55 protein-coding genes and 4 pseudogenes (1 of these 59 running past the window's edge) are annotated in these 57,671 nt (G+C 37.9%); 34 read left to right on the top strand and 25 right to left on the bottom strand.

Annotated features, from left to right (window positions below; translation table 11 throughout):
* Nucleotides 1–915, bottom strand: the 5' portion of a protein-coding gene (locus tag C4E06_RS23355) for a HAMP domain-containing sensor histidine kinase (RefSeq protein WP_107670766.1). The gene continues 180 nt to the left of window position 1, outside the view; only the first 915 of its 1,095 coding nucleotides appear in the window; the start codon lies at nt 913–915; the stop codon falls past the left edge of the window.
* A 20-nt stretch (nt 916–935) separates the two neighbouring features.
* Nucleotides 936–1,586, bottom strand: coding sequence for a potassium channel family protein (locus C4E06_RS23350; RefSeq protein WP_107670765.1), 651 nt, complete (start codon nt 1,584–1,586; stop codon nt 936–938).
* A gap of 190 nt (nt 1,587–1,776) precedes the next feature.
* Between C4E06_RS23350 and C4E06_RS23345 the strand changes: the two genes are divergently transcribed.
* Together C4E06_RS23345 and C4E06_RS23340 are read left to right on the top strand one after the other, a co-directional pair.
* Complete coding sequence (locus tag C4E06_RS23345) at nt 1,777–5,091, top strand: efflux RND transporter permease subunit (RefSeq protein ID WP_107670764.1); 3,315 nt, start codon at nt 1,777–1,779, stop codon at nt 5,089–5,091.
* A 203-nt stretch (nt 5,092–5,294) separates the two neighbouring features.
* On the top strand, nt 5,295–5,516 hold the full coding sequence (locus C4E06_RS23340) for a hypothetical protein (protein ID WP_107670763.1): 222 nt from the start codon (nt 5,295–5,297) through the stop codon (nt 5,514–5,516).
* Between the two features lie 44 nt (nt 5,517–5,560).
* Here C4E06_RS23340 and C4E06_RS23335 read toward each other — a convergent pair whose 3' ends face one another.
* Together C4E06_RS23335 and C4E06_RS23330 are read right to left on the bottom strand one after the other, a co-directional pair.
* Nucleotides 5,561–6,427, bottom strand: coding sequence for a fructosamine kinase family protein (locus C4E06_RS23335; RefSeq protein WP_107670762.1), 867 nt, complete (start codon nt 6,425–6,427; stop codon nt 5,561–5,563).
* Nucleotides 6,428–6,473: 46 nt separating this feature from the next.
* Complete coding sequence (locus tag C4E06_RS23330; RefSeq protein ID WP_107670761.1) at nt 6,474–7,763, bottom strand: pitrilysin family protein; 1,290 nt, start codon at nt 7,761–7,763, stop codon at nt 6,474–6,476.
* 182 nt (nt 7,764–7,945) lie between these two features.
* On the opposite strand from C4E06_RS23330, the gene rbfA reads away from it, so the two are divergent.
* The 8 genes from rbfA to murB all read left to right on the top strand — a co-directional run bounded on the left by rbfA (nt 7,946) and on the right by murB (nt 15,469).
* Nucleotides 7,946–8,338, top strand: coding sequence for a 30S ribosome-binding factor RbfA (gene rbfA, locus C4E06_RS23325; RefSeq protein ID WP_107670760.1), 393 nt, complete (start codon nt 7,946–7,948; stop codon nt 8,336–8,338).
* Nucleotides 8,339–8,352: 14 nt separating this feature from the next.
* On the top strand, nt 8,353–9,972 hold the full coding sequence (locus C4E06_RS23320) for a glycoside hydrolase family 3 N-terminal domain-containing protein (protein ID WP_107670759.1): 1,620 nt from the start codon (nt 8,353–8,355) through the stop codon (nt 9,970–9,972).
* A 302-nt stretch (nt 9,973–10,274) separates the two neighbouring features.
* Nucleotides 10,275–10,628, top strand: a complete 354-nt coding sequence (locus C4E06_RS28415) for a hypothetical protein (protein WP_198648981.1) — start codon at nt 10,275–10,277, stop codon at nt 10,626–10,628.
* On the top strand, nt 10,625–11,050 hold the full coding sequence (locus C4E06_RS28410) for a L,D-transpeptidase (protein WP_198648980.1): 426 nt from the start codon (nt 10,625–10,627) through the stop codon (nt 11,048–11,050). Before C4E06_RS28415 ends, C4E06_RS28410 begins: the two co-directional genes overlap by 4 nt.
* 56 nt (nt 11,051–11,106) lie before the next feature.
* Complete coding sequence (locus C4E06_RS23310; RefSeq protein ID WP_107670758.1) at nt 11,107–11,439, top strand: SH3 domain-containing protein; 333 nt, start codon at nt 11,107–11,109, stop codon at nt 11,437–11,439.
* Nucleotides 11,440–11,700: 261 nt separating this feature from the next.
* Entirely contained in the window at nt 11,701–12,534 is an 834-nt protein-coding gene (locus tag C4E06_RS23305) for a DUF2267 domain-containing protein (RefSeq protein ID WP_107670757.1), read from the top strand.
* Between the two features lie 309 nt (nt 12,535–12,843).
* Entirely contained in the window at nt 12,844–14,343 is a 1,500-nt protein-coding gene (murC, locus tag C4E06_RS23300; protein ID WP_107670756.1) for a UDP-N-acetylmuramate--L-alanine ligase, read from the top strand.
* A 196-nt stretch (nt 14,344–14,539) separates the two neighbouring features.
* Nucleotides 14,540–15,469, top strand: a complete 930-nt coding sequence (gene murB, locus C4E06_RS23295) for a UDP-N-acetylmuramate dehydrogenase (RefSeq protein WP_107670755.1) — start codon at nt 14,540–14,542, stop codon at nt 15,467–15,469.
* Nucleotides 15,470–15,559: 90 nt separating this feature from the next.
* On the opposite strand, the gene C4E06_RS23290 is transcribed toward murB, so the two are convergent.
* A complete protein-coding gene (locus C4E06_RS23290; protein WP_107670754.1) occupies nt 15,560–15,979 on the bottom strand; it encodes a DUF2996 domain-containing protein in 420 nt (139 codons plus the stop codon).
* A 347-nt stretch (nt 15,980–16,326) separates the two neighbouring features.
* Complete coding sequence (gene serS, locus C4E06_RS23285) at nt 16,327–17,610, bottom strand: serine--tRNA ligase (protein ID WP_107670753.1); 1,284 nt, start codon at nt 17,608–17,610, stop codon at nt 16,327–16,329.
* A gap of 137 nt (nt 17,611–17,747) precedes the next feature.
* Here serS and C4E06_RS29050 point away from each other — a divergent pair.
* Nucleotides 17,748–17,879 (top strand): annotated as a pseudogene (locus C4E06_RS29050) (lipoyl synthase); the annotation flags it as partial.
* Between the two features lie 3 nt (nt 17,880–17,882).
* Here C4E06_RS29050 and C4E06_RS23275 read toward each other — a convergent pair.
* The 10 genes from C4E06_RS23275 to C4E06_RS23230 all read right to left on the bottom strand — a co-directional run bounded on the left by C4E06_RS23275 (nt 17,883) and on the right by C4E06_RS23230 (nt 29,000).
* Nucleotides 17,883–19,022, bottom strand: coding sequence for a hypothetical protein (locus tag C4E06_RS23275; RefSeq protein WP_198648979.1), 1,140 nt, complete (start codon nt 19,020–19,022; stop codon nt 17,883–17,885).
* Nucleotides 19,023–19,647: 625 nt separating this feature from the next.
* Nucleotides 19,648–20,079, bottom strand: a complete 432-nt coding sequence (locus C4E06_RS23270) for a ubiquinol-cytochrome c reductase iron-sulfur subunit (RefSeq protein WP_107670751.1) — start codon at nt 20,077–20,079, stop codon at nt 19,648–19,650.
* 81 nt (nt 20,080–20,160) lie between these two features.
* Nucleotides 20,161–20,886 (bottom strand): rubrerythrin family protein, encoded by a 726-nt coding sequence (locus tag C4E06_RS23265; protein WP_107670750.1) that lies wholly within the window; start codon nt 20,884–20,886, stop codon nt 20,161–20,163.
* A 63-nt stretch (nt 20,887–20,949) separates the two neighbouring features.
* Nucleotides 20,950–21,231, bottom strand: a complete 282-nt coding sequence (locus C4E06_RS23260; protein ID WP_107670749.1) for a peptidase — start codon at nt 21,229–21,231, stop codon at nt 20,950–20,952.
* Between the two features lie 125 nt (nt 21,232–21,356).
* Complete coding sequence (locus tag C4E06_RS23255) at nt 21,357–22,709, bottom strand: cell wall metabolism sensor histidine kinase WalK (protein ID WP_157951218.1); 1,353 nt, start codon at nt 22,707–22,709, stop codon at nt 21,357–21,359.
* Nucleotides 22,678–23,355 (bottom strand): response regulator transcription factor, encoded by a 678-nt coding sequence (locus tag C4E06_RS23250; RefSeq protein WP_107670783.1) that lies wholly within the window; start codon nt 23,353–23,355, stop codon nt 22,678–22,680. Before C4E06_RS23250 ends, C4E06_RS23255 begins: the two co-directional genes overlap by 32 nt.
* A gap of 867 nt (nt 23,356–24,222) precedes the next feature.
* Complete coding sequence (gene glmS / locus C4E06_RS23245; RefSeq protein WP_107670748.1) at nt 24,223–26,109, bottom strand: glutamine--fructose-6-phosphate transaminase (isomerizing); 1,887 nt, start codon at nt 26,107–26,109, stop codon at nt 24,223–24,225.
* Nucleotides 26,110–26,788: 679 nt separating this feature from the next.
* Nucleotides 26,789–27,085, bottom strand: coding sequence for a hypothetical protein (locus C4E06_RS23240; RefSeq protein ID WP_107670747.1), 297 nt, complete (start codon nt 27,083–27,085; stop codon nt 26,789–26,791).
* A gap of 9 nt (nt 27,086–27,094) precedes the next feature.
* Nucleotides 27,095–27,838, bottom strand: coding sequence for an alpha/beta fold hydrolase (locus C4E06_RS23235; RefSeq protein ID WP_107670746.1), 744 nt, complete (start codon nt 27,836–27,838; stop codon nt 27,095–27,097).
* 130 nt (nt 27,839–27,968) lie between these two features.
* A complete protein-coding gene (locus tag C4E06_RS23230) occupies nt 27,969–29,000 on the bottom strand; it encodes a chlorophyll a/b binding light-harvesting protein (protein WP_107670782.1) in 1,032 nt (343 codons plus the stop codon).
* 343 nt (nt 29,001–29,343) lie between these two features.
* Between C4E06_RS23230 and C4E06_RS23225 the strand changes: the two genes are divergently transcribed.
* Nucleotides 29,344–29,916: a Uma2 family endonuclease gene (locus C4E06_RS23225; protein WP_107670745.1), complete on the top strand. Its 573-nt coding sequence runs from the start codon at nt 29,344–29,346 to the stop codon at nt 29,914–29,916.
* 74 nt (nt 29,917–29,990) lie between these two features.
* Here the strand turns inward: C4E06_RS23225 and C4E06_RS23220 are convergent, their stop codons facing one another.
* Nucleotides 29,991–31,631, bottom strand: coding sequence for an N-acetylmuramoyl-L-alanine amidase (locus tag C4E06_RS23220; protein ID WP_107670744.1), 1,641 nt, complete (start codon nt 31,629–31,631; stop codon nt 29,991–29,993).
* Between the two features lie 270 nt (nt 31,632–31,901).
* Here C4E06_RS23220 and aroA point away from each other — a divergent pair.
* The 13 genes and pseudogenes from aroA (at nt 31,902) to C4E06_RS23155 (ending at nt 45,549) form a co-directional block, all read left to right on the top strand.
* Nucleotides 31,902–33,252: pseudogene (gene aroA / locus C4E06_RS23215) on the top strand (3-phosphoshikimate 1-carboxyvinyltransferase).
* A gap of 83 nt (nt 33,253–33,335) precedes the next feature.
* Complete coding sequence (locus C4E06_RS23210) at nt 33,336–34,598, top strand: tetratricopeptide repeat protein (protein WP_107670743.1); 1,263 nt, start codon at nt 33,336–33,338, stop codon at nt 34,596–34,598.
* A gap of 121 nt (nt 34,599–34,719) precedes the next feature.
* Nucleotides 34,720–35,760, top strand: coding sequence for a tetratricopeptide repeat protein (locus tag C4E06_RS23205; RefSeq protein ID WP_157951216.1), 1,041 nt, complete (start codon nt 34,720–34,722; stop codon nt 35,758–35,760).
* Nucleotides 35,761–36,190: 430 nt separating this feature from the next.
* Nucleotides 36,191–36,298: pseudogene (locus tag C4E06_RS23200) on the top strand (UPF0175 family protein); the annotation flags it as partial.
* A 19-nt stretch (nt 36,299–36,317) separates the two neighbouring features.
* Nucleotides 36,318–36,527, top strand: a complete 210-nt coding sequence (locus C4E06_RS23195) for a type II toxin-antitoxin system HicA family toxin (RefSeq protein WP_107670741.1) — start codon at nt 36,318–36,320, stop codon at nt 36,525–36,527.
* A 5-nt stretch (nt 36,528–36,532) separates the two neighbouring features.
* Nucleotides 36,533–36,757: a type II toxin-antitoxin system HicB family antitoxin gene (locus C4E06_RS23190; RefSeq protein ID WP_107670740.1), complete on the top strand. Its 225-nt coding sequence runs from the start codon at nt 36,533–36,535 to the stop codon at nt 36,755–36,757.
* Between the two features lie 29 nt (nt 36,758–36,786).
* Nucleotides 36,787–37,017, top strand: coding sequence for a hypothetical protein (locus tag C4E06_RS23185; protein ID WP_107670739.1), 231 nt, complete (start codon nt 36,787–36,789; stop codon nt 37,015–37,017).
* 35 nt (nt 37,018–37,052) lie between these two features.
* Complete coding sequence (locus tag C4E06_RS23180; protein WP_107670738.1) at nt 37,053–37,304, top strand: UPF0175 family protein; 252 nt, start codon at nt 37,053–37,055, stop codon at nt 37,302–37,304.
* A gap of 87 nt (nt 37,305–37,391) precedes the next feature.
* On the top strand, nt 37,392–37,607 hold the full coding sequence (locus tag C4E06_RS23175) for a hypothetical protein (RefSeq protein ID WP_198648978.1): 216 nt from the start codon (nt 37,392–37,394) through the stop codon (nt 37,605–37,607).
* A complete protein-coding gene (locus tag C4E06_RS23170) occupies nt 37,591–37,848 on the top strand; it encodes a type II toxin-antitoxin system RelE/ParE family toxin (protein WP_107670736.1) in 258 nt (85 codons plus the stop codon). The genes C4E06_RS23175 and C4E06_RS23170 overlap by 17 nt, the downstream gene beginning before the upstream one ends.
* Nucleotides 37,849–38,045: 197 nt before the next feature.
* Nucleotides 38,046–39,308, top strand: coding sequence for a tetratricopeptide repeat protein (locus C4E06_RS23165; RefSeq protein ID WP_107670735.1), 1,263 nt, complete (start codon nt 38,046–38,048; stop codon nt 39,306–39,308).
* A gap of 5 nt (nt 39,309–39,313) precedes the next feature.
* Complete coding sequence (locus C4E06_RS23160) at nt 39,314–40,954, top strand: CHAT domain-containing protein (protein WP_107670734.1); 1,641 nt, start codon at nt 39,314–39,316, stop codon at nt 40,952–40,954.
* A gap of 41 nt (nt 40,955–40,995) precedes the next feature.
* Entirely contained in the window at nt 40,996–45,549 is a 4,554-nt protein-coding gene (locus C4E06_RS23155) for a tetratricopeptide repeat protein (RefSeq protein WP_107670733.1), read from the top strand.
* Between the two features lie 43 nt (nt 45,550–45,592).
* On the opposite strand, the gene C4E06_RS23150 is transcribed toward C4E06_RS23155, so the two are convergent.
* The 3 genes from C4E06_RS23150 to C4E06_RS28405 are packed head-to-tail and all read right to left on the bottom strand — an operon-like array spanning nt 45,593 to nt 47,185.
* Nucleotides 45,593–46,351 carry an SDR family oxidoreductase gene (locus tag C4E06_RS23150; RefSeq protein WP_107670732.1) on the bottom strand — a complete coding sequence of 253 codons (759 nt, stop codon included), beginning with the start codon at nt 46,349–46,351 and terminating at the stop codon, nt 45,593–45,595.
* 44 nt (nt 46,352–46,395) lie between these two features.
* Nucleotides 46,396–46,944 (bottom strand): hypothetical protein, encoded by a 549-nt coding sequence (locus tag C4E06_RS23145; RefSeq protein WP_107670731.1) that lies wholly within the window; start codon nt 46,942–46,944, stop codon nt 46,396–46,398.
* Nucleotides 46,945–46,978: 34 nt separating this feature from the next.
* Nucleotides 46,979–47,185, bottom strand: a complete 207-nt coding sequence (locus C4E06_RS28405) for a hypothetical protein (protein ID WP_107670780.1) — start codon at nt 47,183–47,185, stop codon at nt 46,979–46,981.
* Between the two features lie 127 nt (nt 47,186–47,312).
* Between C4E06_RS28405 and C4E06_RS23135 the strand changes: the two genes are divergently transcribed.
* Both C4E06_RS23135 and C4E06_RS23130 read left to right on the top strand, forming a co-directional pair.
* On the top strand, nt 47,313–48,059 hold the full coding sequence (locus C4E06_RS23135) for a TspO/MBR family protein (RefSeq protein ID WP_107670730.1): 747 nt from the start codon (nt 47,313–47,315) through the stop codon (nt 48,057–48,059).
* Between the two features lie 42 nt (nt 48,060–48,101).
* The gene (locus C4E06_RS23130; protein ID WP_107670729.1) at nt 48,102–48,761 is read left to right on the top strand and encodes a DUF6629 family protein; all 660 of its coding nucleotides are present in this window, start codon (nt 48,102–48,104) and stop codon (nt 48,759–48,761) included.
* 33 nt (nt 48,762–48,794) lie between these two features.
* Here C4E06_RS23130 and C4E06_RS23125 read toward each other — a convergent pair whose 3' ends face one another.
* Complete coding sequence (locus C4E06_RS23125) at nt 48,795–49,550, bottom strand: dienelactone hydrolase family protein (RefSeq protein ID WP_107670728.1); 756 nt, start codon at nt 49,548–49,550, stop codon at nt 48,795–48,797.
* A 396-nt stretch (nt 49,551–49,946) separates the two neighbouring features.
* Between C4E06_RS23125 and C4E06_RS23120 the strand changes: the two genes are divergently transcribed.
* The 3 genes and pseudogenes from C4E06_RS23120 to C4E06_RS29045 all read left to right on the top strand — a co-directional run bounded on the left by C4E06_RS23120 (nt 49,947) and on the right by C4E06_RS29045 (nt 52,765).
* A complete protein-coding gene (locus C4E06_RS23120) occupies nt 49,947–51,581 on the top strand; it encodes an alpha-keto acid decarboxylase family protein (RefSeq protein WP_107670727.1) in 1,635 nt (544 codons plus the stop codon).
* A gap of 121 nt (nt 51,582–51,702) precedes the next feature.
* Nucleotides 51,703–52,419, top strand: coding sequence for an LOG family protein (locus C4E06_RS23115; protein ID WP_107670726.1), 717 nt, complete (start codon nt 51,703–51,705; stop codon nt 52,417–52,419).
* Nucleotides 52,416–52,765 (top strand): annotated as a pseudogene (locus tag C4E06_RS29045) (hypothetical protein). The gene C4E06_RS23115 and the pseudogene C4E06_RS29045 overlap by 4 nt, the downstream one beginning before the upstream one ends.
* A gap of 5 nt (nt 52,766–52,770) precedes the next feature.
* Here C4E06_RS29045 and C4E06_RS23105 read toward each other — a convergent pair.
* Nucleotides 52,771–53,124: a hypothetical protein gene (locus C4E06_RS23105; RefSeq protein WP_107670725.1), complete on the bottom strand. Its 354-nt coding sequence runs from the start codon at nt 53,122–53,124 to the stop codon at nt 52,771–52,773.
* Nucleotides 53,125–53,278: 154 nt separating this feature from the next.
* Here C4E06_RS23105 and C4E06_RS29340 point away from each other — a divergent pair, with 154 nt between their 5' ends.
* Nucleotides 53,279–53,413 (top strand): hypothetical protein, encoded by a 135-nt coding sequence (locus C4E06_RS29340; RefSeq protein ID WP_255412190.1) that lies wholly within the window; start codon nt 53,279–53,281, stop codon nt 53,411–53,413.
* A gap of 258 nt (nt 53,414–53,671) precedes the next feature.
* Here the strand turns inward: C4E06_RS29340 and mdh are convergent, their stop codons facing one another.
* From mdh to C4E06_RS23080, 3 genes are all read right to left on the bottom strand, one after another.
* Nucleotides 53,672–54,646: a malate dehydrogenase gene (gene mdh, locus C4E06_RS23090; RefSeq protein ID WP_107670724.1), complete on the bottom strand. Its 975-nt coding sequence runs from the start codon at nt 54,644–54,646 to the stop codon at nt 53,672–53,674.
* A gap of 15 nt (nt 54,647–54,661) precedes the next feature.
* Nucleotides 54,662–54,877 (bottom strand): NAD(P)H-quinone oxidoreductase subunit O, encoded by a 216-nt coding sequence (locus tag C4E06_RS23085; protein ID WP_107670723.1) that lies wholly within the window; start codon nt 54,875–54,877, stop codon nt 54,662–54,664.
* 69 nt (nt 54,878–54,946) lie between these two features.
* The gene (locus C4E06_RS23080) at nt 54,947–56,344 is read right to left on the bottom strand and encodes a DICT sensory domain-containing protein (RefSeq protein ID WP_107670722.1); all 1,398 of its coding nucleotides are present in this window, start codon (nt 56,342–56,344) and stop codon (nt 54,947–54,949) included.
* 185 nt (nt 56,345–56,529) lie between these two features.
* Here C4E06_RS23080 and C4E06_RS29335 point away from each other — a divergent pair, with 185 nt between their 5' ends.
* Genes C4E06_RS29335 through C4E06_RS28390 form a run of 3 tightly spaced genes read left to right on the top strand, consistent with a single transcriptional unit; the run spans nt 56,530 to nt 57,644 of the window.
* On the top strand, nt 56,530–57,003 hold the full coding sequence (locus C4E06_RS29335; RefSeq protein WP_198648976.1) for a DUF4131 domain-containing protein: 474 nt from the start codon (nt 56,530–56,532) through the stop codon (nt 57,001–57,003).
* Nucleotides 57,004–57,025: 22 nt separating this feature from the next.
* Nucleotides 57,026–57,310, top strand: coding sequence for a DUF4131 domain-containing protein (locus tag C4E06_RS29330; protein WP_198648975.1), 285 nt, complete (start codon nt 57,026–57,028; stop codon nt 57,308–57,310).
* Nucleotides 57,273–57,644: a ComEC/Rec2 family competence protein gene (locus C4E06_RS28390; RefSeq protein ID WP_198648974.1), complete on the top strand. Its 372-nt coding sequence runs from the start codon at nt 57,273–57,275 to the stop codon at nt 57,642–57,644. Before C4E06_RS29330 ends, C4E06_RS28390 begins: the two co-directional genes overlap by 38 nt.
* The last annotated feature ends 27 nt before the right edge of the window (nt 57,645–57,671 follow it).

Genomic DNA, 57,671 nt, shown 5'->3' with positions numbered 1-57,671 from the left:
ATCTTCGGGTTTAATGCCGATTCCTGTGTCAATAATTTCGATCCAAACTTGTTTTTTTGTTGACCAAGCTTTAATAGTAATGGTTCCTGTTTCTGTATAACGAATAGCATTACCTATTAAATTAACTAATATTTGTTCCGTGCGATCGCTATCCGCTAAAACCGGGGGTAGTTCTTGAGGACAATCTAATTCAATTATTGGCCCATCATCCATAATTTGATCGCTAAATTTTTCGACTAAAGATGTTAACAAATGAATAATTTTGATAGGATGTAAAGTAATAGAAAGATAACCCGCTTCTGCTTTAGAAAGTTCTTGCATATCATGAATTAATCTTTCTAATCTTCTGGTTTCTTTAACTAAGTTTAAATAGAGATCAGGATTTCCTTCAATAGACCCATTGGCTAATTCTTCTAAATAACCCCTCATAACCGTTAAAGGAGTCCTCAATTCATGGGTCATATCACTAATTAATTCTCGTCTTCTTTTTTCCACTCCTTCTAAACTATTCGCCATCATATTAAAACTATTTCCTAATTGATCCCATTCGGGAATATCAGTTTCTGGCATTCTTTCTTCTAAATGACCTTGGGCTAATTTTTGGGTAATTTCTTTCATTTGATTAAGGGGTTTCATGGTACGACGGGAGACCACATAACTCACCCCTCCAGCCGCACTAACCCCGAAAATAACCGACCAAAATGCACTATTATTCCAGGCGGTTTCAAAGCCTTTTACTAAATAAGTTCTCGCTGAACGAACGGTAAAAAATCCTTGTTTTTCTAACTTTTCTAACCGAAGAACAAACATTCTAGGAGAAGAGAATTTAGCGATACAAATAAAACTTCCTAATCCCACAAACATAACTAATAAATGGGATAAAAATAAACGAGTTCCTAAACTTAATTTAGACATTTTTTTATTGACTAGATAATTTATTCATCAGTATAAAGACTAACTAATTTAGCAATAACAACAGCCGGATAAATTTGTCCCACTAAAGCTTCCCCATTACTTAAAGTCATGGCAAAGGCATTATTAGGGGTAATATCCCCATAACCTAAGGTTGTTAAGGTAGTAAAACTAAAATAAAATAGAGAAGATGTATCTAAACTTTCTGGTATAGAAAAAGCATTCGGATCAAAAAAAACAGTAATTTGATAGAAGAAAAACCATAAAAGACCTAAAAGTAAATATAAACAAATCCCCCCTCTAATTACCTGTTTATTAACCTTCGGTTCTTGAGAAATTCTAAAACCAATAGCGATAATAAACATGATCATAAAAATGCCATAGCAAAAGTAAGAAACTAAAGCACTGATTTCAGTGAAACGAATGGATTTCAAAACAATAACATCAGCAATAAAGCCCAAAGCCGCAAAAACCCGTAAGCAAAAAAGAATGTTTTTCGGTAAATTAAAGGTATTTAATCCCAAGAGTAAAGTCAGTAAAAAGAAACAACTAACTAAAAAATTAATGTAACTATTAAAAGCCGCAAAAGGAGCTAAAATAAACAGTAAAATAAGGTTAATAAAAAGTTTGTTGTATCCAGTGGCTGAAGAATAAAATTTCCAGGTAGATTTCATGATTATATTGAGCTAAATATCAACCATGATAAAACAAAAATAAAACTCAACAAAGAAGATAAACAAATCTCAATGAAACAAATTATGTAATTTGCTTATCAATAAGCAATATCTTTGTTAGACTGATCGGGATTACATCTCAAATCATAACAAATTTCCTTATCTCCCCATCCTTAACTAATCCAGGATCATGTTACTGTCCTTATCCAATGCCTTTATTAAAAGACCGGTATTAAGTACGGTCTGTACTATCGTTATTATCCTTCTGGGGACTATTTCTATGGCGGTGTTGCCCTTAGATAAGTTACCTGAAATTGCACCGAAAAAAGTGGCGGTAACAGCTAACTATATCGGGGCCGATGCTAAAACCACAGAAGACAACGTAACTACCGTATTAGAAAGAGAAATTAACGGAACCGAACAAGTACGCTGGATTGACTCCTTTACCGATAATACGGGAAATGTCTCCATTAACGTCACCTTTCCCACGGAAATGGACCGTAACACCGCCCAGGTATTAGTTCAAAACCGAGTCTCTCAAGCTCAATCTACCTTACCCTCAGTAGTTAACCAAGCAGGGGTGAGAACCAACACCCAATCCCCCAGTTTAACCCTAGTGTATGGGTTTTATGCTGAAAACGGGCCTGATGGTCAACCCCTCTATGATAAAACCTTTATCTATAACTATGTGGATCGCTACATTTCCAATGAGATGAAAGGGTTGCCAGGGGTGGGATCAGTGGGTTTATTTGGAGGGGCAAACTATGCCATGAGAATCTGGCTTGATCCCGATAAATTAGCTGCCAGGGGACTCACGGCCCTAGATGTGGTAGGGGTGATCAATGAACAGAATTTTGACGTAGGGGTGGGTAGAATTGGACAACAACCCGCTCCACCAGACCAACAGTTTGAACTCCCCCTACGGATACAAGGACGATTTCAAACCGTGGCCCAAGCAGAGGATCTGGTTGTCAAAGTGGGGAACGATGGTACTTTAATCCGCATTGGAGATGTGGGTTACGCAGAATTAGGGATGGAAAACTATGACACCGTAGTGAACGTTGATGGCTTCACAGGGGTAGCATTTTTAATTTATCAGTTACCCGGCAGTAACGCCCTAGAAACCGCCGACGCAGCTAAAGCGAAAATGGCAGAATTAGAGCCAAATTTTCCCCCTGGCCTGAAAGTGGTCATCGGGTTAGATAATACCCTATTTGTTAATGCCTCTCTCAACGATTTAAGCATCACCCTACTCCAAGCGATCGCCTTAGTGGTATTAGTGATCTTTGTCTTTCTCCAAGACTGGCGTACCACTATTATTCCGGGTATTGCTATCCCTGTAGCCTTGGTGGGGGCGATGATCGGTTTAAATGCCTTTGGTTTTACCCTTAACCAGTTAAGTCTGTTTGCTTGTGTATTAGCCACCGGGTTAGTCGTCGATGATGGGATCGTTATTGTAGAGGCGGTTTCGAGTAAATTAGCCCAAGGAATGCGGCCCACTCAAGCAGCCATGGATGCTATGGACGAACTATTTGGGGCCACGATTTCCACTTCTGTGGTATTAATGGCCGTATTTATCCCCGTTTGTTTCTTCCCAGGGACCACCGGCATCGTTTATCGACAGTTTGCCTTAACGATCATCTTTGCGGTTTTATTTTCCACCTTCAACGCCTTAACCTTCTCCCCTACCATGTCGGCCATTTTACTGGGGCCACCGGAAGAAAAACACGGACCCCTAGCCCTCTTGTTTCGCTGGTTTAACCAAGGGTTTGAGATGATTCGGCAAGCCTATCAAGGTTTTATTACCTTCCTCACCCACATTAGAGTTGTCATTATGGCTTTATTTATTGCCGGGTTAGTGGCCACTGGTTGGATCTATACCACCATGCCCTCCGGCTTTATTCCCGCCGAAGATCAAGGCTACTTCTTTGCTTTAGTGGACGCACCACCGGGAGTATCTCTCAATTATACCCAGGCCATCGATCGCCAAGTCACTGACATTATTCAAAATATGGAGAATGCGGAGCAAACCCTAGACCATGTGATTAATTTAACAGGATTTTCCTTTGAAGGGAGAAACGCCAATAAGTCTCTGACCTTTATTAAATTAAGGCCTTGGGAAGAACGGCCTGGCCCGAAAAAATCAGCCTTTGGTATCATTCAAACTCTCAATCGACAGTTTGCTCAAAACATAACTGGGGCCAGAGTGTTTGCCAGCAATGCCCCTCCTGTGGACGGTTTAAGTAACTTTGATGGGTCAGAAATCTTTATTCAAGACCGTCAGTTAAAGGGAATGGATGCGTTAATTGATAATGTGCAACGGGTGATGACGGCCGCTAACCAACGGCCAGAAATTGGGCAAACCTTTACCACGTTTACCTTTAATAGTCCCTTGATGAGTTTATCCATTGACAGAGAAAAGGCCAAAGCGCAAAACGTTGATATTGATAGTATTTTAAGAACGTTACAAACTTATATTGGCTCTAATTTTGTCAATCAATTCGTTTTTGAAGGTCGTCTCTATCGGGTTTATGCCCAAGCAACGGCACAAGATCGCTCTAACCCCCAAGATATCGGTCGTTTATATGTGCGATCGCGAGAAGGGGCGATGGTTCAACTGAGTAACTTAGTCAGTACCGAAACTACCACTTATCCTCCCATTCTCACCCGTTACAAAACCTTTCCGGCCATTAAACTCATTGCTTCTCCGGCCCAGGGTTATAGTTCCGGTCAGGTGATTAAAGCCATGGAACAAGTGGCCCAGGAGACGCTGCAGCCTGGGTTTGGCTATTCTTGGACCAATACGGCGGCGGAGGAACAAAGTTCGGCCGGGGCTGCCCCCATTGTCTTTGGGTTAGCCTTTGTCATGGTATTCCTGGTGTTAGCCGCCCAATACGAAAGCTATATTGACCCTACCATCATCCTCTTGACGGTTCCGTTGGCTATTTTAGGGGCGCTGGGGATGATTTGGTTACGAGTTACCTTTGTACAAACTGCACCGTTTAACCCGGGTAATGGCATCTGGCCAGTGTTAAATAATAATATGTATGCTCAGGTCGCGTTAGTCATGTTAATTGGGTTAGCTGCTAAAAATGCGATTCTTATTGTAGAATTTGCTAACCAGTCCCGTGATCTTGGCATGAGTATTACTCAAGCGGCCATTAGTGCATCGGAACAACGGTTACGACCTATTTTAATGACGGCCGTGTCTTCCTTGGTGGGGTTTGCTCCTTTGTTAGCTGCTTCGAGTGTGGGGGCGGTGAGTCGTTGGTCTTTAGGGACGGCTATTTTTGGCGGTTTGGCCTTGGCGACGGTGTTAAGTTTGGTGTTGGTTCCTATCCTCTATATTGTCATCAAAAACTTTGAAAAATATGTTCTCGGTGGGGATGACGGCAACCCTCCTGGGAATGGAGGAAATGATCACGGAAACGGCAATCAACCTTCTCCTACAGCACCCGAAGAGGAAAAAACCCCAGTCTATCGTATTTCTCCTCAAAACGAATAATGAACGTAGGGTGGGTTAGACGGCTATCATTTAGATTGCCAAAAGAATATAATAATCCGTCGTAACCCACCATCTTAGTTAAAACAAGGAGTAATTAAAATGTTTAAAAATTGGACATTTAACGATTGGATGAATCACATTCTTTTTGTGGGGACAGTTATTTTATTAATCATTTCGTTTACTTAACTAGGAAGATAACCATTATGAACATTAGAAAAGTTATTTTTGCTGGTATTATAACCGCTTTAATTGGTGCTATGTTCGGCTTAGCTGTCACCACCATATCAGGGCGAGAAGAACGTAAAAAAATTCTCCTTTTCGGGGGGGCAGCCGTTGGCTTTGCGATAGGGGCCTTTCAAGAATCGATACAACAACAAAAGAAACTCAGAGATGAAGAGTACGGTGATGTTGATTCTTGGAAATGATCCCGAAAAATAGGGATTGATAAAAGGAGTTAAAAAGGATAATCTCAACTTTTTAAGACTTCTTGAATCATATAATTAGCCTGAGAACCATAACCCCCCCCAAATAAATTATAATGATTTAAAATATGATAAAGGTTATACAACGTTTTGCGTTTTTTATACCCTTCATCTAACGGAAATACTTCATTATATCCTCGATAAAAAGCAGCCGGAAACCCCCCAAATAGTTCCGTCATGGCGATATCAACCTCGCGATCGCCGTAATAAGTGGCAGGATCTAATATAACCGGTTCTCCTGCTTCTGTCACTGCTGCATTTCCTGACCATAAATCACCGTGAACTAAAGAAGGTTGAGGAGCAATAGTTGATAAAATATCCCTTACTTTTTCGACAATTTGACTATAATTACCAAAATTTCCTCCCTTTCTTGATGCCAATTTTAATTGAAATCCAATGCGATGATTGGCAAAAAAATCAGACCATTTTTCTGTCCAATTATTAACTTGTGGGGTTGAACCAATGGTATTATTTTGACTCCAGCCAAATCTAGTTTCTCCTTGATATTGGTGCATTTTAGCTAAATTTCTTCCCATTGCTTCCCAAGAAGCATTAGAGGATCTTCCGAATTCTAACCATTCTAAGACAATATAACTTGAACGTTCGGTCATGCCCCAGCAAATGGGTTTAGGCACTCGAATAGTTTGGGTTTTTGTCATTTCTTTGAGTCCCAATGCTTCGGCCGTAAACATTTCTACTTGAGACGCATGGTTAATTTTGACGAAGTATTTAATATCTTCTCCAATCAAACAATAACCTTGATTAATACAGCCTCCACTCACTGATTTTTGACTTTCAATTGTAAAAGATTTCCCTGTTGTTTGACTAATATGTTCAGCAATTTGTGTCCACATTATTTTTACCCTTAATTATCAATAAATTTTTTGGCAATAATGCCTTTTAATTTTTTACCACTGTTACCCCATACGCCTTTAGATTAAGATATTTTTGGGCTGCTTTTTGAATATCATCTAAGGTTAAAGATTGAATAATCTGGGCATAGGATAAAGCCGGGTTTAAATCGTGCATTTGAGAATAATAATACCCATAAAGATTTGTGCGATCGCTGGGTCGTTCATTACTGAAAATAAAACGATTAATTGCTTGTCTTTTAATGCGATTTAACTCTTCTTCTTTGATAGAATTGTGTTGAATTTCCTGTAAATGTTGAATAATTATTTTTTCAACCTCTATCATCTTATCCGTTGACAATTTAGCTGCAATATAAAACATTCCTTGAACTTTTTGAGTCATATTACTTACACTAATTTGAGATACTAACCCTTTATCTTCTCGCAAATCTTGAAATAAGCGAGAGGTTTTACCTTTCCCTAAAATAGAGGCTAAAACATCTAACGCATAAGTCTCATTCAACTCCAGAAAACCCGGTACTTTCCACATCATAATTAACCGCCCTTGCTGCAGTTTATCATCTTCATATTCTTGGCGTACAATAGTTTGAAAAGGTAACTCAGGTGCATCAGGAAACTTTAAAGACTTAAAACTATCAGAAACAGTCTGCTTAGTATAATAAGTCTGCTCAAAACTATCAGCAACAATATCAACTAATTCCTCAACAGGAAGATTTCCCACCGCGACGGCTGTGACTGATGTGGGATGATAACAACTACCATGAAACTCACGCATTTGTTGAGAGGTTAACCCTTCAATGACTGAGGCCGGACCTAAGACGGGACGACGATAAGGTAAATGTTCAAAACAAGTCTCCATTGCTCGATAAAAGGTGCGACGGTTAGGATTATCATGGGAGCGTCTGATTTCTTCTAAAACCACTAATCTTTCTCGTTCAAATGCTTCATTTTCAATCATTGGATTGAAGACCACATCTAACTGTAATGGCACTAACTCCGCAAAATCTGAAGGCGCACTGGTAATATAAAAATGAGTGTATTCTTGGGATGTGGCCGCATTGGTCACCGCACCTCTTTGTTCAATGCGTTGCTCAAACTCGCCACTTTTCAACTGAGGTGTGCCTTTAAAAACCATATGTTCAAGAAAATGAGCCATTCCGTTGATCTCATTTGATTCCAAGGCCGACCCCACCCTAAGCCATACATTAAGGTTAACTGCTTCGACAGGCATTTGCTCAGCAATAATGGTTAACCCATTGTCCAGGTTAACGATAGTGGGTGTATGGGTAGCTGATGAGTCAAGGACGGAACAGGGCATAAAATCCTCTTGCTTAAGTCTGCTTATTCTATCTTAATTGTATGGCAAGCCATCACTGGTTAAAAACCAGGAAAAAGGAAGTTTTCGATGGCCTGAAATAACTTCGGTTGCTATACTATATTAGCAATAGGGTGAATTTAGCCCTATTTCTTGCCCACATTAGTTAAAGAAAGGGGGCGAACATGGCTAATAGTCGTCGAGTTTCTCGCGTTTCCTCGTTAATTAAACGAGAAGTTTCTCAAATGCTTTTATTTGATATAAAAGATGACCGTGTCGGTGCCGGAATGGTGAGTGTTACCGATGTAGACCTCTCTGGAGACCTACAACACGCTAAAATTTTTGTTAGCATCTACGGCACAGAAGAAGCTAAACTCGAAACCATGCAGGGGTTAAAATCATCGGAAGGATATGTCAGAAAAGAGTTAGCACAACGTATCCGTTTAAGACGCGCCCCAGAAGTTAGATTTTTTGAGGATCATGGTATCGAAAGAGGGGATAAAATGCTACATCTTCTCAATCAAATTAGAGAAACTATCCCCCCAGAAGATGAGTCTTATAATGCAGAAGATGAATAAAATTATGAATCTCTGTGACTAATTTATTACCCCATTGGACTCAATTTACCTTAAAAGAAAAGATCGGACAAATGCTCGTGGTTCGTGCTTCTGGTTATTTGTTTGATCACCAAATTCGTTACCCCGTCTGGGAAGCTTCTAACCCTCAATTATCCCATTGGTTAGAAACTTTGAATCTAGGTGGGGTCATTTTATTGGGGGGAAGTGCAGCAGAATTATTATTAAGAACCCAACAGTTACAAAAATGTTCAAAAATCCCTTTATTCATTGCAGCCGATATAGAAGAAGGGGTGGGACAACGGTTTAGTGGGGCGACTTGGTTTCCTCCTCCGATGGCCTTAGGTGAAATCGCTAAATATGATTTACCATTAGCCAGAAAATATGCTGAGAAAATGGGAGAAGTGACTGCAAAAGAAGCGTTAGCTATGGGTATTAATTGGATATTAAGCCCTATTGTTGATGTTAATAATAACCCTGATAATCCTGTTATTAATATTCGCTCTTTTGGGGATAATGTTAATGTCGTCAGTGAGTTAGCAAAAGCTTTTATTAAAGGGGCAAAAAATTATCCTGCATTAACCACAGCCAAACATTTTCCCGGTCATGGAGATACTATTAGTGATTCTCATTTAGATTTACCAGTAATTAATCATAATAATGAAAGATTAGAACAATTAGAATTAGTGCCATTTCAAGCAGCAATTGACGCAAATGTTGATACTGTCATGACTGCACATTTATTGATTAATGCTTGGGATAAAGATAATCCTGCTACTCTATCTAAGACTATTTTAACAAATAAATTAAGACAAAAATTAGGGTTTAATGGTTTAATTGTTACCGATGCTTTAATTATGGGAGGTGTGGCAAACTATGCCAACTCTGATGAAATTGCCGTCAAAGCAGTAGAAGCAGGGGCCGATATTTTATTGATGCCAGATGATCCAGAAATCGCTATTAATGCTATTTATAAAGCTGTAGAAACAGGAAGATTAACCACTGAAAGAATAGACCAATCCCTTCAAAGAATTTGGCAAGCAAAACAAAAACTATTTAATCATCAAAACTATAATTTATCCATTTATCAATTATCTAAAACAACAGATAGAGAAACAGTCAAAAATATTATTAAAAATTCCCTTAAATCTAGCAAAAACTTACCCTTAAAAGTTAAAATAGAAACCTCGAAACGAAATTTAATTGTAGTAGATGATATTTTAAATGCTGATTTTTTAGACCGACAAATGCCAGCCTTTACCATTCCTAATTTATTGGGTTATCAATTGCAATTAGTTGATCAAAATACCCTTGGCAATGTCTTAGAAGATGACCAAGAAACCTTATTACAAATCTTCCTAAGAGGTAATCCTTTTCGGGGTAGTGCAGGATTAAATGAAACCTCTAAAAATTATTACCATAAATTGTTTAAAAAGTCAACCATAAAAGGCTTAATTATTTATGGAAGTCCTTATATTTTGGATTGGTTTATAACGGAAATGAGTTTAAACATACCTTGGGTCTTTTCCTATGGACAAATGGCAGAAAGTCAAGGAATCGCCTGTCAAAAATTGTTTAATTTATCCGCAGCACAATTAAGGGAAATGTCTCGTAATTTAGGAGATGTGTTTATTTAATTACGGTTAATTACGAAAAAATAAAGAAAATCGAAAGAAGTAACAAAATTCCTAAAAATCCGTATATTTTGGTTAAAATAGAGATATTGAATATGACGGTATAATACCAAATTTGGTCAAAATATGCCTCGAATCTCACAAATATTAAAACAGTAAGAACGACCAGAGGCGTGGGGAAAAACAGTACAAAGCGGTAAAGCGGTTGTAAAAATCCGATTTGGTATCAGTGACTGTGAACCTCTTAATTAACGGTTGATATTTAATAAACCGCTATTTTCTTAACTCTAAAGGAAACAATATTGATGAAAATTAAACTCACTTTAGCCCTATTAAGTTGTCTGGTTATGTTTGCCTATGTTTCTCATGGGAAACAAAAACAAGGTCAACCCATCGAAGCTGCAGAACTTGACAACATGGTTCTAAGCCAACAAAATTCTTTTTCCCAGGAACCATCAAGAGAGTTACCCCCTACCGTTAACGCCCCAGATAGTTTACAACCCCCTGCACCTTTCCATTCTTCCCCTTATCCCACTCCACAACAAACCTATTCTCAAACGAAACCAACCTGGGAAAGAGAACCCTATATGCAACCCCCCAGAATAGTGCTTATTCTACCCCGGATAAGCAGACTCGGATGTCTCAGGGGAACTATATGACCTTAACCCCTACCCAGACTAAAAACGCCCTGGGAAACCCTATTTATGAACTGAGACTCTATGCTAATGGCCAATTAATGGCCACGTATCAAACCGTCACAGGAAGAGCCGACAGTCAAAACAGAAATCGCCACCAATCTGGAACAGAAGCACCCTTACCGGATGGCCAATATCAAGTGGCCAGTGCTGAGGTGGCAGGAACTCATCCGGAAGTTGGGGGGAGATTTCTCCCCATTGAACCCCTCTTTCCCACCCAAAGGTATGCCCTGGGAATTCATTATGACCCCTCTTACCAAAAAAATAACGGGGAAGACGGAACGGAAGGATGTATCGCCCTAACCAATAAACCTGACCTTGACCAAGTATTACAGTATGTTTACACCTATCAACCGCAATACTTAGAAGTCAAGTTACAAGGTTAACTCTTACTCTATTTATTTTATGTACTAACACTCACACACAAAATGAGGTGATAATCATGTTAAAAACCTTCATGACTGGCCTGCTTCTCGTCGGTGCCACTGCTTTACCCATGAATGCTCAACAAGGGCCTGGCTGTAATTCCTATGATAATTGTCCACGGGGAGGACAAGGCTACTATGCACGGATTTGCACCAATAGTCGAAGTGGTCGTCTTAATGTCAGAACCGGCCCTGGAACTAACTACCGTAGCTTAACCCAGGTTCCCAATGGAACCACTGTGCCTGTTTTTGACAGAGCCAGTGGTCAAGATGGTCAAACTTACACATGGCAACGTATTGATTATAACGGTGTACAAGGGTGGGTTCGTTCTGACTATATTTGCGATTAGTTCAAGGCAAAAGGCACTCATGCAACAGGCAAGAGTCTTTTTGTTGGGTACAACTGCTTTAAAAAGAGTTGGCCGTTGATAGCTTCATCGGCCACTTTATTGACTGTGTACATAGTTGTGATAACTGTTCACTGTTTACTGTCAAATATCTAACCAACGATAGATGAATAATTTCTAACTAATGATGGATGAAGACTTTGTTAACTTTTGTTAACGTAGAAATGAGATATATAAATTCTAAAGAACTCAAAGGAGTTATTAATGCCTATTAAAATAAGAGAAGATGTTGCTTATATTTTGTTAAACAAAATTAATCAAGCCAATCAACAAGGAAGCGAAAGGGTAGATTTTAACAAGACAGACTTTACAGGAAGAAACTTAACCGTTTCTGACTTCCTAGGACAATTAGATTATTTTAACCAGAAAGGTTACATTGACGCAGAATTTACAGGGAATGCTTACGCAAAACAAGAAGATGTTCCCTCATTAGTTGAAGCAGAGGACAAGGGTGTTGATTTTCGTATTGCTAATACATTAGGCGCACCTGATGGTCCTTTACCCCATTTAATCCGCTTTAAAAAGGCTTCTTTAACCGAAAAAGGTCATAAAGCCCTGCAACGGTTACAAGAAAACTATCCTCAAGCCTTAGAAAAAGGGCCTAAAGTTCCTATCGCAACCAAAGACTTACCCTTTCTTGAGAAAGTGCAACTCAAAGCCGAACTCCCTGACATTTTCGATGCAAGAGATTTAACCATTATTGTGTATCGAACCTTACGAGATTTGATGACCACAGAATCATCCGAGAAAGTTAAATCAGAATTCAAAGAAGATAATAAAGAAGAACTTCATGAACTCTGGAAAGATAATAATCCTTTGGTGTCTTGGTTAAGTAAGATTCGTCCTCCCCTTAAGTTTGATGGTCAAACCTTCTTAAGACGTATTGAACAAGAGGGGGGTGTACCCCGTGGAACTGACGGTGTCAAAGTCATTAAAGCGGTTTTCTCTGCCACCAAAGAAGAGTTATCCGACGGGATGAAACAAGAAATCGAAGCAGTCTTACCTGATAATATTAAAAATATTTGGCAAGCTGCTTAATAGTTGGCACAAACATAGGATGTTTGAGGCTCTTTCCCTTTCTAAACGGGAGAGCCTCAATTATTTTCATACTTTCGATAGTGTTTTGATAATTGGGTGTGTACTAAGATAAATTATGAGCTATTGATAAGATTAGATACTCTGGTTAGGGAACTCTTTATAATAAAGTGGGTTCAGAGTAACTTGAAGTGGTACAGACTGAACAAATGAGTCTCCATGACCAACGAGTCAGTTTTTGATATCATAACCCGTACAATCATAATTTCTTGATTTAACCTTATTGTTGTGTGGCGTGTGTGAGGAGAGGTAATGGTGAAAACCGTAGATTTTAGTGGACGGCCCTTTCATTTTATTGGCATTGGCGGCATTGGAATGTCTGCCTTAGCTTACGTATTAGCAAAACGGCAACTCCCCGTATCGGGGTCTGATTTGCGCTCAACCCATATTACTGAGCGATTACAAGGGGTGGGAGCGCATATTTTTAGCCGTCAAGAAGCAACCAATTTAGACTTATTTAGTTCTGGTCAAAAACGAGTGTTAGAAACGGTATCGGTGGCAGTGAATGGGAGTCAGCCATCGAACCCCAATCATAATGGTAAAAGTTTATCTGACCCCAATGGCTTATTGCTTCACGAAACCTTACCTCAAGTCATCTGTTCTACCGCCATCGCCCATAGTAACTCCGAATATGCGGCCGCTAAAGAAAAAGGATGTCCGATTTTTCATCGTTCCGATGTCTTAGCTGCCTTAATTCGGGACTATCAAAGTATTGCCGTCGCTGGAACCCACGGGAAAACCACCACCAGTAGTTTAATTGGCTATATGCTCCTTAAAGCTAACCTCGATCCCACTATCATTGTGGGGGGAGAAGTGGATGCTTGGGAAGGAAATGCCCGCATTGGAGCTACAGGGGGTTATCTCGTCGCAGAAGCAGACGAGTCCGATGGCTCTCTCACAAAACATTATCCTAACATTGGTATCGTTACCAATATTGAACTCGATCACCCTGACCATTATCAAACCCTTGATGATGTGGTCAAAACCTTTCAAATTTTTGAAACCCAGTGTGATATCTTAATCGGGTGCTTAGACTGTGAAACAGTGGCCAATCGGTTAACTCCGACGATTACCTATAGTTTAGACCCCAGTAAAGGGGCAGATTACACCGTCAAAAATGTTACTAGCAACCCCGAAGGAACCTGTGCTGAGGTTTGGGAAAGAGGAAGCTATTTAGGACAAATCCGCCTCACCATCCCAGGCTGCCATAATGTGAGTAATGCCTTAGGGGCGATCGCCGTGGGACGAAAACTAGGGTTAGACTTTGCTGTCATTGCCGATGCCCTTTTCACCTTCACAGGAGCAAAACGACGGTTTGAACACCGTGGCCATTGTAACGGTATTACCTTTATTGATGATTATGCCCATCATCCCAGTGAAATTGAAGCCACCCTATCGGCGGCTCGCTCTAAAGTCGATGGTCAACAGATTTCCCGTGTTGTGGCTATTTTTCAACCCCACCGCTACAGTCGAACCGTCACCTTTTTAAAGGAATTTGCTACTTGTTTTAAGGATGCAGACTTAGTGATGTTGACTGACATCTACAGTGCCGGAGAAGTTAATCTGCACAATATCAGTGGCCAAGATTTAGCCGAAGCCGTCAAAAATAACCATTCTCAGGTCATTTACGAACCTTCTTTGAACCGTTTACCTCAAGTGATCTCTGATGGATTGCACCCCGGCGATTTAGTGCTGTTTTTGGGGGCAGGCAATCTCAATCAAATTATTCCTCAAGTGATTGCTCAATATTAGACCTGCTTAATTTAGTCAACTGTTAAACAGGAAAAATGGCAGAAGCAATTGACTTAAGACCTGATGAATAATCACTGTCAACAGTATCATAATTGACAAAATCCTTAGTTATCCTGAATTTTTGACAAAGTTTAGGAACAATTGATTTAACCTATAGTCGTCTTTCTCGGATTACCCTCATTGAATACAAATAGCCATGACCACCGCTTTTTACCCTTCCTCTAAACCCATCGAACTATCGGGAACCACCGCCAAAATTTATCCTAACGTTTCCCTTGCCTCCCATACCTCCTATCGAGTGGGGGGACAAGCGCGATGGTATGCTGCCCCTCGTAACTGGGATGAGTTACAAGGAATCTTTGAATGGTTTCAAAAACAAGATATTCCTTTGATGTTGTTAGGGGCCGGCTCGAATCTGTTAATTAGCGATCGCGGGATTGACGGGTTAGTTCTCAGTACCCGTTATCTCCGTCATCGTCAGTTTGATGAACAAAGCGGGCGCATTACTGTAGCAGCAGGACAACCCATTGTCAGTGTGGCCTGGCAAGCTGCCAAACGGGGTTGGCGTGGCTTAGAATGGGCGGTGGGTATTCCTGGAACCGTTGGCGGGGCAGTGGTGATGAATGCCGGCGCCCATAATCAATGTGCGGCTGAGTGTTTAGTTAGTGCTGTGGTGGTGTCTCCAGAGGGTAAGGTAGAAATATTAACACCAGAAGACTTAAACTACAGCTATCGCACCTCCGCTTTACAGGGGGGACAACGGTTAGTCATAGAGGCAACGTTTCAACTACAACCTGGATTTAGCCGTGAAGTGGTTACCGCTACCACACAAGAGAATCTTTGGAAGCGTAAAAGCTCTCAACCTTATGATAAACCCAGTTGTGGGAGTGTATTCCGTAACCCTAGCCCTTATGCTGCTGGTTGGTTAATCGAACAGTTAGGGTTAAAAGGCTATCGCGTGGGAGATGCGGAGGTATCCCACCGTCATGCTAATTTCATCTTAAATTGCGGTCAGGCTAAAGCACAAGATATTTTTCGACTCATTCATCATGTTCAAGAAAAAGTCCAGGCTCATTGGTCTTTACTGCTCGAACCCGAAGTTAAAATCTTAGGGGAGTTTTCTTAATTGGTTGTTGCACCACTGGGACACTGGAGGAGTGGGAGATTCGGAAAAACAATTGATTTATTTCTCCTCGTCACCCTTCTACTCCGTCACTTAGTTTCGGGTCAACCATTTTTGCCCATTCAGGCGTTGTAGCGTATATAGCACCATCAAATCTAAGCTAATCTTACGTTCATCAATCATAAAAGATTCAATGGTACTTGGAGGCTTACCATTAACCCCATAGGAAAAAGCTTTTTGACCTTTGATATCTTCTTCGAGAAAATAGAGTTTAAACTGGCGTTTTCCTTGCTGCCAAGTCCCTATTACCTGCCAACAGGGTTGCTCAGAAGTCGCTCCAGAGATAGAAATATCCGCTTTAGTAAAGGATAATTCAATATCGTCGAGTCCTTGTTTGATGAGACTTTCTTTGAGCGTCGGGGTAAAATGCTCCTCCATAAATTCGGTGAAGGGTTTATCTTCAATAGCGGGGGGCTTTTCTTTTTTTGCCTTGGGTTTTGTCTCTTCTGCCATAATTGTACCTTAATGATGCGATCGCATTTCACAACACAATTTTACTATCTTCACCATAACCCTTTCTCCCTTATTTTCCCACTCAAAAATTCCTTAAAGTCACAAATAAACACTACCCCCCTGCCCCTTACCCCCCTGCCCCTTACCCCCCCTGCCCCCCTTATAAAGGGGGGTGTGGGGGGTGTGGGGGGTGTGGGGGGTGTGGGGGGTGTGGGGGATGGAAGGAGAGGTGCAAGATATGAGTAAAAGCCGAATTTGGGAATATTTAGGGTGGGTTAGGAAAGAGGTTGACTCCTTGATTCTAATTAATAGAAACACTCTCTAACCCACCGGATAAGTTATAAAAGTTATAAAGTTTCTCGTTTTAAATAAGGTTGCAAAACATCAGGAATTTTTATCGTTCCGTCTGCTTGTTGATAGTTCTCTAAAATAGCAGCCATTGTTCTACCGATGGCTAACCCGGAACCATTCAAAGTATGCACATATTGAGTGCCTTTTTTACCCTTTTCTTTAAAGCGAATATTCGCCCGTCTTGCTTGAAAATCCCAACAATTAGAACAACTAGAAATCTCTCGATAACTGTTAGAAGAAGGCAACCAAACCTCTAAATCATAACATTTTACTGCCCCAAACCCTAAGTCTCCTGTACATAATTCTAAGACTCGGTAAGGCAATTTTAAAGCCTGTAAAATAGCTTCTGCATCCTTGACTAATTGTTGATGGGCTACTTCTGAAGTTTCAGGATGAACTAACTTAACTAATTCTACTTTATTAAATTGATGCAGTCGAATCAGTCCCCTGGTATCCTTGCCATAACTGCCAGCTTCTCGCCGAAAACAAGGAGTAAATGCACAATGTTTAATGGGTAAGGTTTCTGCTTCTAAAATTTCACCACTGTATAAATTGGTAACCGGAACTTCTGCCGTGGGAGCTAACCATAAATCGTCTTCAGGAACCTTAAAACTTTCCTCAGCAAATTTTGGTAATTGTCCCGTTCCTTGCAAGGCACTACTATTAATTAAGACGGGGGGCATCACTTCTAAATACCCGGCTGCAATTTGTTGATCTAACATAAAATTAATCAACGCTCTTTCTAAGGCGGCACCGGCTCCCACTAAAGCAATGAAGCGACTTTGAGCAATTTTTACGGCTCTTTCTACTTCTAAAATTCCTAATCTTTCGGCAATTTCCCAATGGGGTAATACTTCAATTTTGGGTAAAAATTCAGCCCCCCATTTCCGAATTTCTACATTTTCTGTTTCATCTTTTCCTAGAGGAGTAGACTCACTGGGAAGGTTCGGTAATTGTAATAATAAGGCTTCGATTTCGGCTTTTAATTGTTTTTCTTGGGGTTCAAGTTCACTGAGTTTCGTTTTAACCTTATTTCCTTCTTCTTTTAAGGCTTTAATTTCCTCTCCTTTGGGATCAACTCCGCTTTTAATTTTTTGTCCAATTAACTTACCAATTTCATTACTTCGAGCCTGTAATTCAGTGCGAACCGATTCTAATTCCCTAGTGGTGCGATCGCGTTCTAAAATAGGCGTCAAATCATATTCATCTGAAGCACTCCGACGGTTTAGTAATGCTTGTATGGTGTCTGGATTTTCTCGGATCTGTTTAAGGTCTAGCACGGACAATATTACCCTGTTCTATAGATTCCCTTTGTTAGAATAGCTGATTATGTCTGCATTAACCTACAATCGAGTGCTAGGATTTTAAATATTGTTTAAGAGCTTCTTGAACTAAGTAATCAAGATTGATGGGTTGAACTATTCCCACAAAATCAGGAATAATGTTAGGTCACGGGGAAACAGAAACAGAAATTATAATCACTTTAAAGGATTTTAAACGGGTGCAATGCGATCGCCTGACGTTAGGGCAGTCTATGGGTCTTTCTTTAGCTCTAATTAACATTGTCAACCGTTGCTAGGACGACATTATCTTGAAGGTCAAAAGCTGAAGATCCTTTATCCCGTGATCCTAATTCAAATAGATAAATCACTTGATTATCAGCAATGTTAATTTTTCCATCCTTAATATACTCTTGTAAAAAGAATTCAATGGTATTTTGATTAGCAAAAGGAGTAACATCAGGAACCGGATCTCCATTAACCAAAACTTCAAGTTGTGGACTATTGGGATTAGCACTAGAAGCACTTAGATCGTGTCCACTACAAGTTGAGCCATCCCCTGCAATGGATTCTACATCAAAAGTCGTTCCTGCTGGTTGATTGGGTAAGGTTAAAGAAGAATTCGTATCCCAGGTGTGTTGAGTTTCATCAATGTAAAGATTGGTTTCCACAGGAATATCTACCCCTCCAGCACCACAAGTAATTTCACCCCCCAACACTTCAAACTTGATGTTAGCCGGTTTTTCAAGAATTAATTTTTTATCTATAACAGTAAAGGAAGACTCATCTTCCGTAAAACCTTGAGTAATTCTACTTCTAGCAAAGGCTGTTATCTTAACTTCATAATTAATCGCTTCGTGCCAAGTGGGATTATCGACGGTAGTTGCTAAATTAAAGCTGACCAGTTTTTCTTGGGAATCAACACAAGCATTAAACCCTTTTGTCCCATCAGCATGACTAGCTTGCCAATCGGGAGGGCAATTGGAGGTAATGGGTTCGTCATCGACGCTATCAATTAAAACATTAGACTCCCAAGTATCAGGTTGACTGATGTCGTCTTCGTTATATTGCCCTTCTATATTCAAAGGAGGGCCCCACCGCTCAATCACATTCGGCCCTTGCCAAATATCCCCCTCTTCCACTGGTCTGATATAGTAAATTATGCGTTGAGGTACATCAGGAACTTGAAAAACGATAATAGGTTTGGCGCCTGCTGGAAGGGTAAAATCAGGAGCCTCAGCTAAGGATGCAACCGCATCAGACTCGATTTTTCTGGCTAATCTGATTTCATCTGAGAGAAATTCTAAAGCTCGATTGGAATTATATTGAATCGTTTCTTTGGCTGATGCTTTTTGATCCGTTGCCATGATGTGTACTAATCCCCATCCTGCGACGCTAACCACTAAAGACATTAAAGCACTTCCTAATAAGAGTTCTAGCAAACTCAAGCCAGTATTAGAGTGATTTCTTTTTATAAGAGGTAAAAATCCAGTGAACTTCATGATGCTAATCACCACAATTATGTGTGTATAATCATTTACAACTAATAAAATAACATCAATTTTTTTATTTGCAAATATTGACAAATTTTATATTTAAGGTAAGCAACTTTTAAGGCTTTTTGTAAATCACTTAATTAACGTACAGATATTTACTTAAATATTACAAAATAAAGAGAATACTCAAATATTTTAAGAGTATTTTTTGGGTTGAAATTTATTAGTGTACTTTTAAAAAAATAAAAGATTATGTATTTCTACTGAGATAACTTAGATTAACAAACCAACTCAGTTCAGCATCAATACTGAAAAAAATTGAGACCATTAACTAGAGCTAATTAATTAATTCTCCCAAAGATATCGTTGAGCAATTTTATCCGATTTTTCAGTTAATCGGGTTTTTATCTTGTCTCACAATAGAGGAAAACCCATCAAAAAGTATTTTAATCGGGTATAGTCGATAAAATTAATTGACAAGGAAGGGTGGAAGTCGAGTTGTAGAGGGTGTCGACCTCCGGTTTATATGATAAATAATCTCTTAACTAATTTTGACTAAAATTGCGTCTCCTTCTGATTTGGCCTCATAACTAGCTAATGGTTCGGTTGCTGGACCTTCTATAACTTTACCATCACTACTAAATTGAGAGTCATGACAAGGACAAATAAACACTTGTTTCTCTGATTCCCAAGTTACTGTACAACCAGCATGAGTACAAGTAGGATTAACAGCAATCAGTTGATTATTATCAGTGGGATTAGGAATTATCAGAGCTTTTTGCTGACTATTTCCTAAATTTTCTCGAAGAATTTGTTGATTTTTCCCTAATTCTGTCAAGGTACCCACTTCTTGAAACCCATCCGAACGAACAGCATTACTAACGGGTTGTGAAGCTTTTGGGGTACAAGCAGAAATAATCAAAGGGGTGGCAGTTCCTACCCCAACCAAAGTTATAAATTCACGGCGTTTCATAGGCTGTTAATCATTAATTTACTGAATTGAACCCGAAAAATTTAGGGAGTGTCATTAGTGTATGGCCACTCCCAGAAACCACTAATTAATCTCAATATAGGATTCTCCAGTCTCTACAGGGGGACAGTTAGTCATAGCAGTTTTATCCATTGCCGTTTCTCCAGAGACTTTACATACATAAAAAGGATGGGTTTTGTCGCGCCAAGATTCAAGATTCTGATTAGCTTCGTTATAGAGTTGGGCGTGTTGAGTTTCTGCGGCTAAAGCATAATCAAATGTTTGAACGGCTGCTTGATTACCTTCTGTTTCAGCTTGTTTAATAAATTTGGGGTACATAGTATCCCGTTCATAGGATTCCCCTTTGATAGCGGCACTAAGATTACCCCCTAGAGATTTTTCTAAATTATCGGCTGTGGATTTAACTTCAGGGTTGGTGATATTATTTTTAGGGACTGCACCCATAGCTTCAATCACTTTTGCATGATTGTCTCGATGAATTTCTTCAGCTTTGGCCGCAGCACGGAACAGAGTCCCCACTTGTTTATAACCTTCTTCGTCAGCTTTTTTAGCAAATGCAACATACATGACATGGGCGTTAGATTCTCCATTATAAGCTTTTTGAAGATTTTCTAAGGTAGGGGAGTTGGTTTGAGTTGAAACTTGTGTTTGGGAGGTTGAAGGTTCCACTTGTGCTTCTGGTGTTTTAGGGGAAGTACAACCCACAAGGGATAATGTTGCTAAAATGCTTAGGACTGAAAAGGTTGTGGTTTTTTGAAGAGGTGAGGAAAGATTGAAAGAACGGAACATCTTAGTATTCTCCTGGATAGGATCAAAAAGGGGCAAAAAATAATGAATAAGAAATAGGATCGTCTACTTAGCTTTGCGAGAAGAGAGTGGTTTTCTAAATAAACTGGTCATACTCAAACCGGTGATTAATAAACCAATCAGTCCTAACCCATTTAAGACTGGGTAAATAGTCTCTAAGTGCAGAATCTTCATGGTATGAATTTGTAGCATAAATCGAGCCATTTTTTCTAGTTCAAACCATTCATCAAAAATGGTATAACCGATTCCAGTGATAATAGTTAAAAGTATGGGTAAGCTAAGAATAATCGCAAGGGTGCGATGATATTTGCGAAAAAGACGATTCATCAGATTAATTATTCAACTCATGACAGCATGGAAGAGAGGCTTTTCAGGAACTGATCTTGCCCTCTAGGTGTTATATGTCATAGCTTACAATTAGATCGGGGTAGAAATGGGGGTAGGTCAAGCAATTATTTTTCATCAAGTGGCAAGCGAACCCGAAAACAAGTCCCCACCGATAATTGACTGCTGACTGAGATTTCCCCCTGATAAAGTTGAACCAAACCTTGAGCAATGGCCAGTCCCATTCCCATCCCTCCGTCCCGTCGCACCCTTGCTGTGTCTGCTCTCCAGAGACGATCAAAAATCAAGGGAAGATGGTCTGGAGCGATGCCGATGCCGGTATCTTCTATGATAATCATGGCACTGTCGCGATCGCTTTTAAGCGTCAGGGTCACTTTACCCCCTTCAGGAGTATATTGCAGAGCATTGTCTAGTAAATTTCTCAACAGACGACTGATTTGCGCCCCATCTCCTTTGATGTTCACCTCACCTTTTAAGTTACCCAGGAGCGTAATGCCTTTTTCTTGCGCTTGAGATTGAAAAAGCTCCAGCAAATCCTCTAAAATTTCCGTTAATGAAAGCGGTATCCATTGTTGTCTAGCGGTGAGATCGATGGTATCCATTCGGGCTAAAAACAGTAAATCTTCTACTAATCGAATCATCTGGTCAGTAGTTGTGGCGATCGCCCCGATTTTTTTGAGATCCTGGGGATGAATTCTTTCGGGATAATACTGCATAACCTGAACCGATGTTTTCATGGCTGCTAAGGGACTACGTAGCTCATGGGCTGCATCGGCGGTAAACTGTTTAAGTTGCTGAAAACTTTGCTCAATGGGTCGTAGAGATTGCTTGGTTAACCACATTCCCCCTAAACCGGTTAATCCTAACACACCAATACTACCGATGCCCAACCCCCAACGCAAACGATTGAGAATAGCGTCTACTTCTTGAGTTGCTTGACTGGCGCGAATATAACCTTCTAAGTGTTTTTTTCCGGTACTATGACTATAAGCCGGTAAGGTAACCGCTCTCACTCGTCCTTGTTGCCAAGACTGCCATCCTGGTTGTGGGGGTAAGTTTGGTAATAGTGTCCCAGAATTACCCACTAATTGTTTTTGGGCATCAAACCATTCGACCCCTTGATCCGGTTGACGTAATTGTTGCCAGGGAATATCTAAGTCCCCGTCATCGTCTAGATAACACCTAGTTTGAGAAAGGGGTGAGGTTCCCATTAATCCCTTTTCTTGACGTTTGACATAATGGGCTTTTATGGCTAAAAGATTATGAGAAGCCGCTTGGGCTAACACTTCTAAGCGTTGATCCAGTTGCTGGTAAAGGCTGTGACGAGTATATTTATAAACAGCGAGGGCTGAAACCCCCAAAATAGCCATCATGACTGTTAAATAGGATAAAAACAGTCGCCATTGTAGGTTTTTTGACCGTGGATGATTAAATTGCTTTGAGTCGATACCCCATACCATAAACTGTCTCCACTAAATCGGCTGGCGCACCAACCGCTTTTAACTTTCTTCGTAAGGCTTTGAGATGAACTTTCACCGTTTCCTCTGAAGGGGTGTCCTCCAGGGACCACAGACGATCAATCATTGTGCCACGACTAATTAATTGTCCTTGTTGTCGTAATAATAATTCTAATAAACCATATTCTTTGGGAGTTAAATGTAATAATTGTCCTTGATAAGTGACTTGGCAATGACTAGGATCGAGGGCTAACTCTCCCCAAGTTAAGACAGGAAGTAAGCTAGTAGTTCCCCGTCTCAATAAAGCGCGAATTCTTGCTAATAACTCTGGTAAATCAAAGGGTTTGACCACATAATCATCGGCTCCTACATCTAAACCCATAACGCGATCGCTACTGAGATCCCTCGCTGTTAACATTAAAACTGGGGTCTTATTCCCTGTTTGTCGCAATCGTTGGCATAAACTTATCCCATCTAATCGAGGGAGCATAATATCAAGAATAATTAAATCATAGCCATTGGCTTCGATAAAATCCCAACCGGTTTCTCCATCTTGGACAGCATCGACAGTATAGTATTGTTTATCGGTCAAAATTTCTACCAGTGCTTCTGTTAGTTGCTCATCATCTTCAACCAGTAAAATTTTCATAAGACCTCTTGCCATATTTATTCAAAGAAGTTAAGGTTTCGCTCATAGTTTTCTTGATTTTTGCTGGCCATCAGTCAATACTACGCAGGTTTTGCTCAAAACCCTGGTTGAAACTGCAAGGGAGACGAGCGACCCCGGTCGGGTTCCCCGACAAGCGTGAACGCGCGAGGAGAAGGGAGCTTTCTTGCGGGGGAGAAAACCGAAAATCCATCTCCGAAGCTCCTTACTCCCTGCTCCTCTGCTTACTTTAAAGAAAAGTCAAAATCCAAAACCTACGCAGTATTGGGCCATCAGTAACAAGGCGATCAAACTCAGAGCAAAAAGACTTCCGCTCTCGATGCGATCGCTTGATAAGTTTTCTTATATAGGTACAAGATGTGAATAGTGCTATGGTATCGTTTTTTTGTCACTTCAGTGACACAACTCTGACACTTAGATTGTTTAGGTTGATCATAGAAAAAGTTTTAGGGAAGAAAAAATATGAAATGGATTATTTGGATCATTGAAACCTACACAATCGACATTGCAATTTTATCATTTGCCCTAATTTTAATGGAGGAGTTGATTCGTCTATCAAATAGCTAAAACTCTGGAGCATTGATATTTATAGTGGCTTAGAATAATCAATATTTTTGTAAAGATGTAAATGTTAAAATATAACCAGCGATAAGAGTTAATTTTAAAACTTTACTCCAATTGCTAATGTCTTTATCAAAAATTATTTTAAATTGTTCTTTAATCCCATCTATTATCATAGTTTTCTTGTAAGTTTTTATTTCATTATACCCATAATACTCGAATCATCAATAATAAAGGATAGTATATTAACTATACTATCCATACATAATTTCTATTTTAAACTAATACTTATTCCACTGTAACACTCTTGGCTAAATTTCGAGGTTGATCCACATCTAACCCCCGTCTGGCTGCAATATGATACGCTAATAATTGTAAGGGAATGACTGCAATTATTGGAGATAAAATTTCATCCACATGGGGAACAAATAATAAGTCATCGAAGGTTGATCTCGCTTCATTATCATCAACAGAAGTTACCCCTATTAACCGTGCATCTCTTGCTTTTGCTTCTTGAGCATTGGATAATACTTTATCATGAACTTCCCCCGGCATTGCAATAGCAACCACAGGAACTTTAGCATCTAATAAAGCAATGGGTCCGTGTTTCATTTCCCCTGCAGGATAACCTTCAGCATGAATATAACTGATTTCTTTTAATTTTAAAGCCCCTTCTAAAGCAATGGGAAAATTAACCCCTCTTCCTAAGAAAATAAAGTCTTGCGTATCGATAAATTCATGGGCTAATTCTTCAATTTGTTTTTCTTGTTGACTTAAAATGAGTTCGATTTGATTGGGTAATTCTCTTAACCCTTTAATCAAACTTTCAAACTTCTCTAAACTTAACCGTTTACGACGATAAGCTAACTCTAACGCCAAGAAATAAAAGCCCATTAATTGTGCCGTAAAACTCTTAGTCGCCGCCACACCAATTTCTATCCCTGCTTGAGTATTAATGATACGATCTACCATGTGAGCAAGGGTACTTTCGGGACGGTTAGTAATCCCTAAAATTCGCGCATCATAAGGAAATTCTAAGCCCATTCTGCGTTGTTTTTCCATCTCTAATGCTGCCAAAGTATCGGCGGTTTCCCCTGACTGTGTGACTCCAACGGTTAAGGTATTAGCTAACATCGGCGCAGGAGAATAACGAAACTCTGAGGCGTATTGCACCATGGTGGGAATACCGGTTAATTGTTCGAGTAAATATTTACCCACCACACTAGCATTCCAACTGGTCCCACAAGCGACAATTTGAATATAATCGACATTGTCACATAATTCTGAGGCTAACCCTAAAGCAATGGGGCTTTTTTCCTCCCCATTTTCAACATTCCAGCTAGGCTCTAAATAGGTTTCTAAACAACTTCTTACCACTGAAGGTTGCTCATAAATTTCTTTGAGCATGAAGTGACGAAACCCTTGTTTTTCAACGGTGGCAATATTCCAGTCAAGGGTTCTCGGAAGCTTTCTGAGGCGTTTTAGGTCAAAATCGTAAACTTCTACACCGAGGGCGGTTAAACGGGCAATTTCGCCGTTTTCCAGGGATAAAACGGCATGGGTATGAGGCACAACTGCCGTGACATCGGAAGCACAGAAAAATTCCCCTTGTCCAAAACCGATAATTAAAGGGGCCTGATGCCGTGCGACAATGATTTCATCCGGGTAGTCTGCACAAATAACTGCGATCGCAAAAGACCCATTGAGACGATGAACGGCTTTTTGTATTGCTTGTAATAACCCATCATAATCAACGGTTTCGGGGAGATATTGAGCAATTAAATGGGGAATGACTTCCGTGTCGGTTTCTGAGAGAAATTCACACCCTTTTTCAATTAATTCTTCTCTTAATTCTTGATAATTTTCAATAATACCATTTTGCACCACTGCCACCCGTTGACGACTATCTCTGTGAGGGTGGGCGTTATGTTCTTCTGGTTTGCCGTGGGTGGCCCAGCGAGTGTGGCCGATACCCATCTGTGAAGGGTTAACCTCCCGTTCTAGTTTTTCTCGGAGGTTATAAAGTTTGCCTTTTGCCCTTGTACAGTGTATGTTACCTTCTAAAACTGTAGCAATACCGGCTGAATCATAGCCTCTGTATTCTAATCGTTCTAAACCGTCGATTAAGACTTCGGTTGCTGTTTTTGTGCCAATATAGCCTACAATTCCACACATAAGTTTATATATAGTTAAATGATTAATTGATTAATTGTCGATGATCCTGTCCAAAATGACCAGGGGTTTTGGACGCTTACTATAAGGTCATAGGCTTTACAGACGTTTTTGATGTCTTTTCTGTTTCAATTGATTCACAAATTAATGTAACAATTGCTTGCTTTTGCTTGACTTGACATGATATTTTATCCACAATGGAAAAGGTGTGCGCTTGTAACCTCTATTTTTGTCCAAGGCAAGAAAAGAAAGAAAACAGTCCCCAAAACCGAAAAATTCTCAACTGTAATCTTTTTTTAATGACTGAGAAGGTTGGTCTTTGTGTGGCGATCTCGAATAGATCCGCGAAGCGGTGCGCTAATTTAATTTTCCAATACATATATTAACTATTTTTTGTCAAGAGCAGATTTACATTGCTTTACTTATTATTAGTACAAATGTTCAAAATATTTAGGGTGAAGGGAAGAATTAAGGTATTTTTGAGTGGCTTATTTAATTTTACCAACGAGAAATAGGGAAAAATTACAGCTATTAGAAATATTCCAGAGAGTAGAGAGTCGGGTGGGCAAAACAAAGAATCATATTATCTAACGATAGTATTGAAAACATTTGCCCACCGAATAATCATTATCAAGTATGGGCTACAATTTAGATAAATAGAGTAACCCATTTTATACAAAAATTACATGACTTCTTGCTCAGAAATCAACACCGGTGAATAAGAATAATTTCCTTCCCAGTCTTCGCAAGAAATGGCTTCTTCTGTGAACGCTTTATAAGGATGTATTGTACACTTTAAACAAGTTTCACCCGTATAAAAAGAACAGCGATGACAACGAATTTGATGAAGTTTTTTTAAGTACAAAAAACCATCTTGAATAGCAAAGAAAATTGCACAAAAAAAACACAGTAATACTAACCAAATAACGAAAGGACAAAACCAACCGAGTTGGGACATAATAACTTGTTGCAAAACCATAAACAATCTCTAAACCTTACCTATTGCCTGTTCCCTGTTCCCTGTTCCCTGTTTTAAACTTTGCCAAAAATCAGTAATTTTCTCACCAACTAATTCAGAATTAAGACAATGGAAAAAATACCTTCCTTCGGAACATTGCCATAAAATATCCCCTGATTTTAACCAAGGTTTCCAAGCATTGAGTTGATAATCTGAAATTACTAAATCATCTCGACTACCGGCAACAAATAAGGGAACTGATATCAACTGTGGTGTCACACTTACTTGTTTAACTAAACTATTCGGAGAAGGAGACGTTAATAAATCTTGCTCTAAAATATAGGTTAATAACTGACTCTTAAATGGACATTGACGACCAAATAAACTGTTAACCATTTGAGTTAAAATAGTCTGGCGGTCGCAAGGTAATGTCTTGAACATGGCATAATAGTGACTTTGCCAATTTACAGATAAATTAGCCCCCACTGATAACAATGTCAAGGACTTCACTCGTTCCGGATAATGTTGTGCATACATCATCCCTAACCACCCACTGGTACCATGACCAATAAGATGCACCGGTTGCTCTAATTGTTTAAGATAGTCGTGTAATAAGATAAACGGGACATCCAGGCCAATAGGTTCGTCAGGGGTTTGCTGATATTCCCATAAAGCAACCTTATGATGTTGAGACAGTTGACTAATTAAAGGACGGTTAAACCGTTGCAAGGCAGGACTAACACTTAACCATAAAGCGGTGGGAAGAGAAGACATAAGAAACTCCAATTTTCAAAGATTTGAGGCACAATTAAGATAGAGTGGAAATAGGAAAGTTAAGCGGATGTCCATTAGTGCCTCTCACAACGCCAAAGACACCCCTTAACTCCTTTTTTATTGCGTGTATTTACACTTGTTCAAAGTTATTCAGCGTCGTTTCAACTCGTTTAAAGTCAAACCCTAAAGCGCGTATTGCGTGCCAAAGATGACCTTGTAAGAAGAAAAAGGCTAAGAAAAAGTGAGCATTGGCCAACCAACAACGAGAGGTGTGCTTACCCAAGTCTAAAATGGCTGTATCAGCAAAATAAGGGGTAATGCCTAACTTTACTTCTAAAGGAGGACCGTAAAATTCGGGGGGATAGGCTAAAGTATTTACAGCACAGAAATAAGCAGCCACAAACCCGGCTAAGGCAATACCTCCTAAAGAATAAGATAAGATGGCTTCTCCTGAGAAAATAAGACGTTTTTTTGCCCATTCCATCGGTGGGACAATAATGTGCCAAATACCACCGGCAAGAAGAAGAAAACCCACGTAAATATGACCACCCACTAAGTCTTCTAGGTTATTGACACTGGCAAAATGGGTCTGATAACCATAGATAACTAAAGGGTCTAAGGTGGGTTGAGTCACTAAACGAACTGTCTCGGTGGTGGAGTCGTATAACCCACCCCAATACATGGCTTTTCCCACTAAGAGTAAGGCACCGATACCCAAAAACAAGAGGTGATGGCCTAAGATAATACCCAATTTTTTCGGGTCGTCCCACTCAAAATGAAAGCGACGCGCACCTCCTTCTGCGTTGTTTAGGTCATTGGGGGCCTGTAAAAGATGAAACAAGGCACCAGCACCTAATACGGCTGATGAGATCAAGTGTAGCACTCCAATGACAAAAAAGGAATAAGTGTCAATAACTTCTCCCCCTTGTCCGACTCCAAAGCCTAACGTTGCTAAGTGAGGTAACAAAATTAATCCCTGTTCTCCCATGGGTAAATCAGGGGAATAGGTAGAAAGTTCAAACAAAGTGAATGCACCTGCCCAAAACATAATTAAAGCAGCTTGTGCAACGTGAGCAACGATAAATAAGCCTGATTTATCCGCAAATCGGGCGTTTCCTGCCCACCAGTTATAGTTCACTGTTGTCTTGTCGTAAGTTTGCATGATGGTTTTCATTGAAATAACACAATTCAAGCTTATTGCTAACTTATATCAATAAGCTTAATCCTAATGTAGAAACTTTTGCAATAGGAAACCATTAAGACTTGCTTAACTGTGGCGATCGCTGATTTTATCTGAAACTTTCCTGAATTCAAATGAACTGCTTTTTGTCAACAGCAGGTTTACATTCGTTTACTTGTGCTTGATTTAGAAATTGTGTTAAAAGAGACTTATCTTATTTCCTGATCATGCAGACAAGTTTGCCCACCCTACAAAACGACAAAACTCAATCTTAAATTCATTACATTTTGTTATTATAAAGTGATTAAATATTTCATGTAATCCTATGATTGCCTTACCTGAATCATCTTTTGTCACTCCTGAAGATTATCTCAAATGGGAAGAAAAACAGGAAATTAAACATGAATATAGAGACGGAGAAATTTATGCAATGGCCGGTGCATCGGATGCTCATGTTACTATTTCTCTTAATATAGCTTCTTTATTACGAAATCATGTAAGAGGATCAAACTGTCGGGTTTATATGAGTGATATGAAAGTAAGACTCGAAACCGCTAACCGTTTTTATTATCCTGATGTTTTAGTCACTTGTGATGCAAAAGATCAAGAAAATAATAATTATAAATGTTATCCTAAAGTCATTATAGAAGTATTATCCGACTCAACAGAAGCATTTGATAGAGGAGATAAATTTATTGATTATCAAAGCTTAAATAGTTTAGAAGAATATGTTTTAATTAACACTAAACATCAAAGAATAGAATCTTTTAGAAAAAATGCACAGGGTTTATGGGTGTTAGAAGTGTATCATGCTGACTGTGATGGATTTAGCATAAAAAGCATTAATTTTCAAGGTTTTTTAACAGAAATTTATGAAGATGTTAGTTTCAATCAATAGGTTATGATTAATGCGATCGCTGTTCTCCTGAGGTACGTTTAAATGCGATCGCACTTATGTTGTTGAGAAAAGCATTACCAGAAAATCACTGCACCTTTACCAGAAGCAGAAGCATAGTAGAGACGAATTCGTAAATAATAGGTTTTATCTTTGATTAACCTAACCGTCATTCTGGCATTTCGATCAAAACCGCTATCATCATCCCCATTGACATAAGTTGAGGTCCCATTAACATCTTCAAACAACACGATAACGCTATCTAAATGACCAATGGTTTCAATGGTATAGTCTCGGGTTTGTTGAGGTTTAATGGTGAAATCTAATTGTTCGCCTGGATCAACATCAACGATCGCTGAAAGATAGGGTTTAAGTTCAATCGGCCTAGGAGTGTCATCGGGATAAAAGCGTTTAGCTTCTTGTCTATCCGTTGGGGATAAACCCGGTTCAGGAATGAGGGGTTGAGTTTGATATTGAGAGGGGGAGATAATTAACCCGGCTGGGAAGTTATAGTGCATAATCGAATCTTTGTCCCACGTGGAACCTTCGACCAAACTGGGTGAAATTTTGCGAATAATATTATGGTAAGTGGTATCTCTGTCCCAACGGTTAGGGGGTTCAGCAAAGGTACGATAAACCGTTTCTTCATCCCAAACGATACCGGCTAAGGGGTTTTGGTGTTCATGGGGAAAACCCAAAGCGTGGCCTATTTCGTGTAACGCCGTATCTCGTCCGTAAGGAGTGGTTAAGTCCCAACCAAAATTCATGGTCCGTTCTTGAGGGTTAGGAGCATAATCAATGGCATCTCGTCCCACATAAGACCAGGACCCCCCATTTTCAAAACCAATACGAATTTCAGCGTCACTCGGATCATTAACTTCTTGAAATTCTAGACCAATGGGGAGACCTTTCCATTGAGCAAACGCATCTCTCACTGCTTGTTTTTGGGTTGCGTCTCCTCGCCAACCTAGAGGCGTATCGAGGAAATGATAATGTAAGACCGTATGATTCACCCATTTTTTCTCACTGTAACGCACCAAGAAGGCACGATTGGGATCAATATTTTCTTGCAAAGGACGTTCAGGGACAGGGGGTAAATGACAGAATGCAGGTTGTTCGAGACGTTCATCTGCTTTACCATGGCCCGCCAACCAGTCTCCTAATGCTTCGGATGAAAACAAAGTAGCGATCGCTTCTCGACGGGGTTCAATCCTGTTATAAATGGCTTGTACCTGTTGTTTAAAGCTGTCCCACTCTCCTAAAAGTCGTCTCGGACAATTTTTTCCGGTCCAATGTTGATGGGTAACCAGATGATCAATGGAGATATTCAGGTCATACATTAAAATTGCGGTTAAGGTAGCCGCCCGTTCATTGGCCTTGTTTTGATCAATGCCTTGGTGCATACAAATTTCAATGCCAATACTTTGATTATTCCCGTCTCGACTGCCTGCGTGCCAGCCTTTTTCGTTGACTGGAAGATGTTTGATACAGCGTTGATCATCCACGGTATAATGCCAGGAAACTTGACGGTTTTGGGCATCAGTTCCTTTAATATAGGTAGCGTGGGCCCTAGCGTCAGCCCCTGGATTTTCATTATCGGTGTTATGAATGGTGATGAAACGAGGGGTAATGATTGTCCCAGGACGGTTAGAGTTGGATTCAGGTATCCAATCAATTTCTAAGTTTAATCGTTCTCCGAGGTCTTGTCTGCTAGTCATGAGGATTAACTCCTAGTGTTGCGATGATACGGAACAAGCAGTTTAGGGAACCAACAAAGAAAGCATCTAACAACCAATACGAAAATGAACTTTTTGAGCTTTCTCTTCACATTATCTCGTTACGCTTTAATGGACTGTGAAGAAATTGATTTGATTTTAATTAAAATTAATTAAAATTTACGATTGTATAAAAACTGAGCCATGATAATTCTCATGTAAAATAGACAAGGAATTCTATCTTGTCTCTTCTAAAGACTAACCCTTACATTTATGCCTAATTCTATTATTAATCTCCACAAGACAAATCATCAACAAATTTTAAACATAACCCCCCCAACACAGGATTATCCCTACAAGGAACCCTACAAATACCTGGAGATAAATCAATATCCCATCGTGCTTTGATGTTAGGGGCGATCGCAGAAGGAGAAACCATTATTGAAGGCTTATTATTAGGAGAAGACCCCCGGAGTACCGCCGAGTGTTTTCGGGCCATGGGGGCGCAAATATCCCCCTTAAACAGCGAAAAAGTAACCGTACAAGGAATTGGATTAGGCAAGTTAGAAGAACCCCTAGACGTGCTAAATGCAGGGAACTCAGGCACCACCATGCGCTTGATGTTAGGGTTATTAGCGTCTCACCCCGATCGCTTATTTTGTGTCACCGGAGATGCTTCTTTGCGATCGCGTCCTATGTCCCGTGTCATCAAACCTTTACAAGAAATGTCAGCGCAAATATGGGGACGCAAAGATAACACTTTAGCCCCTTAGCCATTCACGGAAAAAGCCTCAAACCCATCCATTACCATTCCCCCATTGCCTCAGCGCAAGTCAAATCTTGTATTCTCTTAGCCGGGTTGATGACAGACGGGAAAACCACCGTTACCGAACCTGCTTTATCCCGTGATCACAGCGAACGGATGTTACAAGCGTTCGGCGCAACTTTAGACATTGATTCGACAACCCATAGTGTTACCATAAACGGTCATCCTAAACTAACCGGTCAAAGGGTTATTGTTCCAGGGGATATTAGTTCGGCAGCCTTTTGGTTAGTGGCAGCCTCTATTGTTCCGGGGTCAGAATTATTAATTGAAAATGTCGGCATTAATCCCACGCGAACCGGTATTTTAGAAGCCTTAGAAATGATGGATGCAAACATAACCCTAGAAAATGAACGTACTGTTACCGGGGAACCCGTGGCTGATTTACGGGTTAAAGCTTGTCAATTAAAAGGCTGTACCATTGCAGGGGATATTCTTCCCAGACTCATCGATGAAGTGCCTATCTTAGCGGTTGCTGCCATTTTTGCCACAGGGAAAACCATTATTAAAGATGCAGCGGAATTAAGAGTAAAAGAAAGCGATCGCTTGGCGGTTATGGCCTCAGAATTAACTAAAATGGGGGCTAATATTACTGAGTTACCGGATGGCTTAGAAATCACAGGAGGCACTCCTTTAAAGGCTGCTGAAGTGGATAGTTACACTGATCATCGTATTGCCATGAGTTTAGCGATCGCCGCTTTAAATGCTAAAGGAAAAACGATGATTAATCGTGCTGAAGCGGCCGCTATTTCTTATCCTGAATTTGTGGGAACGTTACAACAAGTTTGTGGAGATAATTAAATTCAGTTACCAGTTACCAGTGATCAGTTAATAGTTAAATTGATAGGTCACTATTCACTATTAACTGAAACTTATTAATTTTTATGTTAGGTCAATCATCTTCAGCTAAATTAAGAAGACTGATAGAACAGTATGAGAACAAATTGCAAGCATTAGAAAATAGAATTTCTTTCAGTTCAGATACTATACTCAGTCTTCTACTATTACGAGATGAAATTCAGAAAACCGTACAAAACACAGAGGTTTTATCCTCGGTAATTGTACAAAAAATTAGCAATTGTGATCAAAAATTACAGCAATATCAAGATTATATTGTTACTCTCGATGACTATCATCAATGGATTCGAGCAATACAACCTCAAAATGATGCTTGGTGGTGGCAATGGCAAGTACCCAACAAGACAACTAGATGGCAAACATTCATAGATTGGTCAATCAATATCTTAATTGTAGTTTTTTCTGGATTTTCTATTAGTTTAATCATTGATATTGTTCCCCGTATTTTAAGCGGTGGGATTGATCAATTTAGTGCTTTAACTATACTTATTCCTAGTTTTGTTGCTTTATTAACAACAGGAAAATTAACTCCTGTCGGAGAAAATCTACTTAATTCTTTTTTTAGTAATTCTCAACGTAAAAAAATCTTTATTTTTATCTTATCCTTATTCTTAGTAATTAGTTTAATTATCATCCATGAAAATTATCATCAACTTTCTAGTTATTTTAATGAACAAGGAAAAAACTATTATCAGAAAAATCAACTAGCTCAAGCATTATCTAATTATAATCGTGCGATCGCTTTTAATCCTGATAATGGTGAAGCACATTATCATTTAGGTATATTATATGAAGATTTACAAGAATTCGATCAAGCAAAAACAGAATATAAAATTGCTGGTAAACAAGGTAATCTCCTAATTCGTTTACAAGCTTATAATAATTTAGGTCGTCTTTATTTGCTCAACAAGAAATATCAAGATTCTATTTTTCCTTTATTAGAAGCTTATAATGAATTTGATGAAAATAAGATTAATAATAATATAGATTTTCCGAAAGTCTATTACATGACTCATACTAATCTCGGTTGGACAAACTTAGGATTAAACAATTATAGTCAAGCAAAAGTATTATTAACTGAAGCAATTAGGATATATCAAAAACATTTAGATAACTTGGATCAATACAAACGAAAAGGTAAAGCATATTGTCTATTAGCACAAGTGTCTGAAGCACAAAATAAAAAGACAGAAGCTTTACAATATTGGACTAATTGTATTACTTATGGAAATCGTCGTTATCCAGAAGAATATATCTGGGTTAATATGGCTAAAGAAAAAATACAATAATCGTAGGATGGGTTAGGTGGCAATAACTTAAAGGATTAACACTTAATTTAATATCCACCGTAACCCATCAATCTTAATATATCTGTGGTAAGCTAAAGGATTAAAAGTTTTAGAGTTAATTATGATGAAAATCTATCAAATACTTATTAATTTATTGATAATTTCTAGTATTATTAGTATCTCAAATGTTGCTCAAGCTGCACGTATTTTAGAATTGACAGGAGAAGTCACTATTAAACGTAAAAATACTCAAAACTTTCTCCCTGCTGATAAAGGAATGATTATCAAATATGGTGATCTAATTAAGCTATCTGAAACAGCAGAAGTAAAAGTTATATGTGCGGATGCGGATAAAACAATAAAATCTCTCTCACCTGGAGATATTGCCGGACTAGCGAACTTTTGTCCAGGAAATCGTAATACTAATCCGAGAATTGGCAGTATTTTTCCAGAATTATTAGATGGGAGTTATCAATATCAAACCGAAATAATAAGTGATAAACCTATATTAATCTGGCCATCAATCAAAGATGCTGATTCTTATCAAGTTAAAATTACAGTAGGAGAAGAAGTTATCTGGGAAAAATTAGTTAATGATACTAACATTATTTATGATGGTTCGGCTTTTCTTCCTAAAGTTCCTTATGTTTTATCTGTGACAGCAGGTAATGATAATTCTCCTTTCTATCAACTTCGATTAAATAGGGTGCTTTCTGTTATTCAAGACACCATACAAAAAGAAATTGATGAAATTAAACAAGAAGATGTTAACGAAGAAGCCAAAGCATTGATGTTAGTTGATGTTTATGTTAATCAAAATCGAAAGTTATTTTTAGACGCAGCTGATACCTTAGAAACTATTGTCAAAACTGAATCTAAAACCCCCATTATTCATAGACTTCTGGGTGATATGTATCTTTATTTAGGGAAAACAGAAGCAGCTAAAACACAATACTTACAATCCTTAGAGTTAGCCAAATTCGGGAAAAACATAGAAGAAATGGCAGCCTCACAAACAGGTTTAGCTTCTGTTGCGGTTATTAATCAACAGTTGGAAACAGCAAAAAACCTATTATCACAAGCACAAGAAAATTATAAACAATCAGGTCGAGTATCGGACGCAGAATTAGTACAAGGATATTTATCTCTCATGGATAATTAATAATTTATAGTTATTTTATTTTGCTTTCCCGTTAAATATTTCAATCAATTGAGGTTAGTTACATTTCGTAATGTGTGAGAATTTTTCTCAACTATTAACGAGTTTATGCGCTTTTATGGTATTATGTCAGAGATAAAAATCTGTAGCCAGTGTGTGCAAAATTGAAATAAGGGTTTGTAAGGCTTATTTTGCGTAACAAAGAGTGAGCGATCGCTGCTTATTTTCCCTAAAAATCCCTTTCAGGTTAACTTTTTTGAGCAACTGTACTAAGTCAAAAATAAAGTTTCGTAAAGTGGTATTGACAAAAATAAGAATATTTGCATTGGTTGCCTGTAGGGGGTTAACAGTGTTAAACTCAGCACCACGCTAAAATTTCTTGGATGGGGGAAATTTAGCGTTTAGAAAATAATAACAAAGCTTTGATTAAACTATATTAGGAGTTGATAGAGTTACTTTTCTTTTAAAACTGAGTGATTATAATATTCCTCTGATTGATTTAACAGAAGAAGAGTTATTATCTGATTTAGAAAATGCCTAAAGAATAGAGGAAGAAAACATTGCCAAAGAAAATTAGGGAGTTAAAGCAAATACTCAGAAAAGCAGGGTTTACTGAAAAACCGGCTAAGGGAAGTCATACAAAATGGTCACACCCTTTATTATCTGGTAAACTAACTTTATCAGGTAAAGATGGGGATGATGCAAAATCTTACCAAGAAAAAGATGTGGATAATGCTTTGAAACAAGTAGCTAAAAATCAGGAGGATTAACACTCATGAAAATTAATTATACAATTATTATTCAATGGTCAGAAGAAGATAATTGTTATGTGGTAAGTTTACCCGAATGGGGAGAATTTTGTCACACTCATGGAGAGACTTATGAGGAAGCATTAAAAAATGCACAAGAAGTTTTAGAATTATTAATTGATTCAGCGTTAGAAGATAATGAACCTTTACCAAAACCCAACTTTTTTGATCAATCAATTCAACTCGTATAACTAACATTACAAGAACTGGAGAAACAGCTATGCAAATTAAAGATATGACTGATCAGCAATTACAAGCGTTAATTCGAGATACGGTAAATGAAACATTAGATAACTATTTTGGTGATCCAGATGAGGGAAAGGAAGTTAAACAAGCTTTCATGGAAACTTTATTAGAAATACAAGGAAAACGTAAGCAAGGAAGACAGACAATTTCAGCAGAAGAAGTTTATAGAAAATATGAAATAGGGAATAATGGGTTATTGTGTTAATTTTGTCATCGATTCTTAGTTAAAGGTTAATCAAAATGGTAGAAGTTACATTTAATTTATCAGAAGAAGTTTTATCTGCACGTCGTAAGTCACCAGAGGAATTTTGTGCAGAAATGCGTTTAGCTGCTGCAATTTTTTGGTATCAACGAGGAGAACTTTCTCAAGAAAAAGCAGCACAAGTCGCAGGGTTAAATCGTCGAGATTTTTTAGAAGTATTAGCACAGCACAAAATAGATGTTTTTCAGGTTGACTTTAATGATTTAGAACAGGAATTAGAACTTCCTTGATTTATATATTATTAATGCTTTTAATCTTATTTTTGTTATCATGTAAGTATTGCTTTGACTGGAGAAATAGCCATGCAAATTAAAAATATGACTAAGGAAGAGTTACAAGAATTAATTCGAGATACAGTAAATGAAACCTTAGATAACTATTTTGGTGATCCAGATGAGGGAAAAGAAGTTAAACAAGCTTTCATGGAAACTTTACTAGAAATACAAGGAAAACGTAAGCAAGGAAGACAGACAATTTCAGCAGAAGAAGTATATAAAAAATATGGAATAGGAAATGATGAGTTATCATCTTAGTTTTGAACCAGAGTCTATTAATGATTTAGATAATTTAACTCAGACGGTACGAGTAAGAATTCTAAAAAAAATAAATTGGTTAAAGACTAATTTTGAGCAAGTTTCCCATATTCCCTTAACAGCTAACTGGTCAGGATTTTATAAACTGCGAGTAGGAGACTATCGAGTGATCTATGAATTTGACCTAGAATTAAAAGAGATTATTATCGTTAGGATAGGTCATCGTCGTGAAATTTATTAACTATTTTCTCTAACGTGCATTATTTAAACATTATTATTGCTTTTTACCTGAATACTTAGCTATCATTAACCTAATTATCGAAAAAACGCTGCTGTTGTTCTCTACATAACTTAATACTTCGACCTAGCTCAGTACAAGTAACTGGTCACTGAAAGCGTACTAACTCCGAACTCTGAACTCCGAACTCCGAACTCCCAATGACCCCCAAACCCCTGATCTCCCTCACGGTGATGCTATTAGCAGCAACATCACCCCTAACCTCCCTAGAATGGCAAAACTCCTGGGGAAATTTACCCTTATTAGCACAGACAACAGAAGATAAAAAAGCAGAAGCAGATAGATTATTTAATCAAGGAATGCAACAATATGACCGTGGTCAATATCGGGAAGCATTACAGTTTTATGAACAAGCATTAAAGATTTATCAGGAGATCGATGACAAACAAGGAGAGGCTGGTTCTTATGGCAATTTAGGTCTTGTTTACAGGAGACTAGGAAAGTATGAAATAGCTATCTCCTTTCATAAGCAGTCCTTAGCTATTTATACAGAAATAGCTGATCTTGCTGAGGGGGACATTCGCAGAGCAGTGCGTAACGAGCAAGCTAAATGTTATAACAATTTGGGTCTTGTTTACAGAAGACTAGGAGAGTATGAAACAGCTATTTTGTACTATGAGAAATCCTTAGCTATTGAGAAAGAAATCGGTGATAGACAAGGGGAAGCTAACTCTTATCGTAATTTGGGGATTTTATATTCTTCTTTGGGAAACTATGAAACAGCTATCTCATTTCATCAAAAGTCCTTAACAATCATCAGTCAAATCAGTATTACTGATAACACTCAGGATATACGTCAAAGTGAAGCTAACTCTTATATGGATTTGGGTATTGAACACAAAAACCTAGGAGATTATCTAAAAGCTATCTCTTACTATCAACAGTCCTTGGCTATTCAAACAGAAATCGGTGATCACTATGGCCAGGCTGCTTCTTATGGCAATTTGGGCAATGTTTATGACTTTCTAGGAAACTATACAAAAGCTCTTTTTTATCATAATCAATCTTTGACTATCTTTTCTAGAATTGATGCTTACGAAGGTATTGCCAATTCCTCTGGTAATTTGGGAAATACGTACTACCACCTTGGAGACTATAAAACAGCTATCTCTTTTTACGAAAAACAATTAACTACTTTGACTAAAATTAAAAATCGACGCAGTAAAGCTAATTCTTATGGAAGTTTGGGAAATGCTTACTACCGTTTAGGAGAGTACAGACCAGCCATCGACTACTATGAACGGTCTTTAGCTATTCAAACGCAGTTCAATGATAGTCATGGTAAAGGTCGTTCCTACGCTAATTTAGGTAATGTTTATATGTCCTTAAAAAAATATAAAGAATCAAGATTTTTTTATAACCTATCGTTAGTTACTTTTATAAAAGTAAAGGAAGAACTTTAAGTAACATGGGTTTTTTACTGGAAAAACAAAACCAACCCGAAACAGCGATTATCTTCTTTAAACAATCCGTTAATATTCGAGAAGGAATTAGAAGAGATATTCAGGGACTTTCTACCGAATTACAACAATCCTATACTGAAACTATTGCTAATACTTATCGTCGTCTTGCTGACTTATTATTGTCCCAAGATCGCATTTTAGAAGCGCAACAAGTCTTAGAATTATTGAAAATACAAGAGGTTCAAGAATTTACTCGTAACCGTAGTATTCGGGGAGAGATAAAAGACGTTACTTTTTTACCCCAAGAACAAAAAATCATTGAACAATACGGTAATTTAATCGCTTTCGCTAACGAAATTAAAGACTGTGAAGATAATCAATGTCCCCAACTCAAACAATTAAGAGATCAACGCAATCAACTCAAACGAGAATATAATCAATCAGTCAGAGAACTTGCGACATTAATTCGCACTCGTCGCGGTGATGATGACGCTTTCTTTGAACCCACAGAATTAAGTCAAACCTCAGAAAAAATTATTAGCGCAAGTGATCAACATAACACCCAACCAGGAACAATGGTTATTTATCCTTTAGTATTAGATGATAAATTAAGATTACTGTTTGCAACTAAAGGAAAAGTTGTGGGTTCGAGGGAAATTAAACAAGTGAGTCGTCAACAGTTAAATGACACCGTTGTTAAACTCCGTTTAGCATTAGAAAACCCCAACTCTGATCTTACAGAATTACAAAATACCTCTAAACAATTATATGATTGGTTAATTAAACCCATCGAAAAAGAATTAACCGAAGGGAAAATTAATCATTTAGTCTTTTCACTGGATCGTGCAACCCGATATATTCCCATGCAAGTATTATATGATGGAGAAAATTATCTCATTGAAAACTATACCGTTACCAACGTTATTAATACCCAATTAACCGACACACAAGATCGTCTTCCTGATACTATTGAAGGAAATAGAATCTTAGCAGTGGGAGGATCAAATATTCCTGGACAAACAAAACTTGATCATGTAGAAACCGAAATAGACTTTATTGTTCAAGAAGAAAACAACCCCAACGATACACAAGGAATTTACCCAGGAATTTCTTTTTTAAATGAAGACTTTCACTTTAATAATTTACAAAATAATTTAGAAGAACGAAAACTATTACATATTGCCACCCACGGGAAATTTACCACAGGAAATCAATATGATTCTTATTTAGTATTAGGAAATGGAGAAAAATTAACCATTCCTGATATTGAAATATTAGGGGACTATTTAGATGACGTTCATTTAGTGGTTTTATCCGCTTGCGAAACCGCTTTAGGAGATAGTTTAATTGTTGATCCTAACCGAGAGGAAGGGATAGAAATTAACGCCATTAGCTACTATTTTTTAACTGGTGGTGCTAAAACGATTATGGCATCTTTATGGCAAGTTGATGATAACGGAACTAGCGAATTAATGCAGCAATTTTATGCTAAATTATCCCAATCAAATCAAAGTTTAACCAAAGCAGAAGCGTTACAAAAAGTACAATTAATTTTTATCAATAAAACCTTGACAAAAAAAGAAAACTATGATCATTCTCATCCTCATTATTGGTCGCCATTTATATTAATGGGAAACGGAATTTAATCTAATTAATAATTAATAATTGATAATTAATAATTGAAAATATGAAACCTAAAACAGTTATCTTTCTCACCGTAGCAGTATTAGCAGCAACGTCACCAATACTATTCCTAGAATTACCAATTTTTAGGAATAAAATACAAGTATTAGCACAAACTATAGAAGATAGAAAAGCAGAAGCAGATCGTTTACGTAACCGAGGAATTGAACAATTTAATAACAGTGAATATAGAGAAGCATTACAGTCTTGGGAAGAAGCATCAAAGATTTATCAAGAAATCGAAGATAAAGAAAGAGAAGCGAATTGTTATATATTGTCAGGTGCAACTTTTTATTTTTTAAACAACCATAAACAATCTATTTTCTACTATGAAAAATCTTTAGCTATTCAAATAGAAGTAAGAGAAAATAATGAGGAAGAAAACCTAATACAAACCCGCAAAGGTGAAAGTTTATCTTTGACGGGTTTATCCCTTGCTTATAATGCTTTGGGAGATTACGAAACAGCTATTTCTTATCAAGAAAAGTCCTTAACGATTGAAAGAGAAATCGGTAATCTTCAAGGGGAAGCTGACGCATTAAATAACTTAGCACTTAATTACTTTAGCCTTCGAGATTTTGAAAAAGCGATCGCCTACTATGAAGAAGCTTTAAAGATTGCAATAGAGATAAAAGATAGACAAGGGGAAGCAGACTCTTATGATAATTTGGGGAACACTTACTATCATTGGGGAAAGTCTGAAAAAGCAGTTTCTTACTATGAAACATCCTTAAAAATTGCCACAGAAATTGAAGACAAAGAAAGTCAAGTGGATGCTTATAAAGGTTTAGGAAATGCTTATAATGTTCTGGGAGACTATAAAACAGCGATTGCTTATTTTCAACAAGCTTTAAAAATTATCACTAATATTAGAGATAAAAACGATCAATCTGATATCTATAATGGTTTAGGAAATGCTTATTTTTCTCTAGGAGACTATCAAACAGCTATCTTCTACCATGAGAAGTCATTAGCTATTAGGAAAGAAGAAGGTAATTATAGTAATGAAGCAGAAACCTATAAAAATTTAGGAAATGTTTACTATACTTTAGGAGAGTATCAAACAGCAATCTCCTATTATGAGCAATCCTTGTCGATAGAAATAGCCATTAAAAATAGAGAAGGAGAAGCAAATGCTTATAATGGTTTAGGGAATGTTTATAAGGTTTTAGGGGACTACAAAAAAGCTATTTCTTATCAAGAGAAAGCCTTAGCGATCGCCACAGAGATCAAAGATAAACAAGTTGAAGCTGCTGCTTATAATAATTTAGGGAATATTTATAATTCTTTGGGAAACTATGAAACAGCGATTTCTTATCATGAGAAGTCTTTGACTATCTCAACTCAACTTGGAAATAGAAAAGGGGAAGCATCTTCTTATGGTAATTTAGGCAACGTATATGAAAATCTGGCCAACTATGAAACAGCAATTTCTTATCATGAGAAGTCTTTAGCTATCTCAACTCAAATTGGAGATAAACAAGTTGAAACTGCTTCTTATAATAATTTAGGGAATATTTATAATTCTTTAGGAGAATATGAAAAAGCGATTTCTTATTACCAGAAATCTTTAACTATCTCAAGTCAAATTGGAAATAGAGAAGGTGAAGCATCTTCTTATACTAATTTAGGTAACGTTTATGAGTTTCTAGCAGAATATAAAACAGCTATTTCTTATCATGAGAAATCTTTAGCAATCGCCACTCAAATCGGATATAAACAAGCAGAAGCATTTTCCTATAACAACTTAGGGAATATTTATCAGTCTCTAGGAAAATACGACAAAGCGATCGCCTGTTATCAGCAATCTTTAACTATCTCAACTGAAATTGGAGATAGAAAAAGTGAAGCATCTTCCTATAACAATTTAGGGAATATTTATCAGTCTCTAGGAGAATATAACAAAGCGATCGCCTATTTTCAACAATCTTTAGCCATTGAAAGAGAAATCAGTGATCCTCAAGGGGAAGCAGCCTCATTAAACAATTTAGGGACTGTTTATGAGAATTTAGCTAACTATGAAAAAGCGATCGCCTATCATCAACAATCTTTAACCATCAAACGGGAAATCGGAGATATCAAAGGGGAAGCAGCATCATTAAACAATTTAGGAACTGTTTATGAGAGTCTAGCTAACTATGAAACAGCTATTTCTTATCATCAGAAATCTTTACAAATTGCCAGAGAAATCGGAGATCCTAAAAGTAAAGCAGGATCATTAGGCAATTTAGGCAATGTTTACCACCATCTAGGAGACTACAAAAAAGCCATCTCCTACTACGAAAAACAATTAAGCATTGTCACTGCAATCGGTGATCGTCAAGGAGAAGTAGCATCCTTAAACAATTTAGGCAATGTTTATGAGAGTCTAGCTAACTATGAAACAGCCATTTCTTATCATGAGAAATCTTTACAGATCGCCACAGAAATCAGTGATCCCAAAAGTGAAGCTAATTCTTATAATAATTTAGGCAATGTTTACTATTATTTAGGAGATTATGAACAAGCGATCGCTTACCACGAAAAACCATTAAGCATTGCTAGAGAAATCGGCGATCGTCAAGGGGAAGCCCTCTCATTAGGCAATTTAGGCAATGATTATCATGCTTTTAAAGATCATGAAAAAGCAATTTCTTATCATCAGAAATCTTTAACCATTGCCACAGACATCGGCGATCGCAAAGGTGAAGCAGATTTATATAACAACTTGGGGAATCTTTATCTAACGGTTAAAAATTACGAAAAAGCTTTATCCTATTATAATCAATCTTTAGTGATCGCCAGAGAAATTGGTAATCCTGAAAGTGAAGCTAATTCTTATCATAATTTAGGTCTTTTTTATCAAACACTAGGAGAGTATAAAACAGCGATCTCCTACTATGAAAAATCCTTAGCTATGTTTGCAGAAATCGGCGATCGCGAAAATCAAGGAATCAGTTTAAGTAACATGGGTTTCTTACTAGAAAAACAAAACCAACCCGAAGCAGCGATTATCTTTTTTAAACAATCGGTTAATATTCGAGAAGGAATTAGAAAAGATATTCAAGGACTTTCCACCGAGTTACAACAATCTTATACTAATACAATTGCTAATACTTATCGTCGTTTAGCTGACTTATTATTATCTCAAGATCGCATTTTAGAAGCACAACAAGTCTTAGAATTATTGAAAATACAAGAGGTTCAAGAATTTACCCGAAATTCTAATCTTCGCAGTCATATGAGTGATGTTATTCTCTTACCCCAAGAAAAAATTATTATTGAGAAATACAATAGTTTAGTCGCTTTTTCTCAAAAGATTGAACAATGTGAAGAATCTGAATGTACCATTTTAGAAGACGAATTATATCAACTAACGGATGAATATAACCAAGCATTAGATCAATTAATCACAGCAATACGTCAAAGAAAATATTTAGATGATGGTGCTTTTGATCCCAGGAATTTTTATGATGAAGCAACTGAAGACATTATTAAAGCAAGCGATAACTATAATCAAAAACCAGGAACTATGGTTATTTATCCTCTAGTATTAGACGATAAACTTCGCTTATTAATCGCAGTTAAAGGACAAATTGTCAGTCATAAAGAAATTGCTAATGTAACCCGAACTGAATTAAATAATACAGTTTTAAAATTAAGAAACTTGTTAGATAATCCTAATTCAGATATTACACAATTACAAACAAAATCGAAACAATTATATAACTGGTTAATTAAACCACTCGAAACAGACTTAAACGCAGGAAATATTCAGCATTTAGTTTTCGCTTTGGATCGAGCAACTCGTTATATTCCCATGCAAGTATTATATGATGGAGATAACTATTTAATTGAAAAATATACCGTCACCAATATTATTAATGCAGAATCAACTGATACCCGCGATCGCTTACCCAATAACTCAGACGATATTAAAATATTAGCAGGAGGAGGCTCAAAATTACCTGGACATCATCCGTTACCTTATGTTGAACAAGAAATTGATCTGATTGTGAAAGAAGAAAACAACCCCAATGATCAAAAAGGAATTTATAACGGGATTTCTTTAATTAACGAAAACTTTTATTTTCAGAATCTAAAAGATAACTTAACACAAAAAAATATCTTACATATTGCTACTCATGGTATTTTTAAACCAGGATTTTTTAAGAAATCTTATTTAGTTTTACATCAAGATAGGTTAGATATTGATAAATTAATTAATTTAAAACGAAATTTAAAAGATATTCATTTAGCGGTTTTATCAGCTTGCGAAACTGCTTTAGGGGATCAATTAATTAATGATCCCAACCAAGAAGAAGGGATAGAAATTAACTCTTTAAGCTACTATTTTCTAAACGGAGGAGTTGAGTCAGTTATCGCTTCTTTATGGAAAGTTGATGATAAGAGTACCAGTCAATTAATGCAGCAATTTTATGCTAAATTATCCCAATCAAATCAAAGTTTAACAAAAGCAGAAGCGTTACAAACAGTACAGTTAGACTTTATCAATAGTTCAGAGTTAAAACATCCTCATTATTGGTCGCCATTTATCTTAATGGGAAACGGAATTTAATCTAATAATTTTATTTAGCTATTTTTCTGCTCCTGTTCCCATCTTAGCTAATCTGACTAAACAGTTTTTCCCAATTGATAACTGCTGGTCTATCTCCTGAATTAATGAGATCAATTGCTTTATTAATTGTGACATCATAATTTAAACATTCAACACAAACATTAGCGACATCAATTCGGCTCGTTTCCCCATTTAAAGTATCCCCAGTTCCTAAAATAACTGCTTTACTTCCATCAGTTTTTGCTCTCAATAAAGTATTAAGATCATAAGAAGTGTAAGGACCATCAATTAATCGTCCTGGTCGAATAATTGTATAAGGTAATCCCGAACTTTTAAGGGTATTTTCTGCATAAAGTTTGGCATCAAGGACACCAAAAGCATTAAGAATATTAAACGGTAATTTATCTTTTCTTAACACACCACAAGAAGAGACAAAAACAAATCGTTTGAGACTAGATGGAGCCGCTAAAATTAAGTTTTTTACGCCTTCCCCATCCACTGCTTGAGGGGTATTTTGAGGGTCAAATAAGTTGACAAAATCCCATCGTTGAGACGGAAAAGCGGTGGTTCCTGTACAACAGATAATATGAGTGACATCTTTTGTAGCTGTTGTCAGAGTATCAGGATAACGAATATCTCCGACCACAATATCAACTTGCTCATTAAACATCTGTTTAGCTTTGCTTTGATTTCTCGTCAAAACACGCACCGAAATATTTTTTTCTAATAATTTAGCCACCACTAATTGACCCACACCACCAGTAGCACCTGCCACTAAAATTAAATCTGAATTATTTAGCATTTATTTTTAATCCCTCTTTTTACTAATAATTTCAAGTTTGATATTTAATCTGAGTAATCTAGCAAATTAAGGGTATTCAAAATTTCAATTACCCCTCGCGCATCCTCCCTAGCATTTGAATTAACGGGTTGGTAAAGGTCTTTGAATAAACAGTTTTCAGCCATACCAAATACTGGTCGCATTTCATGATCAACAATCTGAAAGTTTTCATAAGTCAAATAGCGGGCCGAAAGAATCATTCCCTCAGCCGGTCCTCCCAAATTACAACTAACCATGCGCTGGGGGGGATCTTGAATGCCGCCTGAAAGACTGTCGTAACTAAAATTACGCCTTAATCTATCAAGTCGTCTATAAAGTTCATCAGGTGCGTCAACGGATTTTCCGTCTATTTTTAGGGAAAATTTATCATCAATAGAGGTGGAATTTGGATCAAGATCATTACCATAAAATTGAATTTCTCTGGTTGTGGTTGTATCAGATTTGTATTGGAGATTCAATAATAATATTTGTTCGGCCTTGACCACATTGGGAAACATGGCCAAACAAGAAACCAAGATCATGTTAATTAACGGTAAGTAGTTGAAATTTATCATCAGTCGTCCTATAATTATTATTTCACTTAAGATACTAATAGTTTATCATCTCTATATTCTTAGTCGTCACTTTTTTACAGGAAACTAATAATTTTAAACAAGTTTGTCCCATAAAAATAGGTTGATTTAGCTTTTTACTTAGTTCTTTAACCGTTATTGCTTGGGGATAGTCTTTCAGAATATTAAGTATTATTTCTTTAGTCATCAGTCCAGGTTGTGCTGTAATGATAACAAATGACAAGATCATCGATTAAGTTCTGTATTTTTAGTATTCTCAAATTCAAATATTATCATTTAATGTCTCCAATAATTTGAGAAAATTGGAGTCTATAACTGTAGAATAAGAAAAGAAGAATTTTTAAAGGAACATGAGTCAATCAAAGTCAACGAATAGGCTTGAAAATGTGGTTAATTCTGTCATGGGAGTTAAAACCCCATCACCCTCAAATGATTCAAATATCAATACTCAAGCATTTGATGGGAAAGCTTTCTTCATTTATTTAGGTGGGACTGTCTTACAAATTAGCTTAATGGTATTGGCTTTGTCTGGAATGGAATGGGTGGTTAGCCAACTGCTAGTAGAGAATAGTTTGAGTTGGTTGCCAACGGCGGTCGCTAGTGTATTTTTCGCCGTGCTAACCCTTCGTTCCCGGCTGTTTTCGCCTTTAGATAATACTCGTAGTAGTGGAAGATACCAGCAAGTCATTCGACCCAACTGGGCCCCTCCTCCACTAGCATTTCCGATTATTTGGATGACCATTGGAGTATTAAGAATAATCTCTTCTGTATTAGTGTGGCAAGCTGTTGGACAAAATTTTTTAGCCTTGCCATTAATTGCCTTTGTCATTCACTTAGCATTAGGAGACACTTGGAATACTATTTTCACAGTGGAAGGAAGATTAGGCGCAGCGGTTCCAGTGGTGATTATTGGCCCTTGGTTATCAGCCATTGTTGTCACCTTTATTTATTGGAAAATGACTATATTAGCTGGTTTATTACTTGCCCCTTCAGTTATTTGGATTACGGTTGCTTGCGCCCTCGTTTATAGTATTTGGCAGTTGAATGGTTGTGAGCCTTTATATCCGATGAAACAGGAAAGCAGAGGAGAACGTTAATCTTAATTAAAATTCTTAATCGTAATAATTAGAGTAGATATTATGTGTTTTTCTGCTACTGTTAGTTTCAGTGTGGCTGGGAGTTTATTAATATTAGGAATTGGTACTTTAAAACAAACCTCATCCAAAAGAGAAGTCTTATTAAGTTCATTTCCTTGTTTATTTGCTTTACAACAAAGTTTAGAAGGATTAGTATGGATTGGGATTAATAATAATTCATTAAACCAAGTAACTATGATAGGAACTTATGGATTTTTATTATTTGCTACGTTTTTGTGGTTAATATTAAGTCCTGTTTCTATTTATTTTCTTGAGAAAGATAATCATAAAAAACAAAAATTATTAATTTTAACCCTATTAGGATTATTATTAGGTAGTTATTTATTTACTTGGATAATGTATTATGGAATCCAACCTCAAATCTTTTCAGGTAATATTTTCTATGATTTAAGATTTATTCCTTTATTTGCAGTTTGTAAATATTTATATCTATCGATCATTACTCTTCCATTTTTGATAATAGAATTTACTCCCTTAAAATTATTTGGAAGTTTAATAATTATATCGTTTATTATGAGTCAACTCTTTTTTCAAGTCACTTTAGTATCAGTTTGGTGCTTTTTTGCCGCTTTGCTTAGTGGTTTTCTTTATTTAATCATGAATCAGTTATCCTTTGATGTAAAAGCCCAAAAAATAAGTTAATAGTCAACAATAAATCTAAAATTTAAGGTAAAATCAATAAGCCATGGTCAAATTAACTAATTTAGACTGCAAAAATGAGATAATTTCTTGCATTGCGTGATCAGTGGCGACGGGATCGAATCGATAGCCATCATCCCTCATAAAAGTATGATTAGCTTTATATTCTCTTATTTTATGTCTAATTTTAGCTTTTTCTAAAGCTTGCTTGATGATGACTCTTCCTTCTTCTGGAACATGAGGATCTAATGTGCCAAAAATTAAGAAGAGTTCCCCTTGAATTTCAGAAAGTCTTGTTAAAGTATCGGCTTTTTCTTTTCCTAATTTACCACTATGAATTCCTGTCGGATAGACACACACGGAGGCTTTAACCAGGGGATTTAAGGCTGCTCGACAGGCCAAATGTCCTCCAATACAAAATCCCATGACACCTATTGGTTGAGAAGCGACTCCCTCATGTTTACTTAAAAAGTCAATCACAGCATTAGCATCGGTATCAAACTCTGATGTGGCGGTTTTTCTGGCTGCTTCGTTCCCTTGTATCTTTCCGAGATCAGTTGGTTCAATCACTGTGCCGATAGGTAACTGACGATGATAGATTTCTGGAGCCGCCACCACAAAACCGTATCCTGCTAAATGATCAGCCAAACGAGTTATGGGAGAACCCAGTTGATAAATATCACTGTAAAATAAAATGCCTGGATATTTTCCAACTTTGTCTGGACTAACGAGGTAGATTCTCATAGCATTATCATCTACCAGGATACTCATATTTTGTCGTTTGACTTGCATATTGAAAGAGAGTGTTAATGATTACAAAGGTTTTCCGTGTATGTCTCCATGATAAATACTATTCAGCAGAAAGAGAGGCCAACATTTGATTTCCTCTTAATGAATGGTAGTATCGTCGGCACTGAGTAAGACAATATGTGGGTTGGTTAAACTCGTCTTGAGTGTAATGGTCTTGCCCTCAACTTCGTCGTCTTCGGTATTGTGCTATGATTTGTTTCTCCAAAGAGGGTCACTGACCGATTATATTCATCTGAAAACCGATAATTCAAGTTAAAATAGAAATAAAGAAGCCAGGATATAACTATCAATCATAAAAATCATTTTTTATAGAGGTTTCAGAGAAGAAATAACTTAATAATACTTCAAACATTTGTTTTAAATTTAAGGCACAAAAAAATGGAAAATAATAAATCTATCGGCAACTATTTAATTGAACGACTATTACAATTAGGCGTTAATCATGTCTTTGGAGTCCCAGGAGATTTTGTTTTAGGATTTAATAAACTCTTAGAAAAGAGTGAACTGGAATTTATTAATACTTGTGATGAACAAGGGGCAGGATTTGCAGCGGATGCTTATGCTCGTTTGAGGGGATTGGGCGTTGTCTGTGTTACCTATTGTGTGGGGGGGTTAAAAATTGCTAATACTACAGCCCAATGCTTTGCTGAAAAGTCCCCTGTGGTGGTTATTAGTGGTTCTCCTGGCGTTAATGAACGAACTAAAAATCCTTTACTACACCATAAAGTCAAAGAATTTGATACTCAATATAAAGTCTTTCAAGAAATAACTGTAGCCTCTACGGTTTTGGATAATCCTGATACAGCTTACTCTGAAATTGAACGGGTTTTAACCGCCGCCTTACGCTACAAAAGACCGGTTTACATTGAAATTCCTAGAGATATGGTTAATGTTACTCTGGGTACTGATAATCGACCTTCTACAAACAACGCTTCATCTAATCCTGATGCACTACAAGAAGCGTTAGAAGAAGCCGTTAACCTGATTAATCAAGCTCATCATCCTGTCATTTTAGCTGGGGTAGAAATTCATCGTTTTAAGTTACAAGAGTCCCTAGTTAAATTAGTTGAAAAGACGAATCTTCCTGTAGCCGAAACTTTACTAGGAAAATCAGTCATCAACGAAATGCACCCTAACAATTTAGGAATTTATGAAGGGGCAATGGGAAAAGAATTTACCCGAAAATATGTAGAAGAAAGTGATTGTGTTATTGCCTTGGGAACTTTTCTGTCTGATGTCAACTTAGGAATATTTACAGCTAAATTGAATCCTCAATCATTCATTGATGTTAACAGTGAAAAAACCTCAATCCATTTTCATAATTATGAAGATATCTCTTTAGTTGATTTCCTCAATGGGTTATTAAACGCTGACCTCAAGCATCGCCAAGTTGACTTACCTTCTCGTTTGCCACTTTCCACAGACTTCTCAGTTAAACCTGGAGAAAAAATAACGGTTCAAAGATTATTTGAACAACTCAATCTTTTTATCAGTAATGATATGATTGTCATTGCCGATGTGGGTGATGCCTTATTTGCTGGAGCCGATTTAGTTGTCCATCAAAAAAGTCGTTTTCTTTCTCCTGCTTATTATGCCTCTTTAGGATTTGCTGTTCCTGCTAGTATTGGCGCGCAAATGGCTAACCCCAATATTCGTCCTTTAGTTCTCGTGGGGGATGGGGCTTTTCAAATGACTGGGATGGAATTATCCACCATTGTTCGTTATGGTTTAAATCCGATTATTATTGTTCTCAATAATTTAGGCTATGGAACTGAAAGACCGATGCAAGACGGAAAATTTAATGACATATTATTGTGGAATTATAGTCAGCTTCCTACTATTTTCAATAAGGGGAAAGGCTTTGATATTAGAACCGAAGATGAGTTAGAATTGGCGTTAGAAAAAAGTCAAACCTATACAGAGGGCTTTTGCCTATTAGATGTTCATTTAGACCCATCAGATACTTCTTTAGCTTTAAAACGATTAACTAAAGCTTTAAGAGAAAAAGTTTAAGTCACCACCTAAACCTTTGAGCTAAAATATCAGAAAAAGTAGGGAATAATTAAATTAACCCCACAAATTACCCGCAGCAGCATCTCTCATACAACATTCTTTATCTCACTGGGGTATCCCAATGAACCGAAAAAAATCCCCTTTATCCCCTCATCTGGTTAGTTTTAATGACCCAGAAGGAACTCTAAAAGTAGTGAAACAAGCGGTTTTAGAGTTGTGGGAGGTCATTAATGCTTTAACCAGTTTACGCCCTCCTAAACGAGAGCGGTTCCGTGTTACTATTTTTGGCAGTGCGAGAATTCAGTCAGATTCTGCCATTTATCAAGATGTGAAATGGTTAGCCACTCAACTAACCCAAATGCAATGTGATATTGTCACAGGAGGCGGACCTGGCTTAATGACAGCAGCGAATGAGGGTAGTGTGGCCGCCGATCCCCAAGATATAACTCGTTCTATTGGCATCCGTATTGACCTCGAAGCGGAACAAGAAACCAACCCTTTTGTCGAAGAAGTATTTCGTCATCGCACCTTCTTTTCTCGACTGCATCAATTTGTCTTAATTTCTAATGCTTTTATTATTATGCCAGGGGGCATTGGGACAACCTTAGAAGCTTTGATGGTCTGGCAATTATTACAAGTGCGTCATCTCGATCCCATCCCTTTGATTATGGTTGGCCCTATGTGGCGAGACTTAGTTAACTGGGCCAATCAATATATGATTCAAGGGAAAACACCACTGGCTGACCCTAGTGATCTCAATATTCCCCACTGTGTTGATACAGTCATTGAAGCCATAGAAATTATTGAAAAAACAAAACAACAATGGTTAACTCAATGAAATTAACACAATTGTCAGAAACCACCCTTTCTAACATTAAAACCGTCCGTTGGGATCGGATCATTGAAAAGCATGAAGGCCCCGAAGATTGGGAATGGACATTGAGGGGCGTTGGGTATTACTCCCAATAGAAAATTTAAGCCATGCTAATATCACCATTCTACGGACGATTTGGAGCGAAAATGGTAATTCAGTAACGCTCTTTCTCAAAGATACCACTTACGACGATGATCCTTTCTTCTCTGGTTTTTTGGCTGTCTGTGATCGCTTGGTTGGAGAAGACTTTTATCTGGCGGTTGTTTACCATGAATGGTTCATTATTGATAACAGATTAACAACACATTGAAATGACTAACCCAAAGGAACATCAGTAATAGGAATGTCCAAGAACGTTCCCTCTCCTGTGGGGGGATAAATGCGAATGTGAGCCGTCTTAAGCCATTTGTATAATACCGTAGCTAAGGGCATTAATTGTTTTAAAATCAACCAATTTGTAACTTGATCGTTACAAGTGATAACTAAAGTCGGCTCTTCAAAAAAGCTGGATAAATACCACCCACAACGAGAAAGAATTTTTTGCGTTGACGGTTCACAGTCTTGATAAAAATATTGACTGGCTACATCATCAAGTTCTCGTCCCAAGTCCCAATCTAGAGAGACAGGAGGACGAGAGTCATTTAAAGGAAAAGATTGATTTTTACTCATGTTTTTATCCTTCTTTCTTATCACCCTACTTCTTATTTTATCTAATTTAAAAAGAAGAGAAACTAAAGTTAACCATACTTCACCAGAAGAAATAGCTCTCTTCTAGGAAAAGAGTCATAATAAAAGTAGGGATGTGAGTAGGGGGAAAATAGCTATGAATACCCTATTAACCAATAAAACCTCTCCTCTCGATTTAGATTTTCTAAAACAAGCAAAAGTCATTATTCGTAAAGCAACCCTTGATGATCTTCAACCAATTTATCAACTTTATTTAAGTAGTCGGACATAAATATAATCAACTGTAGAGAAGAAATATAAACAAGCTGTCACCCCTTCTCCCTGCTCCTTTTGCTCCCTGCTCCCCTGCTCACTTGACAGTCACGTTTATTTTTGTCCAGGTACTTATTACCTCATCAAAGTAATACTAAAGCCATTCGCTTCTATAAAAGACACGGATTTGTCATTGAAAGTTTAGCGCACCAAAAAATTAGAAATCGAAGAAGCAATTTTGAAGATGAAGTAACAATGGTTTGGTTTAATCCTAATTTTATTGAATTCCAACACTTTCTAAAGCAAAATGAACATTTTTTCTAACCGAATCCGCAGAAATGTGTAACGCTTCTCGCTCATTGTCGCTCAATTTCACTTCTAATATTTTTTTAACGCCACGACAACCTAAAAAGGAAGGAACCCCGATATAAATATCATTTAATCCATATTCCCCTTGTAAATAAGCTGCCGTTGGCAACAAACGAGATTGATCCCGTAAAATGCTTTCAATCATAACAGAAGCAGCCGAAGCCGGGGCATAATAAGCCCCTCCTGTTTTCAATAATTTAACCACTTCGGCTCCCCCGTTACGGGTTCTTTCTATTAACCTATTAATGGTAGGAGAATCTAATAACTGAGTAAGAGGAATGCCGTTAACTGTACAATAATTGGGTAAAGGCACCATTAAATCCCCATGTCCCCCTAATACCATGGCCGTCACATTGGCCGTAGAAATGCCCAATTCCATGGCGATAAAGGTTTGCAGACGGGAAGAGTCCAACACCCCGGCCATACCCATCACTCGCTGAGGGGGTAACCCGGTTACTTTGCGGGTTAAATAGGTCATCACATCGAGGGGGTTGGTAATGACCATGAAAATGGCGTTAGGAGAGTATTTATAGGCTTTTTCAGCCACGTCAGCCACAATTTTAGCATTAATTGCCAAAAGGTCATCTCGGCTGATACCAGGGGTTCTGGCGCGGCCTGCGGTGATGACCACTAAATCGGCTCCGGCTGTCTCTTCGTAGTTATTCGTCCCCACCACCTCACAGTTATGGTATTCCAATCCTTGAGCTTCCATTAAATCCAGGGCGATGCCTTGGGGAAGTCCTTCCACCACATCTAAGAGGACCACATCGGCTAAGTCTTTTTCAACAATGCGCTGGGCCAGGGTTCGTCCCACATTCCCTGCGCCTATAATGGCCACAGTTTGAGATTGACAGGGGAGAAGGGAGTCGTAAGAGACAGTCATAATCTTTAAACTTTATTAAACGGCTTCTAGTTGGTCGAGGCGTAACCAAACACTGGGAGTGGGAACATAAAATCGAATGAGAGCATATTCGTCGTTCATCTCCAGGATTTCCCCTTTGCTTTCAAACAAATAGGCGGGAAAACGGGTATCGCTGGCTTTAGCTTCTAAACTGTTTTCGAGCTTTTCTTTAACGACCCGCACTAATGCACCTTTTTTAATTTTACCTGCCATAATGGTTCCTTTTTTTAGAGTTTCCTTCTCATCGTAGCAAAGCACAATCAATCAGTAACCAATAACGGTTCAATCGGAGGATTCTTGAAAGAGTACCTTAACAATAGTCCCTTTCCCCACTTGAGAGACAATATCGATTTTTCCCCCACATTGTTCGATTAAGTGATGGGCGATGGTTAATCCCAGTCCCACGCCTTCAAGATCACGATTGAGGGTATTTCGTCCTCGATAAAAACTATCGAATAGTTTGGGTAAATCGTTGTTTTCGATACCCATTCCTGTATCAGCGACGGATATCTCTACCCCTTCGGACTTTAAGGCTGCTTGTACCGTAATGCGTCCTCCTGATGGGGTAAATTTGAGGCTATTGTGAATAATGTTTTGTAGAATGCGTCGTAACCACACATTGGGACAGGCCACCGGGGGAAACCCAGGGGGAATGGTATAACCCAAGATGATTCCTTTTTCTTCGGCGATCGCTTGATAGGTACTGACGATTCCTGGAACCACTTCTTCGAGGTGAACCGTGGGTTGTGCGTCTTCTAAACTTTGATTGAGTTGAAGTAATTCTTGTAATCCTAGCAATAGGTTATTTTGGCGATCGCATTCTTTTTTCAATAGGTCGATATACCGTTGTCGAATATCCCGTTTATGTTGTTTGGATTCTAGCAACCGTAAGGCGGTTTTCATGTTGGTTAACGGGGTACTCAGTTCGGTGGTGAGGGGTTTGAGAAACTCCTCTCCTAAGCTCAAATTCTTTTGGGCAAGGGTGTGACTGGTTTCGGGTAACATTTGCGCTCCCACACCTGCACTGGGACGCAACACTTGGAACCATAATTTGGTTAACAGGGTAGCATCGACGGTGGTGGGTAAGGGAAAGGCTAAAACGGAGTCTCCTAACACTTCCACTGGGGTGGTGTCGGTAATGGTAATCAGATGTTTAATCCCTGATAAGACCTTTTGGATAGTGGTCGGGTTAAAACTATAAACCACTTTGAGGACCGTGGGTTCTAGAAGTCCTGACGGGGGGTCTTCTTCGGCTGGAATTTGTTCTTGTGCCAAAATGAGAGTACACAGTTGAGGGGACAAGATGACACAAAAATGCTCCCGTTTTAGCTGAGTGTTCGTTTCTAGTACGATAGGGGTGAAGTTATCCTGGGAACCATAAGCGGGATGGAAACCCTGACGAGAGGGTGCAGTCCCACTACTGCGACTAATGGTACAACGATAGATTTGTTGAGAAAGTCCTTCTTGATAATATTGGTCTAGGTTTGTCCACCAACGGGAATTAGGGGGTAATTTTGCCCACACTGTGGCCTGTATTTCTTCGTCAATTAAAAATTGGATCGCATTATCAACCCATTCCCGAAAGGTACTAGCCGGCACAATTAAGGGTGATAAATGAGGGTCAGTGCTTTGGGTTAGTTGATATAGCGATAGTTCTGATGTGGTGCTAGTAGGATTCATCCTTTTATAATCGCTCTTTTCTTATGTTTTAATATTCTCTCACCATTCTGGATCTCTTGAGTTATTTCCCTGAGTTTTGTTAACAATTTTTATAATTTCTCCTTTTTGACCCCTTTGATCTTTTAAATTTGATTAGTGATTGCTTTATTCTCCATCATTCTTACTGATTTCCTTGGAAAATTTTAATGAATTCTTTTCATTATCTCATTCTTATTTTTGCTTATTTGGGAGGCTTATTATTAACCGGAATCTGGGGGTTTCCGAATCCTCATCCTTCTTGGCAACAATGGTCTATGGTCATTTTATTAATTACCATTATTCCTATTGGTCTCTTTATTCTATTAAATCGTCGTTGGCGACGCTGTCCCCCTTTAAAATTTTGGGGGGTTGTTTCTTTGGTTGCCTTATTAGGGGTTATTTATTTTCAATGGCGTATTCCTTCTCCTGCTGCAACGGATATCAGTTACTTGATTCAAGATAATTTTAAACCTCAAAAAGTCCAATTGCTCGGAACGCTTTTATCGGAACCGAGATTAACAAACAATGACCGTAAAAAGTTTTGGTTGCAAGCACAAAAGGTTAATGTTAATCTCCGTGATGATCAATTTCAAACGGTAACAGGTAAGGTGTATATTACCCCTACCTATCCAAGAGCTTAACCTTATTTATCCTGGTCAAATTTTGATTATAGAAGGGAATCTCTATCAACCGCGATCGCCGAAAAATCCTGGAGCGTTTGACTTTAAAAAATACTTGGCTAAACAAGGGGCATTCTCTGGATTAAAAGGAGACAAAATTATCTTTAGAGATCATAAAAAACCTTGGGGATGGACTCACTTACGAACTCGTATTATTAACGGCTTTACTGATGCTTTAGGAGAGCAAAATGGGTTAGTCATTAGTTCGATGATTCTCGGAAGAAGGGCGGTTGATTTACCCTCCAGACATTCGGGATTTATTTGTTAATATGGGACTGTCCCATGTCTTGGCTGCATCGGGGTTTCATGTGGCTTTATTATTGGGAATTATTTTTTGGATAACTCGCTCTCTTTCTCCTAAGAAAAAGTTGATAATTGGTATTATTATTTTAATTTTGTATGTTGGTTTAACGGGAATTCAACCATCAATTTTGAGAGCCAGCTTAATGGGAACTGCTATTTTAATTAGTCAAGTCCTAGAGAGAAAAACGAATGCCCTAGGCACTCTATTATTATCGGCATTTTTATTATTACTATTTAATCCTTTATGGATTTGGGACTTAGGATTTCAGTTAAGTTTTTTGGCAACCTTGCGTTATTAGTTACCAGTCCTTACATTGAAAATAAGT

It is taken from the genome of Cyanothece sp. BG0011, from assembly GCF_003013815.1.
Lineage (GTDB): Bacteria > Cyanobacteriota > Cyanobacteriia > Cyanobacteriales > Microcystaceae > Crocosphaera.
Note: the sequence above shows the minus strand (reverse complement) of the source record. Positions and strands in the feature narration are given on the sequence as shown.

Bases quoted from the DNA above. Each gene is read 5' to 3' on its own strand.
- C4E06_RS23350 (WP_107670765.1), bottom strand. From the start codon at position 1,586: ATGAAATCTACCTGGAAATTTTATTCTTCAGCCACTGGATACAACAAA.
- C4E06_RS23345 (WP_107670764.1), top strand. From the start codon at position 1,777: ATGTTACTGTCCTTATCCAATGCCTTTATTAAAAGACCGGTATTAAGT.
- C4E06_RS23340 (WP_107670763.1), top strand. From the start codon at position 5,295: ATGAACATTAGAAAAGTTATTTTTGCTGGTATTATAACCGCTTTAATT.
- C4E06_RS23335 (WP_107670762.1), bottom strand. From the start codon at position 6,427: ATGTGGACACAAATTGCTGAACATATTAGTCAAACAACAGGGAAATCT.
- C4E06_RS23330 (WP_107670761.1), bottom strand. From the start codon at position 7,763: ATGCCCTGTTCCGTCCTTGACTCATCAGCTACCCATACACCCACTATC.
- rbfA (WP_107670760.1), top strand. From the start codon at position 7,946: ATGGCTAATAGTCGTCGAGTTTCTCGCGTTTCCTCGTTAATTAAACGA.
- C4E06_RS28415 (WP_198648981.1), top strand. From the start codon at position 10,275: ATGAAAATTAAACTCACTTTAGCCCTATTAAGTTGTCTGGTTATGTTT.
- C4E06_RS28410 (WP_198648980.1), top strand. From the start codon at position 10,625: ATGACCTTAACCCCTACCCAGACTAAAAACGCCCTGGGAAACCCTATT.
- C4E06_RS23310 (WP_107670758.1), top strand. From the start codon at position 11,107: ATGTTAAAAACCTTCATGACTGGCCTGCTTCTCGTCGGTGCCACTGCT.
- C4E06_RS23305 (WP_107670757.1), top strand. From the start codon at position 11,701: ATGCCTATTAAAATAAGAGAAGATGTTGCTTATATTTTGTTAAACAAA.
- murC (WP_107670756.1), top strand. From the start codon at position 12,844: ATGGTGAAAACCGTAGATTTTAGTGGACGGCCCTTTCATTTTATTGGC.
- murB (WP_107670755.1), top strand. From the start codon at position 14,540: ATGACCACCGCTTTTTACCCTTCCTCTAAACCCATCGAACTATCGGGA.
- C4E06_RS23290 (WP_107670754.1), bottom strand. From the start codon at position 15,979: ATGGCAGAAGAGACAAAACCCAAGGCAAAAAAAGAAAAGCCCCCCGCT.
- C4E06_RS23275 (WP_198648979.1), bottom strand. From the start codon at position 19,022: ATGTCTTTAGTGGTTAGCGTCGCAGGATGGGGATTAGTACACATCATG.
- C4E06_RS23270 (WP_107670751.1), bottom strand. From the start codon at position 20,079: ATGAAACGCCGTGAATTTATAACTTTGGTTGGGGTAGGAACTGCCACC.
- C4E06_RS23265 (WP_107670750.1), bottom strand. From the start codon at position 20,886: ATGTTCCGTTCTTTCAATCTTTCCTCACCTCTTCAAAAAACCACAACC.
- C4E06_RS23260 (WP_107670749.1), bottom strand. From the start codon at position 21,231: ATGAATCGTCTTTTTCGCAAATATCATCGCACCCTTGCGATTATTCTT.
- C4E06_RS23255 (WP_157951218.1), bottom strand. From the start codon at position 22,709: ATGGTATGGGGTATCGACTCAAAGCAATTTAATCATCCACGGTCAAAA.
- C4E06_RS23250 (WP_107670783.1), bottom strand. From the start codon at position 23,355: ATGAAAATTTTACTGGTTGAAGATGATGAGCAACTAACAGAAGCACTG.
- glmS (WP_107670748.1), bottom strand. From the start codon at position 26,109: ATGTGTGGAATTGTAGGCTATATTGGCACAAAAACAGCAACCGAAGTC.
- C4E06_RS23240 (WP_107670747.1), bottom strand. From the start codon at position 27,085: ATGGTTTTGCAACAAGTTATTATGTCCCAACTCGGTTGGTTTTGTCCT.
- C4E06_RS23235 (WP_107670746.1), bottom strand. From the start codon at position 27,838: ATGTCTTCTCTTCCCACCGCTTTATGGTTAAGTGTTAGTCCTGCCTTG.
- C4E06_RS23230 (WP_107670782.1), bottom strand. From the start codon at position 29,000: ATGCAAACTTACGACAAGACAACAGTGAACTATAACTGGTGGGCAGGA.
- C4E06_RS23225 (WP_107670745.1), top strand. From the start codon at position 29,344: ATGATTGCCTTACCTGAATCATCTTTTGTCACTCCTGAAGATTATCTC.
- C4E06_RS23220 (WP_107670744.1), bottom strand. From the start codon at position 31,631: ATGACTAGCAGACAAGACCTCGGAGAACGATTAAACTTAGAAATTGAT.
- C4E06_RS23210 (WP_107670743.1), top strand. From the start codon at position 33,336: ATGTTAGGTCAATCATCTTCAGCTAAATTAAGAAGACTGATAGAACAG.
- C4E06_RS23205 (WP_157951216.1), top strand. From the start codon at position 34,720: ATGATGAAAATCTATCAAATACTTATTAATTTATTGATAATTTCTAGT.
- C4E06_RS23190 (WP_107670740.1), top strand. From the start codon at position 36,533: ATGAAAATTAATTATACAATTATTATTCAATGGTCAGAAGAAGATAAT.
- C4E06_RS23185 (WP_107670739.1), top strand. From the start codon at position 36,787: ATGCAAATTAAAGATATGACTGATCAGCAATTACAAGCGTTAATTCGA.
- C4E06_RS23180 (WP_107670738.1), top strand. From the start codon at position 37,053: ATGGTAGAAGTTACATTTAATTTATCAGAAGAAGTTTTATCTGCACGT.
- C4E06_RS23175 (WP_198648978.1), top strand. From the start codon at position 37,392: ATGACTAAGGAAGAGTTACAAGAATTAATTCGAGATACAGTAAATGAA.
- C4E06_RS23170 (WP_107670736.1), top strand. From the start codon at position 37,591: ATGAGTTATCATCTTAGTTTTGAACCAGAGTCTATTAATGATTTAGAT.
- C4E06_RS23165 (WP_107670735.1), top strand. From the start codon at position 38,046: ATGACCCCCAAACCCCTGATCTCCCTCACGGTGATGCTATTAGCAGCA.
- C4E06_RS23160 (WP_107670734.1), top strand. From the start codon at position 39,314: ATGGGTTTTTTACTGGAAAAACAAAACCAACCCGAAACAGCGATTATC.
- C4E06_RS23155 (WP_107670733.1), top strand. From the start codon at position 40,996: ATGAAACCTAAAACAGTTATCTTTCTCACCGTAGCAGTATTAGCAGCA.
- C4E06_RS23150 (WP_107670732.1), bottom strand. From the start codon at position 46,351: ATGCTAAATAATTCAGATTTAATTTTAGTGGCAGGTGCTACTGGTGGT.
- C4E06_RS23145 (WP_107670731.1), bottom strand. From the start codon at position 46,944: ATGATAAATTTCAACTACTTACCGTTAATTAACATGATCTTGGTTTCT.
- C4E06_RS23135 (WP_107670730.1), top strand. From the start codon at position 47,313: ATGAGTCAATCAAAGTCAACGAATAGGCTTGAAAATGTGGTTAATTCT.
- C4E06_RS23130 (WP_107670729.1), top strand. From the start codon at position 48,102: ATGTGTTTTTCTGCTACTGTTAGTTTCAGTGTGGCTGGGAGTTTATTA.
- C4E06_RS23125 (WP_107670728.1), bottom strand. From the start codon at position 49,550: ATGCAAGTCAAACGACAAAATATGAGTATCCTGGTAGATGATAATGCT.
- C4E06_RS23120 (WP_107670727.1), top strand. From the start codon at position 49,947: ATGGAAAATAATAAATCTATCGGCAACTATTTAATTGAACGACTATTA.
- C4E06_RS23115 (WP_107670726.1), top strand. From the start codon at position 51,703: ATGAACCGAAAAAAATCCCCTTTATCCCCTCATCTGGTTAGTTTTAAT.
- C4E06_RS23105 (WP_107670725.1), bottom strand. From the start codon at position 53,124: ATGAGTAAAAATCAATCTTTTCCTTTAAATGACTCTCGTCCTCCTGTC.
- C4E06_RS29340 (WP_255412190.1), top strand. From the start codon at position 53,279: ATGAATACCCTATTAACCAATAAAACCTCTCCTCTCGATTTAGATTTT.
- mdh (WP_107670724.1), bottom strand. From the start codon at position 54,646: ATGACTGTCTCTTACGACTCCCTTCTCCCCTGTCAATCTCAAACTGTG.
- C4E06_RS23085 (WP_107670723.1), bottom strand. From the start codon at position 54,877: ATGGCAGGTAAAATTAAAAAAGGTGCATTAGTGCGGGTCGTTAAAGAA.
- C4E06_RS23080 (WP_107670722.1), bottom strand. From the start codon at position 56,344: ATGAATCCTACTAGCACCACATCAGAACTATCGCTATATCAACTAACC.
- C4E06_RS29335 (WP_198648976.1), top strand. From the start codon at position 56,530: ATGAATTCTTTTCATTATCTCATTCTTATTTTTGCTTATTTGGGAGGC.